Source organism: Promicromonospora sp. NPDC052451 (genome assembly GCF_044547525.1).
In the GTDB taxonomy this organism is placed as follows: Bacteria; Actinomycetota; Actinomycetes; order Actinomycetales; family Cellulomonadaceae; genus Promicromonospora.
Map to the genome: position 1 here is coordinate 79,620 of NZ_JBIUAP010000013.1, position 57,671 is coordinate 137,290.

General features: G+C 72.2%; 45 protein-coding genes, 3 tRNA genes and 1 riboswitch (1 of these 49 only partly in view). Of the genes, 36 read left to right on the plus strand and 12 right to left on the minus strand.

The features are described 5' to 3' along the window. The first annotated feature begins 315 nt into the window (after positions 1-315). The 16 genes from ACIG47_RS20850 to ACIG47_RS20925 all read left to right on the plus strand — a co-directional run bounded on the left by ACIG47_RS20850 (position 316) and on the right by ACIG47_RS20925 (position 27,480). Positions 316-6,378, plus strand: coding sequence for an Ig-like domain-containing protein (locus ACIG47_RS20850; RefSeq protein WP_397433008.1), 6,063 nt, complete (start codon positions 316-318; stop codon positions 6,376-6,378). Positions 6,379-6,495: 117 nt separating this feature from the next. Beyond that, on the plus strand, positions 6,496-7,470 hold the full coding sequence (locus ACIG47_RS20855) for an AAA family ATPase (protein ID WP_397433010.1): 975 nt from the start codon (positions 6,496-6,498) through the stop codon (positions 7,468-7,470). Continuing rightward, positions 7,467-8,807: a DUF58 domain-containing protein gene (locus tag ACIG47_RS20860; RefSeq protein WP_397433011.1), complete on the plus strand. Its 1,341-nt coding sequence runs from the start codon at positions 7,467-7,469 to the stop codon at positions 8,805-8,807. The genes ACIG47_RS20855 and ACIG47_RS20860 overlap by 4 nt, the downstream gene beginning before the upstream one ends. After that, on the plus strand, positions 8,804-11,272 hold the full coding sequence (locus ACIG47_RS20865; protein WP_397433012.1) for a transglutaminaseTgpA domain-containing protein: 2,469 nt from the start codon (positions 8,804-8,806) through the stop codon (positions 11,270-11,272). Before ACIG47_RS20860 ends, ACIG47_RS20865 begins: the two co-directional genes overlap by 4 nt. After that, a complete protein-coding gene (locus tag ACIG47_RS20870) occupies positions 11,269-12,834 on the plus strand; it encodes an RDD family protein (protein ID WP_397433013.1) in 1,566 nt (521 codons plus the stop codon). Before ACIG47_RS20865 ends, ACIG47_RS20870 begins: the two co-directional genes overlap by 4 nt. Then, on the plus strand, positions 12,831-13,637 hold the full coding sequence (locus tag ACIG47_RS20875) for a PP2C family protein-serine/threonine phosphatase (protein WP_397433015.1): 807 nt from the start codon (positions 12,831-12,833) through the stop codon (positions 13,635-13,637). The genes ACIG47_RS20870 and ACIG47_RS20875 overlap by 4 nt, the downstream gene beginning before the upstream one ends. A 119-nt stretch (positions 13,638-13,756) precedes the next feature. After that, entirely contained in the window at positions 13,757-15,484 is a 1,728-nt protein-coding gene (locus ACIG47_RS20880; RefSeq protein WP_397433016.1) for an FHA domain-containing protein, read from the plus strand. Between the two features lie 37 nt (positions 15,485-15,521). Further along, the gene (locus tag ACIG47_RS20885; RefSeq protein ID WP_397433017.1) at positions 15,522-17,150 is read left to right on the plus strand and encodes a serine/threonine-protein kinase; all 1,629 of its coding nucleotides are present in this window, start codon (positions 15,522-15,524) and stop codon (positions 17,148-17,150) included. Positions 17,151-17,218: 68 nt separating this feature from the next. After that, positions 17,219-17,935, plus strand: a complete 717-nt coding sequence (locus ACIG47_RS20890; RefSeq protein WP_397418874.1) for a hypothetical protein — start codon at positions 17,219-17,221, stop codon at positions 17,933-17,935. Next, entirely contained in the window at positions 17,932-18,186 is a 255-nt protein-coding gene (locus tag ACIG47_RS20895) for a hypothetical protein (RefSeq protein WP_397418876.1), read from the plus strand. The genes ACIG47_RS20890 and ACIG47_RS20895 overlap by 4 nt, the downstream gene beginning before the upstream one ends. 12 nt (positions 18,187-18,198) lie before the next feature. Next, complete coding sequence (locus tag ACIG47_RS20900; protein WP_397433018.1) at positions 18,199-22,677, plus strand: FtsK/SpoIIIE domain-containing protein; 4,479 nt, start codon at positions 18,199-18,201, stop codon at positions 22,675-22,677. A 111-nt stretch (positions 22,678-22,788) separates the two neighbouring features. Continuing rightward, the gene (locus ACIG47_RS20905; RefSeq protein ID WP_119140008.1) at positions 22,789-23,091 is read left to right on the plus strand and encodes a hypothetical protein; all 303 of its coding nucleotides are present in this window, start codon (positions 22,789-22,791) and stop codon (positions 23,089-23,091) included. Between the two features lie 11 nt (positions 23,092-23,102). Beyond that, the gene (locus ACIG47_RS20910; protein WP_397418880.1) at positions 23,103-24,509 is read left to right on the plus strand and encodes a hypothetical protein; all 1,407 of its coding nucleotides are present in this window, start codon (positions 23,103-23,105) and stop codon (positions 24,507-24,509) included. After that, positions 24,503-25,141, plus strand: a complete 639-nt coding sequence (locus ACIG47_RS20915) for a hypothetical protein (protein WP_397418882.1) — start codon at positions 24,503-24,505, stop codon at positions 25,139-25,141. Before ACIG47_RS20910 ends, ACIG47_RS20915 begins: the two co-directional genes overlap by 7 nt. Beyond that, a complete protein-coding gene (locus ACIG47_RS20920) occupies positions 25,138-25,824 on the plus strand; it encodes a hypothetical protein (RefSeq protein WP_397433019.1) in 687 nt (228 codons plus the stop codon). The genes ACIG47_RS20915 and ACIG47_RS20920 overlap by 4 nt, the downstream gene beginning before the upstream one ends. Before the next feature lie 192 nt (positions 25,825-26,016). Then, a complete protein-coding gene (locus ACIG47_RS20925) occupies positions 26,017-27,480 on the plus strand; it encodes a hypothetical protein (RefSeq protein ID WP_397433020.1) in 1,464 nt (487 codons plus the stop codon). A gap of 78 nt (positions 27,481-27,558) precedes the next feature. Here the strand turns inward: ACIG47_RS20925 and ACIG47_RS20930 are convergent, their stop codons facing one another. Beyond that, the gene (locus ACIG47_RS20930; protein WP_397418888.1) at positions 27,559-27,822 is read right to left on the minus strand and encodes a hypothetical protein; all 264 of its coding nucleotides are present in this window, start codon (positions 27,820-27,822) and stop codon (positions 27,559-27,561) included. 171 nt (positions 27,823-27,993) lie between these two features. On the opposite strand from ACIG47_RS20930, the gene ACIG47_RS20935 reads away from it, so the two are divergent. The 6 genes from ACIG47_RS20935 to ACIG47_RS20960 all read left to right on the plus strand — a co-directional run bounded on the left by ACIG47_RS20935 (position 27,994) and on the right by ACIG47_RS20960 (position 33,098). Then, on the plus strand, positions 27,994-28,788 hold the full coding sequence (locus ACIG47_RS20935; protein WP_397433021.1) for a hypothetical protein: 795 nt from the start codon (positions 27,994-27,996) through the stop codon (positions 28,786-28,788). Between the two features lie 121 nt (positions 28,789-28,909). Then, positions 28,910-29,200, plus strand: a complete 291-nt coding sequence (locus ACIG47_RS20940; RefSeq protein WP_397418892.1) for a WXG100 family type VII secretion target — start codon at positions 28,910-28,912, stop codon at positions 29,198-29,200. 312 nt (positions 29,201-29,512) lie between these two features. After that, positions 29,513-29,803 (plus strand): WXG100 family type VII secretion target, encoded by a 291-nt coding sequence (locus tag ACIG47_RS20945; protein WP_397418892.1) that lies wholly within the window; start codon positions 29,513-29,515, stop codon positions 29,801-29,803. 198 nt (positions 29,804-30,001) lie between these two features. Then, positions 30,002-31,399, plus strand: a complete 1,398-nt coding sequence (locus tag ACIG47_RS20950) for an FAD-dependent oxidoreductase (RefSeq protein ID WP_397433022.1) — start codon at positions 30,002-30,004, stop codon at positions 31,397-31,399. Between the two features lie 137 nt (positions 31,400-31,536). Next, complete coding sequence (gene htpX, locus ACIG47_RS20955) at positions 31,537-32,460, plus strand: zinc metalloprotease HtpX (RefSeq protein ID WP_397418896.1); 924 nt, start codon at positions 31,537-31,539, stop codon at positions 32,458-32,460. 143 nt (positions 32,461-32,603) lie between these two features. Beyond that, complete coding sequence (locus tag ACIG47_RS20960) at positions 32,604-33,098, plus strand: YajQ family cyclic di-GMP-binding protein (RefSeq protein ID WP_397433055.1); 495 nt, start codon at positions 32,604-32,606, stop codon at positions 33,096-33,098. 170 nt (positions 33,099-33,268) lie between these two features. On the opposite strand, the gene ACIG47_RS20965 is transcribed toward ACIG47_RS20960, so the two are convergent. Next, positions 33,269-34,768, minus strand: coding sequence for an MFS transporter (locus tag ACIG47_RS20965; RefSeq protein WP_397418898.1), 1,500 nt, complete (start codon positions 34,766-34,768; stop codon positions 33,269-33,271). Between the two features lie 98 nt (positions 34,769-34,866). Here ACIG47_RS20965 and ACIG47_RS20970 point away from each other — a divergent pair, with 98 nt between their 5' ends. Both ACIG47_RS20970 and ACIG47_RS20975 read left to right on the plus strand, forming a co-directional pair. Then, positions 34,867-35,490 (plus strand): TetR/AcrR family transcriptional regulator, encoded by a 624-nt coding sequence (locus ACIG47_RS20970; protein ID WP_397418900.1) that lies wholly within the window; start codon positions 34,867-34,869, stop codon positions 35,488-35,490. Between the two features lie 109 nt (positions 35,491-35,599). Then, the gene (locus ACIG47_RS20975; protein ID WP_397433023.1) at positions 35,600-36,535 is read left to right on the plus strand and encodes an HAD family hydrolase; all 936 of its coding nucleotides are present in this window, start codon (positions 35,600-35,602) and stop codon (positions 36,533-36,535) included. Between the two features lie 34 nt (positions 36,536-36,569). On the opposite strand, the gene ACIG47_RS20980 is transcribed toward ACIG47_RS20975, so the two are convergent. Both ACIG47_RS20980 and ACIG47_RS20985 read right to left on the minus strand, forming a co-directional pair. Further along, the gene (locus tag ACIG47_RS20980) at positions 36,570-37,448 is read right to left on the minus strand and encodes a carbohydrate kinase family protein (RefSeq protein ID WP_397433024.1); all 879 of its coding nucleotides are present in this window, start codon (positions 37,446-37,448) and stop codon (positions 36,570-36,572) included. A gap of 97 nt (positions 37,449-37,545) precedes the next feature. Then, a complete protein-coding gene (locus ACIG47_RS20985) occupies positions 37,546-38,571 on the minus strand; it encodes a sigma-70 family RNA polymerase sigma factor (RefSeq protein WP_397433025.1) in 1,026 nt (341 codons plus the stop codon). A 96-nt stretch (positions 38,572-38,667) separates the two neighbouring features. On the opposite strand from ACIG47_RS20985, the gene ACIG47_RS20990 reads away from it, so the two are divergent. Beyond that, a complete protein-coding gene (locus tag ACIG47_RS20990; RefSeq protein WP_397418908.1) occupies positions 38,668-39,204 on the plus strand; it encodes a carboxymuconolactone decarboxylase family protein in 537 nt (178 codons plus the stop codon). Positions 39,205-39,259: 55 nt separating this feature from the next. Here the strand turns inward: ACIG47_RS20990 and rarD are convergent, their stop codons facing one another. Continuing rightward, a complete protein-coding gene (gene rarD, locus ACIG47_RS20995; RefSeq protein WP_397433026.1) occupies positions 39,260-40,162 on the minus strand; it encodes an EamA family transporter RarD in 903 nt (300 codons plus the stop codon). A gap of 125 nt (positions 40,163-40,287) precedes the next feature. Between rarD and ACIG47_RS21000 the strand changes: the two genes are divergently transcribed. The 7 genes from ACIG47_RS21000 to ACIG47_RS21030 all read left to right on the plus strand — a co-directional run bounded on the left by ACIG47_RS21000 (position 40,288) and on the right by ACIG47_RS21030 (position 44,353). Next, positions 40,288-40,369: transfer RNA gene (locus ACIG47_RS21000), tRNA-Tyr, on the plus strand. Between the two features lie 225 nt (positions 40,370-40,594). After that, positions 40,595-40,667: transfer RNA gene (locus ACIG47_RS21005), tRNA-Thr, on the plus strand. Positions 40,668-40,719: 52 nt separating this feature from the next. After that, a tRNA-Met gene (locus ACIG47_RS21010) sits at positions 40,720-40,796 on the plus strand. Between the two features lie 83 nt (positions 40,797-40,879). Beyond that, complete coding sequence (gene rpmG, locus ACIG47_RS21015) at positions 40,880-41,050, plus strand: 50S ribosomal protein L33 (protein WP_013837798.1); 171 nt, start codon at positions 40,880-40,882, stop codon at positions 41,048-41,050. A 26-nt stretch (positions 41,051-41,076) separates the two neighbouring features. Further along, positions 41,077-41,562, plus strand: a complete 486-nt coding sequence (locus ACIG47_RS21020) for a MaoC family dehydratase N-terminal domain-containing protein (RefSeq protein WP_397418912.1) — start codon at positions 41,077-41,079, stop codon at positions 41,560-41,562. Continuing rightward, entirely contained in the window at positions 41,559-41,981 is a 423-nt protein-coding gene (locus ACIG47_RS21025) for a MaoC family dehydratase (protein ID WP_397433028.1), read from the plus strand. Before ACIG47_RS21020 ends, ACIG47_RS21025 begins: the two co-directional genes overlap by 4 nt. Positions 41,982-42,094: 113 nt before the next feature. After that, on the plus strand, positions 42,095-44,353 hold the full coding sequence (locus ACIG47_RS21030; protein ID WP_397433029.1) for an N-acetylmuramoyl-L-alanine amidase: 2,259 nt from the start codon (positions 42,095-42,097) through the stop codon (positions 44,351-44,353). 78 nt (positions 44,354-44,431) lie between these two features. Here ACIG47_RS21030 and ACIG47_RS21035 read toward each other — a convergent pair whose 3' ends face one another. Beyond that, the gene (locus ACIG47_RS21035) at positions 44,432-45,772 is read right to left on the minus strand and encodes a C39 family peptidase (protein ID WP_397418918.1); all 1,341 of its coding nucleotides are present in this window, start codon (positions 45,770-45,772) and stop codon (positions 44,432-44,434) included. Positions 45,773-45,908: 136 nt separating this feature from the next. After that, positions 45,909-46,014, plus strand: a riboswitch (TPP riboswitch). Between ACIG47_RS21035 and thiC the strand changes: the two genes are divergently transcribed. Further along, on the plus strand, positions 46,012-47,766 hold the full coding sequence (thiC, locus tag ACIG47_RS21040; protein WP_397433030.1) for a phosphomethylpyrimidine synthase ThiC: 1,755 nt from the start codon (positions 46,012-46,014) through the stop codon (positions 47,764-47,766). (Overlaps the previous riboswitch by 3 nt.) Before the next feature lie 78 nt (positions 47,767-47,844). Here thiC and ACIG47_RS21045 read toward each other — a convergent pair whose 3' ends face one another. Beyond that, the gene (locus ACIG47_RS21045) at positions 47,845-48,975 is read right to left on the minus strand and encodes a LacI family DNA-binding transcriptional regulator (RefSeq protein WP_397433031.1); all 1,131 of its coding nucleotides are present in this window, start codon (positions 48,973-48,975) and stop codon (positions 47,845-47,847) included. Between the two features lie 90 nt (positions 48,976-49,065). On the opposite strand from ACIG47_RS21045, the gene ACIG47_RS21050 reads away from it, so the two are divergent. Together ACIG47_RS21050 and ACIG47_RS21055 are read left to right on the plus strand one after the other, a co-directional pair. Next, on the plus strand, positions 49,066-50,310 hold the full coding sequence (locus ACIG47_RS21050) for an MFS transporter (protein WP_397433032.1): 1,245 nt from the start codon (positions 49,066-49,068) through the stop codon (positions 50,308-50,310). 158 nt (positions 50,311-50,468) lie between these two features. Further along, positions 50,469-51,662, plus strand: coding sequence for a UDP-N-acetylmuramate dehydrogenase (locus ACIG47_RS21055; RefSeq protein WP_397418926.1), 1,194 nt, complete (start codon positions 50,469-50,471; stop codon positions 51,660-51,662). A gap of 57 nt (positions 51,663-51,719) precedes the next feature. On the opposite strand, the gene ACIG47_RS21060 is transcribed toward ACIG47_RS21055, so the two are convergent. Together ACIG47_RS21060 and ACIG47_RS21065 are read right to left on the minus strand one after the other, a co-directional pair. Further along, a complete protein-coding gene (locus tag ACIG47_RS21060) occupies positions 51,720-52,790 on the minus strand; it encodes a L,D-transpeptidase family protein (RefSeq protein ID WP_397433034.1) in 1,071 nt (356 codons plus the stop codon). A 140-nt stretch (positions 52,791-52,930) separates the two neighbouring features. After that, on the minus strand, positions 52,931-54,004 hold the full coding sequence (locus tag ACIG47_RS21065; RefSeq protein ID WP_397433035.1) for an adenosine deaminase: 1,074 nt from the start codon (positions 54,002-54,004) through the stop codon (positions 52,931-52,933). A 183-nt stretch (positions 54,005-54,187) separates the two neighbouring features. Between ACIG47_RS21065 and ACIG47_RS21070 the strand changes: the two genes are divergently transcribed. Beyond that, the gene (locus tag ACIG47_RS21070) at positions 54,188-56,161 is read left to right on the plus strand and encodes a protein kinase (RefSeq protein WP_397433036.1); all 1,974 of its coding nucleotides are present in this window, start codon (positions 54,188-54,190) and stop codon (positions 56,159-56,161) included. A gap of 1 nt (position 56,162) precedes the next feature. Here the strand turns inward: ACIG47_RS21070 and ACIG47_RS21075 are convergent, their stop codons facing one another. The 3 genes in view from ACIG47_RS21075 to ACIG47_RS21085 are tightly spaced (at most 43 nt apart) and all read right to left on the minus strand, a layout consistent with a single transcriptional unit that may run on beyond the window. Continuing rightward, the gene (locus ACIG47_RS21075; RefSeq protein WP_397433037.1) at positions 56,163-56,459 is read right to left on the minus strand and encodes a hypothetical protein; all 297 of its coding nucleotides are present in this window, start codon (positions 56,457-56,459) and stop codon (positions 56,163-56,165) included. Between the two features lie 43 nt (positions 56,460-56,502). After that, a complete protein-coding gene (locus ACIG47_RS21080) occupies positions 56,503-57,114 on the minus strand; it encodes a response regulator (RefSeq protein WP_397433038.1) in 612 nt (203 codons plus the stop codon). Continuing rightward, a protein-coding gene (locus tag ACIG47_RS21085) for a sensor histidine kinase (protein WP_397433039.1) crosses the window boundary here: on the minus strand, positions 57,111-57,671 show its 3' portion. It continues 894 nt past the right edge of the window; only the last 561 of its 1,455 coding nucleotides appear in the window; the start codon falls outside the window, past its right edge — the gene reads right to left on this strand; it ends in the stop codon at positions 57,111-57,113. The genes ACIG47_RS21080 and ACIG47_RS21085 overlap by 4 nt, the downstream gene beginning before the upstream one ends.

Sequence of the window (57,671 nt, forward strand, 5' to 3'; positions counted from 1 at the left end):
CGCCCCCCCTCTCCCCTCCTGCCGTGGGTCCCCCGGGGGGGGGGCCCCCGGCCCCCCCCCCCCCCCCCCCCCCCCCCCCACAAACCCCCCGACCTCGCAGGAGAGCGCCGACCACGCGTCAGACCGTTTGCAGGATGGTGCAAAAGCCTCCCCGGCTAGCATGCAGACCCCTACAATCCGGACCGGCGGCATGGGTAGTCCTCCCCAGGGAAACTGCGGGACGATTCACCCCCTGCCCCGGTAGGGTGCTTCCGTCGTGCCCGTGTGTCGTCCGGGCGGGAATCTTCGCTGGAGCAATGAATCGAGGAGGGGCGCATGAGCTTTGTCTCGCGCGTGTTGGAGAACCGCCGGTCCGTGGCGTCGATCGGTGCGGTGACCCTCTTCGGTGCGGGGCTGGTCGGGTTCGCGCTCCTCTACGAGGGGGAGGCGACGGCCGACGTCGAGCTCAACGACTCCGGCGTCTGGGTCACGCAGACCGCCTCGGGCAAGCTGGGCCGGTTCAACTACGAGGCCAAGGCGCTGGACGGCTACCTCCAGGCGAGCTCGACGAGCTTCGACGTGGAGCAGGACGCGCAGCGGGTGCTGTTCGACAACGTGGGTGACTCGTCCGCGAGCCCGGTGAACCCTGCCCTGCTCTCGCTGGACGCGACGATGAAGTTCCCTGCCGGGGCGAAGGTGGCCGCGGGCGCCGCGACCACCGCCGTGTACGACCCGGAGTCGGGCAACGCCTGGGTGCTGCCCTTCGACTCGGCGGCGTTCGACGAGAAGAAGATGAAGCCCACCGTCAAGGCGGGTCCCGGCGGCGCGATCACGGTGGGCAAGGACGGCACCGTGTACCTGGCGGTCCCGTCCGACGGCACCCTCTACACGGTCCCCACGAGCACGCAGGGCGTGGCCGGCGACGTCGACGAGTCCGACCTGGACCTGTCCCCGGGCGCCGAGGTGCAGGTCTCCGCGGTGGGCGACCAGCCGGTGGTGCTGGACCAGTCGAGCGCGACGCTCGTGCTGCCCGGCGGGGACACCGTCACGGTGGACGGCGCCCAGGCCATGCTGCAGCAGCCGTCGGGCGAGTCCGACGTGGTCGTGGTGGCGACGTCGTCCGGCCTGGTGTCGCAGCCGCTGGGCGGCGGGGACGCCACGAAGCGCACGGCCTCGGGCAACCCGTCGGCGCCGGTCCAGCTCGGCGAGTGCGTCTACGGCGCCTGGTCGGGCTCGGGCCAGGTGGTGCGGGACTGCCCCGGACCGGACAACGACGTCGACCAGGTGCTGGAGGGCGTGGACGCCGCCGCGACGTTGGTCTACCGCGTGAACCGGAACCTGATCGTCCTGAACGACGTCGCCGACGGCACCCTGTGGATGGCCGCCGACGACTTCCAGAAGGTGGACGACTGGGACCTCAAGATGCCCGAGGACGCCGAGGGCGAGAAGACGGAGTCGGAGGACACGACCCCGGAGCAGGTGGACCAGTTCGTCGCGGACCGCAGCAAGCCCAACCGGGCGCCCAAGCCCAAGGACGACGAGTTCGGGGTACGTCCGGGCCGCACGACGGTGCTGAACGTGCTGGGCAACGACATGGACCCGGACGGCGACGTCATGACGGTCTCGGTCGAGGGCGAGGTCAACGGTGACGCCACCGTCGACCGGGTCCTGGACGGCGCGGCGCTGCAGGCGAACGTGCCCGCCGACGCGACCGGCACCACGTCGTTCGACTACGAGGTCGACGACGGCCGCGAGAACGGCACCGCCACGGCTTCCGTGAAGGTGAACGTGGTGCCGCTGGAGGAGAACAACGCGCCCGTCCAGTCGGGCGAGCCGGTGCTCCGCGTGGGGCAGGGCGGCCTGGGCACCATCAAGGTGCTGCCGTACTTCAAGGACCCGGACGGTGACGACCTGTTCCTGTCCAACGCCTCCACCGCCGACCCGCTGGACGAGGTCCGGTTCCGGCCCGACGGCACCATCGAGTTCCGCGACGGTGGCACGACGGTGGGCCGCAAGGTCGTCGACGTGACCGTGTCCGACTCCTTCAACATGCCCGTGGAGGGCAAGCTCCAGATCGACGTGGTCGCGAGCAACGTGGCGCCGATCGCGGTCCAGGACCACGTGACGGTCCTGGCGGGCGAGCCGGTCACGGTGGAGCCGCTGAAGAACGACTACGACCCCAACGGCGACAAGCTCCGGCTGACGAGCGTCACCGAGCAGCAGAACGCCGAGATCACGACGAACGCCACCGCGGGGACGTTCAAGTTCCTCAGCGACCAGCCCGGCTCGTACGACGTGACCTACCAGATCACCGACGGCCCCAAGCCGGTGACGGGCCTGGTCCGGGTGGACGTCGTGACGCCGCCGGAGCAGGGCGGCGTGCCGGTGGCGGTGTCCGACCAGGTGCTGCTGCCCACCGGTGGCACCGCCCTGGTGGACGTGCTGGCCAACGACACCGACCCCGCCGGCGGCGTGCTCGTGGTGCAGGGCGTCGAGGTGCCGGACAACTCCCCGGTGAAGGTTGCGGTGCTCAACCACCAGGTGCTCAAGGTCTCGGAGGTCAAGCGGCTCGACGGGCCGATGACCATCGACTACACCGTGGGCAACGGCAGCGGCACCGCGACCGGTCAGGTGCGGGTGGTGCCGATCCCGGCGCCGGCGCAGCTGCGCCCGCCGGAGGCCGGCCCGGACACCGCGACCGTGCACACGGGCGACGTGGTGACGATCCCGGTGCTGAAGAACGACACGCACCCCGACGGGCTGGAGCTCACCCTCAACGACGAGCTGCAGGAGGCCCCGCCGGCCAGTGCGGGCGAGGCGTTCGTCTCCGAGGACACCGTGCGCTTCCGCGCGGGCGACGAGGCCGGCACCGTGCACGCCGTGTACGAGGTCGTGGACTCCAACGGCCAGAAGGACTCCGCCCAGGTCACGATCAACATCGTGGACGAGGAGTCCAACACGGCCCCGCAGCTCCCGGACATCGAGGCCCGTGTGCTGGCCGAGGGCGTGGTGCGGATCCCGCTGCCGCTGGACGGTACCGACCCCGACGGCGACTACGTGACCCTGAGCTCCATCTCGGGCGCGCCGAGCAAGGGCACCGCCACCATCGTGGACGGGTTCATCGACTACAAGGCGTCGGACGAGGCGGGCCTGGACACGTTCACCTACCAGGTCACCGACACCCGTGGCGCACCCGCGGAGGGCCTGGTCCGCGTCGGCATCGCACCCAAGCCGGCTACGAACCAGCCGCCGCAGGCCGAGGACGACCAGACGACGGTCCGCCCCGGCCGCACCGTGGCGATCCAGGCGCTGGAGAACGACACGGACCCGGACGGCGACGAGATCGGCCTGTACACCAAGGGCTTCGAGGGCACCGAGGAGATCGGCGTCGACCCGAAGGCGGTCGAGGACGACGTGGTGCTGACCGCGCCGGAGGAGGAGGGGGCCTACTCCTTCTACTACGGCATCCAGGACACCTTCAAGGCCCGCGCGAGCGGGGCCATCACGGTGAACGTGGACCGCAACGCGCCCCTGCTGCGGCCCGTGGCCCAGGACGACGTGGTCACGGCCGACGACGTGCAGGGCTCGTCCAGCGTGACCGTGAACGTGCTGGCGAACGACGTGGACCCGGACGGCGTCGCGGCCGACCTGGAGGTCTCGGTGGACGAGGGCCTGGAGGGCGTGCGCGTCACCGACGAGAAGCAGCTCGAGATCCAGCTCACCGAGAGCGCGCAGGTCATCACGTACACGGTGACGGACATGGACGGGCTGGAGGCCAAGGCGTTCGTGCGGGTGCCGGGCGACCAGTCCCGTCCGCACGTGAAGCCGGGCCTGGAGCCGCTCAAGGCGACCACGGGTGAGCCGCTGACCATCGACCTGGCCGAGTACGTGGTGGTCCGTGAGGACCGGGAGCCGCGCATCACCGAGGAGAAGACGGTCAAGGCCCTGGAGGGCTCCGTCTCCGTCGAGGACTACGACACCGTCGTGTACACGTCCGCCAAGGACTACGCGGGTGCGGCCTCGGTGACGTTCGAGGTGACCGACGGTTCGGGACCGGACGACCCCGACGGCCTGACCGCGGTGCTGAAGCTCCCGATCGACGTGACCCCGGCCAAGAACATGCCGCCGAAGGTGAGCGGCACGCCGGTGCTGGAGGTCGCCGCCGGGGAAGAGGCGACCGTGGACCTGTCCCGGTACGTCAAGGACCCGGACAAGGACGACCTGACGTACGAGATCGCGGGTGTCGAGGGCATCACCGCGACCGTCGCGGGCAGCGCCGTCTCCGCCCAGGTGGAGCCGTCGGTCCCCAAGGGCACCAGCCAGTCCGTGCCCTTCACCGTGGCTGACGGGTGGAACCCGCCCGTCGAGGCCCAGCTCACCGTCCGTGTGGTGGGCTCGACCCGGCCGCTGGTGCAGACCACGCCGGACGAGGTGCCGGACGCGCACCAGGGCGAGCCCACGTCCGTGGACGTGCTCGCCAACGACACCAACCCGTTCCCGGGCGAGCCGCTGACCGTGACCGGCGCGGTGGTCGAGACCGGTGTGGGGGACGTGTCGTTCACCGACTCCGAGGTCGTGGCCACGCCGGACCCCGACTTCCACGGCGTGATGATGGTGCGCTACTCGGTGCAGGACGCGACGAAGGACCCGGACCGCCAGGTCGACGGCACGCTGAAGCTGACCGTGCTCGGCCGGCCCGAGCCCCCGCGCGCCCCCCGGGTCGAGGAGGTGCGCTCGGAGACGGTGGTGCTGAGCTGGGACCAGCCGAACAACAACGGCTCGGACATCACCGGTTACACGCTGCGCACCCAGAACGGGCAGGAGCACGCGTGTGCCACGACCACCTGCACCTTCGACGGCCTGCAGAACAACGTGAAGTACCGGTTCACGGTGGTGGCGACGAACGACGTCGGCGACTCCGAGCCGTCCCCGGCCTCCCGGGAGGCGCGCCCGGACGAGAAGCCGGACAAGCCCGCCCCGCCGAGCCTCGAGTTCGGCAACCAGGAGCTCACCGTGAGCTGGACCAACCGGAGCTACACGGACCGCTCGCCGATCGAGTGCGTCAACCTGGAGATCAGCCCGGCCCCGACGGACGGCGTGACCCAGAAGACGTGCGTCGCGGGCAGCCCGATCACGTGGACGGGTCTGGAGAACGGCACGGCGTACACCGTGTCGGTCCAGGCCAAGAACAAGGCGCCCGACCCCTCGGAGTGGAGCGACCCGTCCGCGCCGGAGACCCCGGCGGCACCCCCGGCGCAGCCCGCGGCCCCGACGGCCACGCGGGTCAACACCGCCGTGGGCGGCCAGATCACGGTCAAGTGGACCGCTCCGGCGAACAACGGTGACGCGGTCAAGCAGTACTACCTCGCGGAGTACAAGGACGGCGCCAAGACCCGCACCCTGACCGTGACGGGTACCGAGAAGGTCATCCAGGACCTGAGCACCGACTCGACCTACACCTACACGGTCCAGGCCGAGAACAAGGCGGGCAAGTCCCCGGTCAGCGCGCAGTCGAACGCGGTGGTGCCCTATGGCACGCCGGACACGCCGGGTACCCCGACGGCACGACAGGACAACAACACCAACGCGAACGCCCTGGTGGACTGGCGAGGTATCGGAGCGTTCCGTGGCACGGGCGGTTACTACCAGGTCCAGGCGAACGGGGCGGGTGCGCAGGACAGCGGGCAGGCCGGGAACTCCAGCTACACCTACCGGTACAGCCCCCTGACCAACGGCACCGCCTACACGTTCCAGGTGCGCGCGTGCAACGCCTACATCTGCTCCGACTGGTCGGCCGCGTCGAACTCGGTGACGCCGTACGGCCCGCCGCCCACGCCGTCGATCAGCGCGAGCGGTGGCGACCAGAAGGTCACGTTCACGTGGGACGCCACGGCCACTAACGGCCGGCCCACGACGGTGGCGGTGACCGGCGCGATCACGAGCACCCAGAAGAGCGGCACGCAGTCGGCGTCGGCGGGCTACAGCCAGACCCGGGAAGCGTGTGTCACGGTGACGGACTCGGAGGGGCAGAAGGCGAGCAAGTGCGCCTCGGCCACGTCGGACGCGAAGCCCAACCCGACCGCCACGGTCACGCACGGCAGCCGCATCGACAACAACCAGTGCTCGCACGCCTCGTGCGCGTACTACCTGGTGAAGGTGACGGACTTCGACGCGGGTAGCCACTCGGTCGCGTGCTGGGCGGAGGACACGCCGGAGATCAAGGGCTGGCACGACATCATCAACCACGCCAGGACCTGGGAGAGCAGCTCCAGGAAGTCCTACAACTTCCCGGCCAACGGTTCCGTCCAGCTCGACTGCTTCTTCGGGCACCCCGGTGTACCAGTCCGGGTCCTGATCGACGGCAAGGAGTACGGGGTCACCAACTGGTGGAACGGGTAATATCCGGCGCTGCCGCCGACTTGTGACCGGCCGCCGAGCAGACGGCGGCCGGTCACGCCATGATCGACACGACTTTCACCCGCGAACGAGCAGTAACGAGCAGTAGGGAATGACGAGATGACCACGATGACCCCCGAGCAGGCGGCCTGGTTCGCCCAGACCTTCGACCGCCTCGTCGGCAACGTCGGCCAGGCGGTCCTGGGCAAGGCGCCGGTGGTGCGTCTGGCCCTCACCTGCATGCTCGCCGAGGGCCACCTGCTGCTGGAGGACGCGCCGGGTACCGGCAAGACGATGCTCGCGCGCTCCATCGCGGCCTCGGTCCAGGGTTCGCACAACCGCATCCAGTTCACGCCGGACCTGCTGCCCTCCGACGTCACGGGTGTGACGATCTACGACCAGAACACGGGCAAGTTCGACTTCCACCCGGGTCCGATCTTCGCGTCCATCGTGCTGGCGGACGAGATCAACCGCGCCTCGCCGAAGACCCAGTCCGCGCTGCTCGAGGTCATGGAGGAAGGCCGGGTCACCGTCGACGGCGTCGCGCACGAGACCGGCCGCCCGTTCATGGTGCTCGCGACCCAGAACCCGATCGAGCAGGCGGGTACCTACCGCCTGCCCGAGGCGCAGCTCGACCGGTTCCTCATGAAGACGTCGGTGGGCTACCCGGACCACGCGTCCACCGTCGAGATCCTGTCCGGCGCCGCGGTCAAGGACCGCAGCAAGGTGCTGCAGCCGATCATCACGACGAAGGCCGTGACCGAGATGGCCGACCTGGCCACGACGGTGCACACCGACACGGCGGTGCTGGAGTACGTGAGCCGGCTCGGCGAGGAGACGCGCAACGCCCCCGAGGTGCGGATCGGCGTGTCGGTCCGTGGTGCGCTGGCCCTGGTGCGCTGCGCCAAGGTGTGGGCCGCGGCGCACGGCCGCAACTACGTGCTGCCCGACGACATCAAGGAGCTCGCCCAGCCCGTCTGGGGCCACCGGTTCGTGCTGGACCCCGAGGCCGAGTTCGCGGGCGCCCGCTCCGACGTCATCCTGGCCCGGATCCTGGCCGACGTCGCGGCACCGCAGGAGCGTGCCTCGGCATGACGAGCACGGGTCTCCCGGCCGGAAGCACGAGCGCCGGGTACGGGAAGAGACAGGAGAAGCCGCGCGGCCTCGGCGGAGCCGTGGCCGCCGGCCGCGCGCAGCTCCAGCGCGGCCAGCGCGGCTGGGTGACCCTGACCGCCGCCGCCCGTTCGCGGGCGGCGGCGGTCGGTCGCGTGCTCGACCCCGTGCGCCGCACGTTCAGCACGTTCGGCATCGCGGTCACGATCACGGCCGTGGCCGCGTGGGTGGCAGGTCTGCTGCTCGGCTGGCTGGAGGTCCTGGTCGCCGCGATCGTGCTCACCGTGACGCTCGTGTGCGCCATCGTGTTCGTGCTCGGCCGGTTCAAGTACGACGTCGTGCTCGACCTGGCCCAGGCCCGCGTCACGGTGGGCGACCGCGCCGTCGGACGGCTCGACGTGCGCAACGCGTCGAGCCGCGCGCTGCTCCCCTCGGTGATGGAGCTGCCGGTCGGGAGCGGCACGGCCGCGTTCCCGGTGCCGCGCCTGCCCGGGGGCGGGTCGCACGAGGAGATCTTCACGATCCCGACGCGTCGCCGCAGCGTGATCACGGTGGGCCCCGTGAAGTCCGTGCGGGCCGACCCGCTGGGCCTGCTGCGCCGCGAGATGACGTGGACGAACGAGCAGGAGGTCTTCGTGCACCCGCGCGTCAAGAACCTCACCGGCTCCTCGACAGGCTTCCTCAAGGACCTCGAGGGCCGCGTCACCAACGACATCACCAGCTCGGACGTCAACTTCCACGCCCTGCGCGACTACGTGCCCGGCGACGACCGGCGGCACATCCACTGGAAGACGACGGCCCGCACCGGTCAGCTCATGGTGCGCCAGTTCGAGGAGACCCGGCGCTCGCACCTCGCGGTGCTGCTCTCCACGCGCGCGGAGGACTACGCGAACGGCGACGAGTTCGAGCTCGCCGTGAGCGTCTGCGGCTCCCTCGGCCTGCAGGCTATCAAGGAGGACCGGGGCGTCACCGTGCTGGTCAACGAGGCCACGCTGCGCGGCGACCACCGCACCCGCCTCATGGACGACCTGTCCCGGATCGAGCTCGAGTCCCGCAAGTCCAAGCTGGTGGACCTGGCCCGCTCGGCCGCCATGGCCGCCGCCGACTTCTCGGTGATCGCGTTCGTCATCGGCAGCCGGGTCACGCCCACCGAGCTGCGTTCGGCGTCGGCCCGGGTGCCCGCCGGGGTGCAGGTCATGGCCATCCAGTGCGTGCCGGGCGCGTCCCTCGGCCGGACCGCCATCGCCGAGCTCGGCGTGCTCACCCTGGGCCGCCTGGCCGACCTGCCCCTTGCGCTGAAGAAGATGAGCGACGGATGAGCGACGAGAACACGCGCGGGAACGTCCCGCGGCAGCCTGCCGGTGCGGGCCGGGCGTCGTCCCGCACCCGCGGCACCCGTACCGGGTACGGGACGGGCACGGGCCGCGGCACCACGCGCCGCAAGGAGGCTGAGCAGCCGCGCGCGCTGACCCGGCTGGCCCTGGTCGACGTCGCCGCGCTCGTCGTGATGCTCGGCGCCGTGGCCGTGGGCTTCGGCCCCGTGTGGGGTTCGCTGGGCTACGTGCTCCCCACGGCGGGTGGCGCCGTCGTCGGCCTGCTGGTGGCCTGGGTGGGCGCGTGGCGCAGGTTCCCCGCGGTGACCGTCACGGCCCTGGCCGTGCTCGCCTACCTCCTGCTCGGCGGCGCGCTCGCGCTGCCGCACACGACGATCGCCGGCGTGGTGCCCACCCTGGACACCCTGCGGGAGCTGCTGCTGGGTTCGGTCGAGGGCTGGAAGCAGTTCGTCACCACGGTGCCGCCCATGCGGTCCTTCCCCGACCTCGCCGTGGTGCCGTTCCTGCTCATGCTGCTCGTGGCGCTGATCTCCGGGACCATCTCCTGGCGCGCCAAGCACGCGGTGTGGGCCGTCGTACCGGTGATCGCGGGCCTGGTCGGCGTGATCCTGCTGGGTACTGTCGACCCCGCGCTGCCGGTGGTGCAGGGTCTCGTGATCGCCATCGTGGCCCTCCTGTGGGGCGCGGTGCGGGTCATGGAGGCGCGCGTCGGCACGCACTCGATCAGCACCGAGTCGAGCCGCGAGGCCACGCGCCGCCTGCGCTGGTACCGCGTCCGTACCGGCGCGACCATCCTGACCGTCGCGGCCGTCGCGGCGGGGTTCACTGCACCCGTCCTGATGCCGCACGGGCAGCGCACCGTGCTGCGCGAGACGATCGTGCCGCCGTTCGACATCCACGAGTTCACGAGCCCGCTCGTGGCGTTCCGGCACTACGCCAAGGACCTGCGCGAGGACGAGCTGTTCACGGTCAGCGACCTGCCGGAGAACGGCCGGATCCGGCTCGCGACCCTGGACCAGTACGACGGCGTGGTCTACGACGCGTCGGGCGACGGCGGCGACACCGGCTTCTACACCCGCGTCGGCGAGGAGATCGCCACGCAGGCGGAGGGCACCCCCGCGACGTTCGAGATCACCGTGAGCGGGTACAGCGGGGTGTGGGTCCCGGAGATCGGCAGCCTGACCGGCGTGCGGTGGACAGGGCCGGACGCGACTGCTCAGACGGACGGCTCGTACTACAACTCGACCACGCACACGGCCATCACCACGGCGGGCGTCAAGGCGGGCGACACGTACACCCTGGACACCCTGGTGACCGAGGAGCCGGGTGAGGACGTGCTGAAGAAGGCCACCATCCGCGAGGCCGACCTGCCCGAGACCGAGCCGGGCGCGCTGCCGCCGGGCCTGCCGGCCAAGACCGTGCAGTTCACGGGCGAGGAGACCGACCCGGCGACCAAGCTGTTCCAGATCCGGGACGCCCTGCAGGACTACGGCGTGCTGTCCAGCGGCCTGGACGGCCAGACGCCGTCCCGGCCGGGCCACTCGGCCGAGCGCATCGACACGCTCGTCGAGGAGGAGAAGATGGTGGGCGACGACGAGCAGTTCGCCGTCGCGTTCGCCCTCATGGCCCGCCAGGCGGGCATCCCCGCCCGCGTCGTCATGGGCTTCTACCCCGACGAGAAGAGCGAGTACGAGGAGGGCGAGCCCTGGAAGGTGCTCGGCAGCGACGTGCACGCCTGGGTCGAGGTGCCGTTCAAGGAGTACGGCTGGGTGCCGATCGACGCTGTCCCGGACGAGAAGCCGCAGATCCAGCCCGAGCCGAAGAGCCAGACGGTGCCCAAGCCGCCGGTGCTCCAGGACCCGGAGCCGCCGGAGGAGCCCGACAAGGCCAAGGCCGGCAGCGTCGAGGACGACGACAAGGACGAGGCCGAGAACGACCTGTTCGACTGGGGCCTGCTCGGCATCATCCTGCTGGCGGTGGGCATCCCGCTGCTGCTGATCCTCGGCCCGATCGTGGCGATCCTGGCCTACAAGGCCCGGCGTCGCGCCCGTCGCCGCAGCGCCGAGCAGATGGCCGACCGGATCAGCGGTGGCTGGCACGAGGTGGTCGACGTCGTGACCGACCTGGGGACCACCGTTCCGCGCGGTGCGACGCGCCGCGAGAGCGCGGGCGTGATCGCCGGGGCGCACGAGGTGCCCTCGACGCTCACCCTCGCCCACCGTGCGGACGCGACGGTCTTCGGGCGTGGTGAACCCACCCAGGCCGACGTTGAGGCATTCTGGACAGAGGTGGACGAACTGGTCGGCGGACTACGCTCCACCGTAGGCACACGACGGAGGGTGCGAGCGGCGCTGTCGCTGCGTTCCGTCTGGGCACGGATCGGTGGACGCCGCGGGTTCCTCGCGGCACTCGGGGGACTCGGGTCCCGGCGGACGAAGGAGAGTCGATGACGGACGTGGTCTGCGCTGGATGTGGTTCGACGCAGGACGGGAGCTCGCCGTACTGCGGCGTGTGCGGGCGTCCCTTCCCCCGCCCCCAGACCGGTGACGTGGGCACGACCGTGCCGGAGTCGCTCTCGCACACGCGGGTCGGCATCGGCATGGTCCAGGCGGCGCCGGTCGCCTACGCCGGGACGGGCCGGCGGTTCCTCGCGGCGCTCGTCGACGGCGCGGTGATCTCGGTCGCGGCCTGGATCGTCATGATGATCGGGCTGATCAGCGCCGGTGGTGCCGGCTCGCTGCTCATGTCGCCCGACGCCATCTCGTCGGCGCTCCTGGTGCCCCAGCTCATCAGCGGCGTGCTGCTCCTGGGCTACTGGCTCGGTGTCTCGGCGTGGGAGGGCGCGACGGGCAAGACGATCGGCAACATCGTCTGCAAGATCCGCACGGTCGACGCCGTGGCGCACGACCCGATCGGGTTCGGCCGCGCGTTCCTGCGCTGGCTCATCGTCGGCCTCGGCGCCGTGGTCTGCCTGGTGGGTCAGATCCTGGTGCTCGTCTCCCCGGCGTTCGACGGCGGCGGCAAGCGGCAGGGCTGGCACGACAAGGTCGGCCGCGCCGTCGTGCTCATGGCGTCCGACGTCGCGGCGGCCCCGGCCGCTCCCGCGACCCCCGCGACGAGCTCGTCCACGGGGACGGGGACGGCGAAGGCGGCCGCCGGGACCGCGCAGGTGTGGACGGGCGCCGGCAACGGCGGCCAGGCTCCGGCGCAGCCCGCCCCGGCGCCGCAGCAGCAGGACCCGTGGGCGTTCCCCGACTCCTCGGCGGGTGCGGGCGCCGGCGCGGCCGGCGTGATCACCGGGATCCCCGGTCAGCCGTCCGCCGGTGGTGCCCCGTCGGCCGGGGGCGCGCTGCCCCCGCAGGAGGAGCCGGCCACGATCCGCCGGCCGCACCCCGGTTCGGGCGGTACGCCGCACCCGGGCCAGCCGGCGCAGCCGCCCGTGCAGCAGCCCGTGCGCCCGACGCCGCCGGCCGTGCAGCAGCAGCCGGACCTGACGCAGCGTGCGCCCGTGCCGGCCCGTCCGCAGCAGCCGGTGGCGCCGCAGCCGCCGGTGCAGGCACCGGTGCCGGTGCAGCCGCCGACCCCGGTGCGGCAGCCCGAGCACGAGCAGCGGGACTCGGCGCCCATCGACATGACGCGCACCCACCTGAGCCGCCCGATGACGCCGGCGCAGGTGACCGCCGTCGTGCTGGAGGTCGAGGGCGGCGAGCGCTACGTCGTCGACACGAAGGCGCTGGTGGGCCGCAACCCGCAGGCACCCGACGGCTCGGGCTGGATCCTCATCAAGGTCGAGGACCCGACGCGGTCGGTGTCCAAGACGCACGCCGAGCTCGGCGTCGACACCGCCGGCCTGTGGCTCACGGACCGGGGCTCCACCAACGGCACGGTCGTCTCGGCCCCCGGTCTGCCGCCGCGCGTGGCCGAGCCGGGCGCCCGCGTGCGCGTGCCGGTGGGTTCGACGATCCACGTGGGCGACCGGCGCGTCGTCGTGCACCCGCAGGCGGCGGCATGAGCCACGACGCGCTGACGCTCGCCTGGGGTGCGGCCTCCGACCGGGGGCTGCGCCGCCAGCTCAACGAGGACGGCTACTTCGCGGGCGGCGGAGCGTTCTTCGTCGCCGACGGCATGGGCGGGCACGCAGCGGGGGAGGTGGCCAGCGCGACGGCGCTGGACGCGCTGCGTCCCCTGTCGGACATCGAGCGCGTGGAGCCGCACCACGTGGAGGCGCTGCTGGAGACCGCGCAGGAGCGGGTTCGCGCCATCGAGACGTCGGGCCAGGGCCGGGGCGCGGGCACGACGCTGACCGGCGCCGTGGTCGCCTACCTCGACGACGCGCCCTACTGGCTCTTCGTGAACGTGGGCGACTCCCGCACCTACCTGCTGTCCAGCGGCGTGCTGGACCAGGTGAGCGTGGACCACTCCGAGGTCCAGGAGATGGTCGACGCCGGTACGCTCACCGCCGAGGAGGCGCGGAACCACCCGCGCCGCCACGTGATCACGCGGGCGCTGGGCGGCCGGGACGAGGCACGGGCCGACTTCCGGTACATCCCGATCGGCACGCACGACCGGATCCTGGTCTGCTCCGACGGGCTGACGGGCGAGCTCACCGACGCGCAGATCACCGAGATCATGCTGGGCCACCCCGATCCGCAGGTGGCGGCGGGCCGGCTGGTCGAGGCCGCGATCGCCGCGGGCGGGCGGGACAACATCACGGTGATCGTGGTCGACGCGACGGGCGTGGCGCACGAGACCGCGGGGTCCAGCACCGCACCGCGCGGCGGGTTCGCGGACGAGGACACGATCCCGCGGGACTGACACCGGGCACGATGTCAGGGCCGATGTCGGAGAGGGTCAATAGAGTCTGACCCGGAAGCCTGGCACGGGGGTGTGGCAGGGGCGGGACACACGAGCAAGGAAAGAACAGGGAGGCGACCATGAGCACCTCGGACGCTGGACAGCGCACCGGGATCCGGTACACGACGGGGAAGGCGCGCGTCATCGTGCGCGGCGACGCCGTCGTCGTGCTGCCCGGTGAGGGGGCCGGGGCGGAGGCGCTCGAGCCGGTCCGGCGCCTGTGGGCGGACCTCGCCACGCCCGGTTCCGGTGTCGCGGAGGTGCTGGGTGCCCTGACGACGTCGGCGGTGGGTGGCCTCAAGGGTGTCCCGCCGTTCGCCGTGGTCGTGCTCACGCGCGCGGGGGCGGGCGAGCCGGCGAGCGCGCACGTCGTGGCGCGCGGCGACGGGCTGACCGTGACCATCGAGACGGACGCCGGGTCCCAGACCGTGTCGGGGGCGGGCGTGATCTCCTGGACCGAGCGGGTGGTCGAGGGCGTCACGGCCGTCGAGGTGGCGACGGGCGTCTCGGGCTTCGGCAGCTTCGCGGACGGCCTGCCGGTCGAGTCGGGTGTCGTGCTCGCCGGGGTGGTGCGTCACCAGGTGGTGGAGCCCTCGGCGGTGGACGAGTCGACGTCCCTGGCGGAGTCCCTGTCTGGCTCTCAGGCCGGGTCCGGACCCGTCGTGTCGTCCGGGCCCGTGGTCTCGCCGCCCGAGCCCGCGGTGCCGCCCGCACCCGTGACCTCGGCGCCCGCGCCGGTCGTGGAGCCCGACCCGGTCCCGGCGCCGTCCGCGGACACGTCGGCCCCGCTGGGCACGGTGACGATGGTGCCGGCGTCCGAGGAGACGATCACGCCCGCCGAGGAGAGCGCCGGCGAACCGGCCGCCCCGGAGCCCGAGGCCACCCCCGCCGGGGACGAGGGCCCGGATGATGACGACGACTACCTGCACCTGTGGGGTGCCACGGTGGCGCACGGTGTCGAGGCGGCCGCCGTGCGGCCCGAGAGCTCCGAGGAGCACGAGGAGGAGGCGCCCGCCCCGGCCTCGGGCGCCACGCCCGCGGTCCCGCCGCCCCCGCCTGCCCCGGCGCCCGCGCCCGCGGCGCCCGTCGCGTCCGAGGCGGACGGCATGATCTCCGGCGTCCCGATCGCCGGGGTGCCGGGCTGGTCCGGAGCCACGCCCGCCGCCGCGCACCGTGCGGCCGCCGTCGGCGCGGGGGCCGAGGAGGACGACGACCACGACGGCCACACGGTGATGTCGTCGGCGATCGCCGACCTGAAGGCTGCGGCCTCCTTGCCGTCGGCGCCGAAGTTCTCGGCGCCCGCCAACCCGAACGCCCCCAAGATCCTGGCTGTGACGTGCGAGAACGGCCACGCCAACCCGACCGCCCGCGAGAACTGCCGGGAGTGCGGCAGCCCGCTGTCGGCCGAGGCCGCGCTCGCGCCGCGCCCGTCGCTGGGCCGCATGGTCGTGACGTCCGGTGCGGCGACGGGCGGCGCGTCCGGGATCCGCGGCGGCCAGGTGGTCGAGCTCGACCGCCCGGTGATCGTCGGCCGGCGCCCCCGGACCAACAACACCTCGGCCGACCAGATGCCGCGCCTCGTGACGGTCTCCAGCCCGCAGCAGGACATCTCGCGATCGCACACCGAGGTCTCGCTCGAGGACTGGCACGTGCTGGTGACGGACCTCGCCACCACCAACGGCACCACCCTGCTGCGCCCGGGCCAGCCCCCGCGCCGCCTGCACCCGAACGAGAAGGAGCTCGTGTCCGACGGCGACGTCGTGGACCTGGGCGACGGCGTGACCCTCACGTTCGAGGGCATCTGGTGACGGCCCCGACCAGCCCGACCACCCACGAAGGAGAAGCGTGAGCAGCAAGAGGAAGCCGTCCCCGCCACCGGAGATCGAGGGCTTCGAGTACCGCAAGCTCATCGGCTCGGGTGGTTTCTCGGACGTGTTCCTGTACGAGCAGCAGCGGCCGCGCCGGCAGGTCGCGGTCAAGGTGCTGCTCAAGGAGTGGTCCAGCGCCACGCAGCGGGCGGCGTTCGACGCCGAGGCCGACCTCATGGCGACCCTCGGCAACCACCCCTCCATCGTCACGATGTACGAGGCGGGCGTCGCCAACGACGGCCGCCCGTTCCTGGCCATGGAGTACTGCTCGCGCCCGAACCTCGGCGCGCGCTACCGGTCCGAGCGGTTCTCGGTGGCGGAGGCGCTGCGCATCACCATCCAGATCGCGGGCGCGGTCGAGACCGCCCACCGGCTCGGCATCCTGCACCGCGACCTGAAGCCGTCGAACATCCTGGTCACGCAGTTCGGGCACCCGGCCCTGACGGACTTCGGCATCTCGTCCACGGTGGACGAGGCGTCGGCGGCCGAGGGCATGTCGATCCCGTGGTCGCCGCCCGAGTCGTTCGGCGACCCGCCGATGTCGGGTATCGCGACCGACGTGTGGGCCCTGGCCGCCACCTGCTACACGCTGCTGGCCGGGCGCACACCGTTCGAGACGCCCGGCGGGTCCAACACGTCGGCGGACCTGGTGCGCCGCATCTCGCAGGACGAGCTGCCGCCGGTGAGCCGCAGCGACGTGCCGCCGTCGCTGGAGCGCGTGCTGCGCATTGCGATGTCGAAGCAGATCGCCTCGCGGTACCCGACCGTGCTGGCCTTCGCGCGCGAGCTGCAGAAGGTCCAGGTCGAGCTGTCGCGTGACGTGACCCCCATCGACCTGCTGGACGAGTCCGGCGCGATGCAGGAGGACGAGGCCGAGGCGGACGGCACCCGGCTGCGCCAGGTCGTCACGATCGACCCGGCCGGTGCCGCGGCCCAGGGTCCGAGCGCGTTCGGCCCCGGTGGCGGCTTCGGCCCGGGCGGGGCCGGGGGCGCGCTGAGCGCGGCGGCGGGTACCGCGTACGCGCCGGCTCCCGCACGTCCGGCCCCGGCGCCGGCGCCCAGCGAGTCGGAGGACACCGTCTACCGCGGCGCGGCGGACCCGGCGACGCAGGGTACGCAGGCGATGGCGGGCGCCGTCGGGCAGCAGCCCGTGGAGGCGCCCGCCCAGGCGCCCGAGGAGGAGGGGCCGCGCCGCGGCGTGTGGGCGCTCGTCGCCGGCGTGGTCGTGGTCGCCGTGGTCGGGCTCTCGGCCTGGGCCCTGACCCGGGACACCGGTGAGCCCACCGCCGAGGAGACCGGTACGACCTCGACGTTCGTGCCGCCTGCTCCGGCCGGCGGGTACGTCCCGCCGGTCGCCGAGCTCACGGGCACGGTGCAGGGCAAGCAGGCGGTGTTTTCGTGGACGGCGCCCCGGTCGCTGGAGGAGGGTGACACGTACGCGTACCGCGTGCTGGAGCTGACGGGCGATCCCGTCCCCCAGCCGGTGCCGGGCAACGGCACATCGGTCACGGTGCCGCTCAAGGGCGAGCAGCAGCTGTGCGTCGAGGTCATGGTGGTGCGGTCCAGCAAGGCGTCGAGCGGTCAGGACGCCTGCGTGACGCCGTAGGCGCGCGCACCGGCATTTCAGGCTCCGGGCGGGATCCCGCCCGGAGGAGGACACAGGGAGGTGAGTGGATGAACGGCCTTGCGATCGAGTTCGCCGGCGAGTGGTTTCGACCGTCCGAGGAGGGCGCGCCCTTCGACATCGGGCGCGAGGGTGACCTCGCGATCGACGACAACCCGTACCTGCACCGCCGCTTCCTGCGCATCACGTACGAGGACGGCATCTGGTGGCTGTCCAACGTCGGTTCCCTCATCTCGGCGACCGTGTGCGACGCGGGGGGAGGCGTGCAGTCCTGGCTCCCGCCGGGCAACCGGCTGCCCATGGTCTTCCCGACGACGTCGATCGTGTTCACGGCCGGACCCACGACGTACGAGATCACCGCGCAGCTCGACAACGCGCCGTACCACGAGATCCGCTCGGAGGACGACGACGACTCCGGGGCCACGACGATCGGCGCGATCAGCTTCACGAAGAGCCAGAAGCAGCTCATCGTGTCCCTGGCGGAGCCCATGCTGCGCCGGGAGGGCACGGGGCTGAGCGAGATCCCGTCGTCCGCGTCCGCCGCGCGCCGGCTCGGCTGGGCGAGCACGCGGTTCAACCGCAAGCTCGACAACGTGTGCGAGAAGCTCGACCGGATCGGCGTGAAGGGCCTGCGCGGCGGTCCCGGTGCGCTCGCGACCAACCGCCGTGCACGGCTCGTGGAGTACGCGGTGGCCTCGCGGCTGGTGACGCCGGCCGACCTGCCGCTCCTGGACGAGCCGGACGACGAGAAGGGGGCCACGGCATGACCGCACCCGAACGGACCACCGCTCAGGTCGTGGTGGCCTGGGTCATCGGTGGCGCCGCGATCACGTTCGTCGTCGTGGTCTTCGGCACGGTCCTGCTCACCGGCGCGGGGACCGGCAATTTCTTCGACCCCTACAGGGCGCTGGGTCGCGTCCTGACCACGGGGTCCACATGGCTCGCCACGCTCGGTGGCGGCGTGGTCGGCGGGGTGGTGGCCGCGATCGTGGTCGCCGTCCAGGACAAGCGGAAGTGACGGGGAGGATTCATGCGCGTCAAGGTGACGCTCGTACGTTCGGACGGTAGCCACGACGACGTCGTGGTGACCGCGGACGCCGGTGCTCGGATCGGTGAGATCGCCGACACGATCGCCCGGGTGGACCCGTCGGCGCCCGGCGCCGCGGGCCGGCCCCGCACGCTGGAGGCCCAGCTCCCGGGTCAGGACCGGCCCGTCCGGCTGCCGGCGGACGCCGCGCTCGGTGAGGCGTGGATCGGCTCGGGCGCGTTCGTCGCGTCCGTGGAGCAGGCGATGCCCGGCTTCGACTACCCGGGCTCGGACGCCGTCCGCGCGGCCGTCCGCATCGAGGGCGGCGGCACCGTCGAGCTCACGGAGGGCTCGTGGGTGCTCGGCCGTTCGCAGGAGTGCGACGTCGTCGTCGACGACCCGATGGTGTCGAAGCAGCACCTGCGCCTCGACGTGTCCGACGGCATCGAGGTCGTGGACCTCGGCTCGGCCAACGGCATCCTGGTCGACGGCGTGCACGTGCAGCGCCTGAAGATCGAGGGCTCGCAGCGGGTGGTCCTGGGTGACACGGCGGTGACCATCGAGAGCCGCCGCCCGGCCACGATCACGGGCGTGACGCCCAAGGCCGGACCGGTCTCGTTCACCCGGTCGCCGCGCGTCGAGGCGCGGTACCAGGGCGAGGAGTTCGAGTCGCCGGAGGCGCCCAAGGAGACGGATCCCACCGAGTTCCCGTTCCTCGCGCTGCTCGCACCCGTCCTCATGGGTGGTGCCATGTTCGTCGCCACCCAGCGGCCCATGTCCCTCCTGTTCGTGCTCATGGCGCCGCTGATGATGATCGGCAACCACGTCACGCAGAAGCGGCAGAAGCGCAAGCGCCTGGAGCGCGACGTCGAGCGGTTCGACGAGAAGCTCGACTCGCTGCGCACGGTCCTCAAGGAGGAGAAGGAGACCGAGCGCAGCGTCCGCCTCCGCGAGGCTCCCGCGACGCAGCACGTGTACGTCGAGGCCATGCGGCACGGCCCGCTGCTGTGGACGCGCCGCCCCGAGCACTGGAGCTTCCTCAACGTCCGGTTCGGTCTGGGCACCATGCCGTCGCGCAACACCGTGAAGACGGGCGGCAAGGGCCAGCTCATGAAGGAGTACCAGGAGGTGCTCGACAACCTCGTCGAGCAGTACGAGGACGTCGACGGCGTGCCCGTCGTCGAGAACCTCTACGACGCCGGTGCGCTCGGCTTCGCGGGACCGCCCGCGCGCGTGGTCGGCTCGCTCAACGCCGTGCTGCTGCAGCTCACCGGTCTGCACTCGCCCTCCGAGCTCGTCGTGACCAGCATCGTCAGCCCGGTGTGGACGCAGCACCTGCAGTGGCTCACCTGGATCCCGCACACGTCGTCGGCGCACAGCCCCATCGAGGGCCACCACCTCGCCGACTCCGCCTCCGGTGCACAGCGCCTGCTCGCGCAGCTCGAGGAGCTCATCTCCACCCGGCTGAAGGCGGCGCGCGGCGGCGGCCGCCGCGGTGCCATCGCCGAGGACAACGCGGCGCTCGAGCGCGGCGGCGACGTGGGCAGCAAGAACAAGACCGACACCGGTACGAAGTCCCCGGTCCCCGCGGTGGTCGTGGTCATCTCGGACGACATCGACGTGGACCGCGCCCGGCTCATCCAGCTCGCCGAGATGGGGGCCGACGCCGGCGTCTACCCGCTGTGGATCTCCGCCGAGGCAGCCGCACTGCCCGCGGCCTGCCGCACGTTCGTCGAGGTGACCCAGGAGGGCCCGCGCGTCGGCATGGTGCGGCTGGGCCGGTGGGTCGACGACATCGTGCTGGAGGAGGTGGACGGCAAGACGGCGCTGGAGTACGGCCGCCGCCTGGCCCCGGTGTTCGACGCCGGAGCCATCGTCGAGGACGCCTCCGACCTGCCGCGCTCGATCACGATGCCCGCCCTGCTGGGCCACGACCTGTTCGAGAGCGCCGACGCCGTCATGGAGCGCTGGCGCCAGAACCTGTCCGTCTACGACCGCACCGGGCACGGGGCCAAGCGCAAGCGACCCGGCTCGCTGCGCGCCATCGTCGGGTCGGCCGGTGTGGACGCGCAGCACCTCGACCTGCGTACGCAGGGTCCGCACGCCCTGGTCGGTGGCACCACGGGTGCCGGTAAGTCGGAGTTCCTCCAGGCCTGGGTGCTCGCCATGGCCGCCGAGTACAGCCCGGACCGCGTGACGTTCCTGTTCGTGGACTACAAGGGTGGTTCGGCGTTCGCGGACTGCGTCAACCTGCCGCACTGCGTGGGCCTCGTGACCGACCTGTCGCCGCACCTGGTGCTCCGCGCCATCACGAGCCTCCGGGCCGAGCTGCACTACCGCGAGCACCTGTTCAACCGCAAGAAGGCCAAGGACCTGCTGGAGCTGGAGAAGCGGGGCGACCCGGAGACCCCGCCGGCCCTCGTCATCGTGATCGACGAGTTCGCCGCCCTGGTGGGTGACGTGCCCGAGTTCGTGGACGGCGTGGTCGACGTCGCCCAGCGTGGCCGCTCGCTCGGTATCCACCTGATCATGGCCACGCAGCGCCCGGCAGGTGTCATCAAGGACAACCTGCGTGCCAACACCAACATGCGCGTGGCCCTGCGCATGGCCGACGAGTCGGACTCCTCCGACGTCGTCGACGTGAAGGACGCCGCCTTCGTGGACCCCTCGATCCCCGGCCGTGGTCTCGTCAAGACCGGTCCCGGCCGCGTGCAGGCGTTCCAGTCCGGCTACGCCGGTGCCTGGAGCACCCGCGCCCCCGAGCGCGCCAAGGTGGAGGTCGCGCGCCTGCACTTCGGCCGCGAGGAGAAGTGGGAGGAGCCGGTCGTCGAGTCGGACGGTGCCGTGGAGGAGAAGGACCTCGGCCCCAACGACCAGCAGCGCCTGGTCGCCCGGGTGCAGGAGGCCTTCGAGCGGGGACGCCTGCCGATCCCGCGCCGCCCGTGGCTGGACTCGCTCGCCGACGTCTACGACCTCACGCGGCTCTACCAGCGCACCGACACCGAGCTGCTCATCGGCGTGGCCGACATGCCGGAGCAGCAGGCCCAGGCGCCGATGTACTTCAACCCCGACCAGGACGGCCACCTCGGCGTCTACGGCACCGGTGGTTCCGGCAAGTCGACCACGCTGCGCACGCTCGCCGCGGTCGCGGGCATCACGCCCCGCGGCGGCCCCGTGCACGTCTACGGCCTCGACTTCGCGGCCGGCGCGCTGCGGATGCTGGAGTCGCTGCCGCACGTGGGCACCATCGCGAAGGGCGACGACACCGAGCGCGTGGTCGGCCTGATGCGCATGCTGCGTGACGAGCTGCTGCGCCGTGGCGAGGCGTTCGCGGCGGTGAACGCCGCGAGCGTCACCGAGTACCGGCACGTCACCGGCCGCCAGGACGTGCCGCGCATCCTGCTGCTCGTGGACGGGTTCTCGAACTTCCGCGACGAGTACGAGGTGGGCGCCGGCCGCGCCGAGTGGTTCGAGGCGTTCCGCGACATCCTCAACGACGGCCGCGGTCTGGGCATCCACGTGGTGTTCACCGCGGACCGGTCCGGCGCCGTGCCCACGTACGTGCGGTCGCTGGTGCAGCGCAACATCCTGCTGCGCATGACCGACGACGGGTACCTCGCGTTCAACGCGCCGCGCGACATCGTGACGCCGACGTCGCCGAGCGGCCGCGCCGTCGTCGACTCGCTCGAGGTGCAGGTCGCCGTGGTGGGCGGCACCAAGTCGGTGCAGGAGCAGGCGCTCGCCACCGACCGGCTCGCCGAGTCGATGCGGCGCGCCGGCGTGCGGCCCGCACCCGCGGTCAAGGTGCTCCCCACGGAGTACTCCGCGGCGGTCCTGCCGCCCGCGATCGACGGGCAGCCGGTGCTCGGCCTGGACAACATCGCCCTGGAGCCGCTGGGCTTCGAGCCGACGGGCACCCTCGTCGTGGCCGGCCCTCCGGGGTCGGGGCGCTCGAACGCCCTGGTGCACATCGCGCGGTCGGTCCAGCGGGCCAACCCCGGGGCGCGGCTGTACCTGTTCGCGCAGCAGCGGTCGCCGATCGCGGGCGAGGTCGCCTGGGCCGACGTCGCGATGGGCGTGGACAAGGTGGCCGAGATGGCCAAGGAGCTCCTGGCGGCGGTCCAGGACGAGGACACCACGCCGGGCATCGTCGTCGTCATCGAGGGGCTCAACGACTACCTCCAGACGCCGGCGGACAAGGCGATCCAGGACCTCACCAAGGCCATGAAGAAGTCGGACCACCTGCTCGTGGCCGAGGCCGAGACGGGCTCGTGGGGTGCCACGTGGCCGCTGCTGTCGGAGGTCAAGAGCGGCCGCCGGGGTCTGCTGCTGCAGCCGGAGAACCTGGACGGCGACACGATCCTCAAGACGTCGCTGCCCCGCGCCGCCAAGGGCGAGTTCCCCGTGGGGCGCGGCGCCTGGGTGGCACGGGGCAAGAGCGTGCGCGTGCAGGTGCCGCTGGTGCTCGGGTCGGACGGCTGACCTGCGCTCGCGGGGCGGTCATGGGGAGTGCTCCCCATGGCCGCCCCGCGAGCGTGGCCGATACGGTTCTGCCCAGATACGAGACCCGACCGAGGAAGCAGGGGGTGAACGATGGCTGGCTACGATCTGTCGATCGACATGGAGCAGCTGACGGCGCTCAAGGATGACCTGAAGGCCATCACGAGCGAGCTGGAGAACGCCGACGGCAACGCCCAGGCGGCGGCCGACGCCACCGGCCACGACGAGCTGCGTGACCGTGTGAACGACTTCGCCGACAAGTGGGAGATCAAGCGCGGCGAGATGCTCGAGAACGTCAAGAAGCTGTCCGACATCATCACGCAGATCGTGGACACCTTCAAGGAGATCGACGCCGGGCTCGGCAAGGCGCTCGAAGACGCCGCGTCGAAGAAGTAGGGGGAGCGGCGATGAGCGACAGGCAGTGGGAGGAGCTCGACGGTGAACCCGGCACCGTCGAGGCCAAGGGCCGTAAGTACACGGAGCTGGCGGAGGCGATCGCGCGGTCGGTGACGACCCTGCAGCAGATCGTCGACGACACGAACACGACGGCCAAGTCGATGGACAAGACGCGCAAGCTCGCGGGCGACGTGCGCGAGGACATCGAGAAGGCGCGTCAGCGGTACTCGTACACCGGTGAGGCGCTGAGCGCCTACGGGGCGTCGCTGCGCGCGGCGAAGAACGAGGCCGACCCGGCCGCGGCCCGGCTGCGGACGCTGCGCGCCGACCTCGAGACCGCGCAGGCCACCGCGCGGAACGCCGAGAGCGGCGTGGACGACCTGCCGGACGACGCGAGCGACGCGGACAAGGCCGACGCGCAGCGGGCGCAGACGAACGCGAACACCGCGGTGGCCGACCTGCAGCGCGAGATCACGAACGCCGAGGCCGAGTGGAACAGCGGGCACGGCGACAAGGACACGGCGGCGCGTTCCGCGATCTCGAAGATCGAGGAGGTCGTCAGCGGCGACAAGGTCAACGGGCTCGAGGACAGTCGCTGGGACAAGTTCAAGGACTGGGCCGCGGGTGCGCTCAAGGTCATCAAGATCATCTGCGACGTCGCCGGCATCCTGGCGATCTTCCTGTCCTGGGTGCCGATCCTCGGCCAGGTGCTCCTGGTGCTCGCCGCGATCGGGTCGATCATCGCGATCGTCGAGAACATCGTGAAGATCGCCCGCGAGGGCTTCAGCTGGGGTGCGGTCCTCGGGATCGGCCTGGGCGTGATGGGCCTCTTCGGCGGCAAGGCGATCGGCTCGCTGGCGAAGTACGCGAAGGCGCGCTCGGTGGTCCAGACCGCGGGCCGCATGAGCAACTCCGCCGCCAAGGCGAAGTTCGGCACGGCGCTGCTGAAGTCCTCGCGCAAGACGCTCGCCATGACCAAGGGGCAGCGCGTCGGCGAGGTGCTCAAGTCCCCGTTCGTGCGGTCCGCCGGCGACAAGGCCGTGGCGGGCATGTTCAAGAACGGTCTCTACAAGAACGCCTTCACGTCCTGGCGGGGCTCGCACTTCCCGCTCCCGTTCAAGGACGGCGGCGCGCGGTTCGCGGTCGGCAACGACGACGTCGTGGACATGATGAGCCACTTCGCACAGTCCGGTCTGCGGATCGACAACGTGACGAGCACGGCGCAGTCCATCGCGACCGTCGGCGCGGTCTTCCACCAGACCACCAGCCTGGCGGTCGGGGCCGGCAAGCTCGGCACCGCCATCAGCGGCGGCGACGGGTGGGGCACCTTCGGCGAGGGCAACTCCCTGGCCACCGGCGCGGCCGGCGGCGACTGGGGGAAGATCACGGGCCTGCCGGGTACGGTGGCGGGATGGTGAGCAACCGCATCGCAGGCTTCGAGCTGCGCCTCCCGGAGTCGTGGCACGTCGTCCCGACAGAGATACCGGACCAGATCGAGGACTGGGCACGGTCCACCGCCGCGGCCCTGGTCAGCGGGGCCCCGGTGCCGGAGCGCCCCGACGCGATGGTCGAGGACGTCACGGACATCCTCGCCGAGCAGCTCGCCGACGTGGCGAAGGCCGTCGTGGACACCCGGATCGGCGGCCTGCAGACCGCGGTGCTCGTGCGGCACCCCGAGATCGGTGCCGTCGACGCGATGGTGACCGTGGGGGCCACGGAGGACCTCGCGCTCGACGCCTTCGCCGCGCAGCTCCAGGCCATCGTCGAGAACTCCGAGGAGCACGACTTCGCGTTCGCGGGCCGCATCGACGGCACGTCCGACGCCGGACAGGTCACGGGTCTGCACTCGATGATCAGCCACTTCGGCGACCTCGGGATGGAGGGCACCGCGGTCCTGGAGGAACGCGTGATCCTCGGCGTCTTCCCCGCCGGGTGCGCGGACATGGTCGAGGTGACCGCGATCGCCCGCAGCGTCGGGACGTTCGACGACATGCCGCAGGAGATGATCGACCTGCTCGCGGGACTCGCCGTGGAACTGGAGGCAGCATGACGCAGGACGCGAACCACGACGTGAAGGTCCTCGGCCGCGAGGTCCGGGTCATCGTGCCCGGTACCTGGGTCAACATCCCGCTCGACAGCCCCGAGAAGGCCGGCGCCTTCATCAAGCGCCTGGTCCGTGAGCAGGTCGGGCCGGCCGACCGGCTCGCGCGCATGCGGCGTCAGGCGGTGGAGGAGATGTTCGGCACCGCGCGGGACGCGGCGTCGATCGGCGTGCACACCTACCTGATGTCGCTCGAGCTCGCGCCCGGCGTGCCGTTCCCCGCGGCCCTGCTGATGGCCGACGACGAGTGGCCTCCGGCCACCCGCCAGCTGGTGGCCGACGGCGACTTCGCGGGGGCGCTGAAGCTGGCCTACCCCGAGGGCGAGGTCGCGGTGCAGAGCAACGGCCTGCCGGCCGCTCGTATCTCCGAGATGACGCAGGGCCAGGCCGGCGAGGGGGAGGAGGCGGTGGAGGTGCTCACGATGCGCCTCGAGTACCACATGCCCCACCCGGCCGACTCGTCGAAGATGCTCTTCGTCCGGGTCAACGTTCCCGACATCCCGTCGGCCGAGCCGTTCGCCATGCTCTTCGACGAGATCGTCGACTCGATCATGTTCCTGGACGACCGCGACGCCCCGGCGGACGCGGCAGACGCGGTGGCCCCGGTGGTGACCGCGCCAGCGACGGCCTGACGCCGCCGGCGGGCCGCGCGGGCCTTGTCGGTGGCACCGCCCGGCGGATGGGGAGCGGTACCCATCGACGGGGTGCGGGCGTGGCTCTACCGTCGTGGTGGACGGATCGGCCGTGGACGGTCGTGCACTGAGATCGACATCCGAGCTGGGCAAGGGGCGCCGAGGGCGCGGTAACGATGTAGGAGAGCAGCGATGAGCGACAGGCAGTGGGAGGAGCTCGACGGTGAACCCGGCACCGTCGAGGCGAAGGGCCGCAGGTACACCGAGCTCGCCGAGGCGATCGCGCGGTCGGTGACGACGCTGCAGCAGATCGTGGACGACACGAACACCACGGCGAAGTCGATGGACAAGACGCGTACGCTCGCCGGCCAGGTCCGTGAGGACATCGAGAAGGCGCGTCAGCGCTACTCCCAGACCGGTGAGGCGCTCACCAGCTACGGCGCCTCGCTGCGAGCCGCGAAGAACGAGGCCGACCCGGCCGCCCAGCGGTTGCGGACCCTCCGGGCGGACCTCGAGACCGCCCAGGCCACCGCGCAGAGCGCCGAGAGCGGCGTCGACGACCTGCCCAAGGACGCGAGCGACGCGGACAAGGCCGACGCCCAGCGCGCGCAGACGAACGCGAACAACGCCGTGAGTGATCTCCAGGGGCAGATCACCCAGGCGGAGTCGGAGTGGAACAGCGGGCACGGCGACAAGGACACGGCGGCGCGCACGGCCATCTCGAAGATCGAGGAGGTCGTCAGCGGCGACAAGGTCAACGGGCTCGAGGACAGCGGCTGGGACAAGTTCAAGAACGTCGTCAAGGGCGTCTACAAGGTCTTCAAGATCATCTGCGACATCGCGGGCATCCTGGCGATCTTCCTGTCCTGGGTGCCGATCCTCGGCCAGGTCCTGATGGTGCTCGCGGCGATCGGCTCGATCATCTCCATCATCGAGAACATCGTGAAGTTCGCCCGCGGCGAGATCGGGTTCGGCGCCATGCTGCTCGGCGTCGGCCTGGGCGTGATGGGTCTCTTCGGCGGCAAGGCGATCGGTTCGGTCGCCAAGTACGCGAAGGCGCGCTCGGTGGTCCAGACGGCGGGCCGGATGAGCAACTCGGCCGCCAAGGCGAAGTTCGGTGCCGCGCTGCTGAAGTCGTCGCGCAAGACGTTCGCGATGACGAAGGGTCAGCGCGTCGGCGAGGTGCTCAAGTCCCCGTTCGTGCGGTCGGCCGGTGACAAGGCGGTGGCGGGCATGTTCAAGAACGGCCTGTACAAGAACGCCTTCAAGTCGTGGCAGGGCTCCAAGTTCCCGCTGCCGTACAAGGACGGCGGGGCGCGGTTCGCGCTGGGCAACGACGACGTCGTGGACATGATGAAGCACATGAGCCAGTCCGGGCTGCGGATCGACGGCGTGACCAGCGCCGCCCAGTCCATCGCGTCCGTCGGCGCCGTCTTCAACCAGGCCGCGACCCTCGGCAACAACGCCGCGAAGCTCGGCACGAGCATCGGCGGCGGCGACGGGTGGGGCGGTTTCAGCAGCGGCAACTCGCTGGCGACCAGCGGCGCCGGCGGGTCCTGGGGCAAGATCACCGGGCTGCCCGGCAACATCAACACCGCGGTGACCGGCCTGACCGACACGTTCGGCCACGACGGCTACGTGGCGGGCAAGTGGTGACCCGTCCGGCATGACGGCTACGGACGACGGGGCCGCCCCACCCTCGGTGGTGGGGCGGCCCCGTCGTCCGTCGTCGGCTCAGTCGTCGGAGCTCTGGTCGCCCGTCCGGCCGGCGGCCTTGTTCGTGCGCCGCACCATGGACAGCCCGGCCCAGACGGAGATGACCAGGATCAGCCCGATGACGGTCACCCAGCCGCCGAGCGAGACGAAGAGATCGGTCGCCGCGACGTTCAGGACCACGCCGAGCACGCAGATCACGGCGGCAGCGCCCAACGCGTACATCGACGGCCGCGCGGCCCTGTTCAGCTCGGCGTCCTGCTCGGCCTTCCGCTTGTCACTCATCGCTTGCGCTCCTGTCGGTTGGTGGCGTGCCGTGCGTGTGTCGTGCGTACCTGGTGGACCCTAGTCTGCCGGGCCGAGCGGGTGAACTTCAGAAACGCCGGACCGGTGGTCCGGCACAAGGTCCGGACGCTAGCGTGGGCGGCCGGACGACGCGATCAAGGGGGAGAAGCGATGACGGTGGCCGGAGACCGCACGAGGTCGACGAACGACGGGCGGCGGCCCGGGTCTGCGAGCCTGGCCCTGCGGCCGCTGGGCTACCTGCTGATCGGTCTGGTCTGGTCCGCGATCTGGCTGCTCGCGGTCACGCTCCTGGTGGGTTCGGTCCCGTACCTGGCGTTCGTCGACTCCGACGGTCTGGTCGAGGGCGTGGGGGACAGGCTCTCGAACCCGGTCGAGGCCGTCGTGTTCGTCGGGATCCTGCTGCCGATCCTGGTGGCCGCTGTCGGGGCCGGCGGCTGGTACGTGCTGACCGCCTCCTGGCCGCTGGCCGTGCTCTCGTTCACCTACGTGCTGCGGGCGCTCACCCCGTCCTACGCGGGCGAGAAGCTGTCGTACACCGCCCGGGCGGCGTGGGGCAGCACGATCGGACCGCCCACGGTGAGCGGTGTGGCGCTGTCGCTCCAGCCCGTGCGGCCCACGCCGTTCACGGACCGCGTCATGCGCTTCTACGTCGCGGGATGGAGCCTGAACGGGCGGATGATCCTCGCGATGCTGCCGGCCGGCGCAGCCTGGGTGACCGCCGTCGGTGCGCTCGCCCCGAGCGTTCCCGAGGTGCTGCACGTCGTGTTCGGTGCGCTGACGGTGCTGCTCCTCGGTGCGTCGTGGACCCTGGGCGTCCGCGCGTTCCGCGCGCGCGTGCCCGCGGCCGGTGCCGGTGCCGGCATCTCGGCGATGTCCGCGGGCCGGCGCGCAGAGCGCCTGGAAGAGCTGAAGAAGCAGCGCGAACGCCGGCTCCGCAACGGCTGAACGGCTCTGGCGTGGGCTGATGGGTAGGGGTCCCCATCGACCGGTGTGTGGGGTGCCGTTACTGTCGGGGTAGTCGGATCGGCCGTGGGGGCCGGCCGGGATCTGAAGAAGGGGTAATTTCATGGCGAACATGAACGTGACCTACGAGGAGCTTCGGGGCACCGCTGGTCAGCTGCGTAACGGGCAGACCGCGATCATGGACCAGCTGACGAACCTGTCGTCGCAGGTGAACAACCTGGTGGCCTCTGGTTTCCAGACGGACCAGGCCTCGGGCAAGTTCCAGCAGTCGTACGAGGAGTTCACGACGGGCGCGAAGCAGGCCATCGAGGGTATCGAGGGCATGGCGTCGTTCCTGGAGCAGGCTGCCACGACGCTGCAGGACGCGGACTCGCAGCTGGCCTCGGGCATCTGAGACCCGCGCCGCGCACGGCGCGTGCGGGGGCGGTTCCGGACCAGGTCCGGAACCGCCCCCGCCGCTGTTTCGCCGCCGTGTCCGCAGCAATATTCGTGGCGGTCGTGCCGGGCGTGGGGTAATTTCGCCCGGGGCCGGCGATCCGGCCCGCGGTACGGGCCGGCACGGTGTTCCACCGGCCTCGTCCCCGCTCCGGGCTGATGGGTGCTGATGGGTAGGGGTCCCCATCGACCGGTGTGTGGGGTGCCGTTACTGTCGGGGTAGTCGGATCGGCCGTGGGGGCCGGCCGGGATCTGAAGAAGGGGTAATTTCATGGCGAACATGAACGTGACCTACGAGGAGCTTCGGGGCACCGCTGGTCAGCTGCGTAACGGGCAGACCGCGATCATGGACCAGCTGACGAACCTGTCGTCGCAGGTGAACAACCTGGTGGCCTCTGGTTTCCAGACGGACCAGGCCTCGGGCAAGTTCCAGCAGTCGTACGAGGAGTTCACGACGGGCGCGAAGCAGGCCATCGAGGGTATCGAGGGCATGGCGTCGTTCCTGGAGCAGGCTGCCACGACGCTGCAGGACGCGGACTCGCAGCTGGCCTCGGGCATCTGAGACCCGCGCCGCGCACCGCGGCGTGCGAATGCCCTCTCCCGACGACGGGGGAGGGCATTCCTGCGTCTCCGCCGGTTGTTCTCCACAACCCCCGCACGTCCAGCCCGCGAGAGCCCGTGAGGTGCGCCTAACCCGGTCGGTAGAATCGTGGACGGCCTTCGCTTCCCTCCTGACCTCTCGACCGGAAGGCGCCCCTTCGTGAGCACCACCCGACCCCTGCGCGTCGCCGTCGTCGGCGCCGGCCCTGCCGGCATCTACGCGAGCGACATCCTGTCCAAGACCGACCTCGACGTGAGCATCGACCTGTTCGAGCGGCTCCCCGCGCCGTTCGGTCTGGTGCGGTACGGCGTGGCCCCGGACCACCCGCGCATCAAGCAGATCATCGTCGCGCTCCACAAGGTGCTGAGCCGCGGAGACATCCGCCTGCTGGCCAACGTGGACTACGGCGTGGACGTGAAGCTCGAGGACCTGCGGCAGTTCTACGACGCCGTGATCTTCTCCACCGGTTCCATCAAGGACGCCGAGCTGGACATCCCCGGCATCGACCTCGACGGCTCCTACGGTGCCGCGGACTTCGTGTCCTGGTACGACGGTCACCCCGACGTGCCGCGCACCTGGCCCCTGGAGGCCGAGCAGGTGGCCGTGATCGGCGCCGGCAACGTCGCCCTCGACGTCGCCCGCATCCTCGCCAAGCACGCGGACGACCTGCTGCCCACCGAGATCCCGGCCAACGTGCACGAGATCCTGAAGGCCTCCCCGGTCACGGACGTGCACGTGTTCGCGCGCCGCGGCCCGGCGCAGGTCAAGTTCTCGCCGCTGGAGCTGCGCGAGCTGGGCCACGTGCCGGACGTCGACATCGTCGTGTACCCGGAGGACTTCGACTTCGACGAGGGCTCCGAGGCGGCGATCAACTCGTCCAACCAGACCAAGCAGGTCGTCAAGACCCTGGTGGACTGGACGCTCAAGGACCCGGCGCAGAACACGGCGTCGCGTCGCCTGCACCTGCACTTCCTGCACGCTCCCGCCGAGGTGCTCGGCGAGAACGGCAAGGTGGTCGGGTTCCGCACCGAGCGCACCGCGCTGCAGGGCGACGGCACCGTCAAGGGCACCGGCGAGTTCACCGACTGGCCGGTCCAGGCCGTCTACCGGGCCGTGGGCTACTTCGGCTCGTCCCTGCCGGAGATCCCGTACGACGACGTCAAGGGCGTCATCACCAACCGCGAGGGCCGCGTCGTCGACATCGACGGCAACCAGGTCCCGGGCGTCTACGCGACCGGCTGGATCAAGCGCGGCCCGGTGGGCCTCATCGGCCACACCAAGTCGGACGCGTCGGAGACCATCCGGCACCTCGTCGAGGACGTCACGGGCGTGGCCGACGGCGAGGCGCCCGGCGACCTCGACGGCGGCCGCACCGCGCCGCAGGGCTCGCCGGACGCCGTCACCGAGTTCCTCGCCGCCAAGGGCGTGGAATACATCGAGTGGTCCGGCTGGGAGCTGCTGGACGCGCACGAGCGGGCGCTCGGCGAGGCCGAGGGCCGCGAGCGGATCAAGGTCGTCCCGCGCGACGAGATGGTGACGATCAGCCGCACCCGCTGACGGCTGCCGCCCAGCCATCACCCAGGGAAAGTGCCCGGAGGACCCAGGTCCTCCGGGCACTATCGTCTGTCAGGGGTGGTGCACCCGGCGGGAACCCACCGGGCGGGCCGCGCGTTCTGGGGGTGGAAAGGAGTGCGATGCACAAGCACTACAACGGGCTGAAGACCGCCGCGCTGTTCGGTGGGATGTGGGCCGTGATCCTCGGGCTCTGGGCCCTCTTCGGGCGGACGTCCGGCACCCTGTGGATCTTTGTGCTCGTCGGGCTGGTGACCACCGCCTACGGCTACTGGAACTCCGACAAGCTGGCGATCCGGGCGATGCACGCCTACCCGGTCACCGAGCTGCAGGCTCCGGAGATGCACCGGATCGTGCGCGAGCTGTCGACGGCGGCGCGCCAGCCGATGCCCCGGCTGTACATCTCGCCCACGAAGGCGCCCAACGCGTTCGCCACGGGGCGCAACCCGCAGAACGCCGCCGTCTGCTGCACGGAGGGCATCCTGCAGCTCCTGGACGAGCGGGAGCTGCGTGGCGTGCTGGGCCACGAGCTGATGCACGTCTACAACCGCGACATCCTCACGTCGTCGGTCGCCTCCGCGCTGGCCGGCGTGATCACGGCGCTGGCACAGTTCCTGCTGTTCTTCGGCGGCGGCGACCGCCGCGAGGGCGGCAACCCGCTCGCCGCCATCGCGATGGCGGTCCTCGCCCCGATCGCGGCGATGCTCATCCAGATGGCCATCTCCCGGACCCGGGAGTACGACGCCGACGAGGACGGCGCGCGGCTCACCGGCGACCCCCTCGCCCTGGCCTCGGCGCTGCGCAAGCTGGAGTCCGGCACGCAGCGTGCGCCGCTGCCCCAGGACCGCGACCTGACCAACGTGTCGCACCTGATGATCGCCAACCCGTTCCGGGGTGCCGGCATCGGCCGCCTGTTCGCGACCCACCCGCCGATGCCGGACCGCATCCGCCGGCTGGAGGCCATGGCGGGCGGTCCCTCGGGCGGCTACGGCATCGGCGGCCCGACGTCGGGCCCGGACTGGGGTACGCCGCCCGGCATGCTCTGACGCCGCCCCCGCACCGGCCGCCCGGACGCCCCGACGTCACCCGCGCAAAGCGTTCGTCGCGGTCCGTGGGGGCGGCTACGGTGAGCAGATCCCGACCGGACGTGCAGGGGCGTCCGGGTGTCACGCAGAAGGAGCACCACACCATGGCCGACTCGTCGTTCGACATCGTCAGCAAGGTCGACCGCCAGGAGGTCGACAACGCGCTGAACCAGGCGGCGAAGGAGATCTCGCAGCGGTACGACTTCAAGAACGTCGGAGCCTCGATCGCCTGGAGCGGCGAGAGCATCGTGCTCGTCGCCAACTCCTCTGAGCGCGTGCTCGCGGCCCTCGACGTCTTCGAGACCAAGCTGGTCAAGCGTGGCATCTCGCTCAAGGCCCTCGAGGTCGGCGACCGCGAGCCGAAGGCCTCGGGCAAGGAGTACCGCCTCGCGGCGACCCTCAAGGAGGGCCTGGCGGGCGAGTCCGCGAAGAAGGTCACCAAGATCATCCGCGAGGAGGGTCCGAAGGGCGTCAAGACCCAGATCACGGGGGACGAGGTCCGGGTGACCAGCAAGTCGCGCGATCAGCTCCAGGAGGTGCAGGCCCTGCTCAAGGGCTCGGACCTGGACTTCGCGCTCCAGTTCGTCAACTACCGGTAGGACCGCACCAGAGCGCGACCCCGCCTGGTCGGCGTCGACGGCACACGAGGCTCCCGCACGGATCGGACGGATCCGCACGGGAGCCTCGCTCGTCCGGCCAGAGGAGTGCTCCCCGTGCTCTGGGGTCGCCGGGTGCCCCCGCTCCTTGCCGTTCCGGTGTCTACGGCTGTTCAGGCGACGGGGACGGGCTCTGCCGCCCGCTCCGGCTCCACCGGTGCCGCGTGGGCCAGGGAGAGCCCCTCGCCGCGGCGGCGGAACAGCAGCGCCGAGAGCACCGCGCCCAGGGCGAAGAACCCGGCGCCCCACCAGTACGCGGTGGAGTAGCTGGTGATCGCTGCCTGGACGCCGACGGCCTCGGTCACGGGTGCGTGGGCCGCCAGGTAGTCGGCCGCGGCGGTGGCGGCGAGGGTGTTCAGCAGCGCCGTCCCGATCGAGCCGCCGACCTGCTGGCTCGTGTTCACCATGGCCGACGCGACGCCGGCGAACTGCCGGTCCACGCCGAGCGTGGCGGTCTGCATCGAGGCGGGCATGATCGTGCCCATCGCGAAGCCGATGATCATCAGGGCCGGCAGCACGTGCGTGGCGTAGGTGCTCGACGCGTCCAGGAAGGTGAGGTCGACCATCCCGGCCGCACCGAGGGTCATGCCGATCGGCACCAGGAGCTTGGGGCCGAACCGGGGTACGAGCAGGTTGGTGCCGAGCTGCGCCGCGACCACGAGCATCCCGATCATCGGCAGGAAGGCCAGGCCGGTCTGGATGGGTGAGTACCCGAGCGTGAGCTGCAGGTAGTAGGTCACGAAGAGGAAGATGCCGAACATCCCGGCCCCCGCGATGAGCACCGAGAGGTAGGCGGCGCCCCGGTTGCGGTCGAGCACGATCGACAGCGGCAGGAGGGGGTGCGTCGCTCGCGTCTGCCAGGCGACGAACGCGGCCAGGAGCACGGCGGACGCCGCCAGCATGCCCCAGGTCAGGGGTGCGTCCCAGCCGCCGGTCTCGGCGTTGGAGAAGCCGTACACGAGGCCGAAGAGGGCACCGGACACGAGCACGGTGCCGGGCACGTCCAGCTGGGGTCGCGGGCCCGTGCGCTCGATGCGCGGGATGAACGTGAGCGCCCCGAACAGGGCGACCGCCGCGATGGGCACGTTGACGTAGAGGTTCCAGCGCCAGTCGAGCGACTCGGTGAGCACGCCACCGAGGAGCAGGCCGACGGCGCCGCCCGCCCCGGCGATGGCGCCGAACACCCCGAAGGCCCGCGCGCGCTCCCGCGGCACGGTGAACGTGGTGGTCAGGACGGCGAGGGCGGTGGGCGCCAGGAGGGCGCCGAACACGCCCTGGAGCGCGCGGGCGGCGACGAGCAGCTCGAACGAGGCGGCGGCACCGCCCAGGGCGGAGGCACCTGCGAAGCCGACGAGGCCGACGACGAAGGTGCGCTTGCGGCCGATGAGGTCGGAGAGCCGGCCACCCAGCAGCAGGAGGCTCGCGAAGGCGAGCGAGTACGCGGTGATGACCCACTGCCGCTGGCCGTCCGAGAAGTCGAGGTCGGCCTGGGCGGAGGGGAGTGCGATGTTCACGACCGTCGCGTCGAGCACGACCATGAGCTGGGCGAGCCCGACCACGACGAGCGTGATCCAGCGACGGCTGTCCGTCGCGGGTGCTGAAGTCTGGGACATGCGTGACAGCATATACGGAACTGAGGAGTTCCGGATACAGTTGGTTCAGTATTAACCCGCGGGTAAGGTCTGAGGGAGCAGAGAGGAGGACGACGGCGATGACGCATGTCGACGAGGCCGAGGCGAAGCCGCGGCTCGGACGCAAGAGGGACCACACCCGCGATCCCGAGATCCTGGAGGCCGCGCTCGACGTCCTGGCGGAGACGGGCTACGACGGCATGACCATCGACATGGTCGCGACGCGGGCCAAGGCCGGGAAGGCGACCCTCTACCGCCGGTGGTCCTCCAAGTCCGAGCTGGTCCTCGACGCCGTCGCGTGCATGAAGGGCCGCGACCTCGACCACGCGTCGCTGCCGGACACCGGCACGCTGCGCGGGGACCTCGTCGCCATGATCAAGCCGCCGACCATCCGGGACAGCGAGCGCAAGCTCAAGGTGATGGCGGGCATCGCCTCGATGATCGCCCGCAGCCCCGACCTCGCCGACGCCGCGCAGCAGGCACTCGTCGAGCCCCGCGCGTCCATCAACCGGACCTTCTTCCGGCGAGCCATCGACCGCGGCGAGATCCCCGCGGACGCCGACGTCGAGCGGCTCTGCACGATCGGCCCGGCCCTGGTCGCCTACCGCGTGCTCATGCTGGGCAGGCCCGTCGACCGGGAGTTCCTGCTCTGGACCATCGACGGGGTCGTGCTGCCGGCCGCGGGCGCGCGCCCCGCCGCCTGACCCGGCGAACCGGCCGGGTACCCGGCCGGCGAGGACCCGCGCGCCGCGCCGGATAGGGTGTGGTGTGCATCGCCAGGAAGCAGGTCGGGGAGCAGCTCAGGGAGTCAGCATGGACGTCAGCCCGGCCCGGCTGCCCCGGGTGGTCGCCACCGACCTGGACGGCACGCTCCTGCGCAGCGACGGCAAGGTCTCCGACCGTACCCGGCAGGTGCTCGCCGACCTCGACGCGGCCGGCGTCGAGGTCGTCTTCGTGACCGCCCGCCCGCCCCGCTGGCTGAACCACCTCGCCGACGCCGTCGGCGGCCACGGCCGCGTCATCTGCATCGGCGGCGCGTGCGTCCTCGACCTCGCCTCGGGCGAGACCCTCGACACCTGCGGTTTCGACGACGACGCCGTGCGCGCCGTCGTCGGCGGCATCCGGACCGCGCTGCCGCACGCCGCGCTTGCGGTCGAACGCCCCGACGGCGTCGCGTTCGACCCGCACTACCCGAAGCGCGAGCCCGCGCTGGACCCTGAGCTCTGGGCGGTCCCGGTCGAGGAGACGCTCGGGGCGACGGGCGCTCGCGGCCCGGTGGCCAAGATCCTGGCGCTCGACCCCGCCTACGTCCCGCCGCCCGGCGTCTTCGCGGACCCGCCGGAGGAGATCCGCCTGGCGCAGGAGTCGTTCTTCACGGCGGTGCGGGCAGCGGTGGGGGAGTACGCCCACCTGGCGTACTCCGGCGCCGTCGGACTGGCCGAGCTCATGCCGCCCGGCGTCGACAAGGCCGCCGCGCTGGCGCGCTGGTGCGCGCGGCTCGGCGTCGACGCCGCGGACGTGTGGGCCTTCGGCGACATGCCCAACGACCTGCCGATGCTCACCTGGGCGGGCCGTGGCATCGCCGTCGCCAACGCCCACGCGGAGGTGCTCGCGCGCGCGGACGTCGTCGTCGGCCACCACGACGACGACGGCGTGGCCGAGCACCTGGCCGGCCTGCTGCAGGTCTCGCCGGCCCGGCGCGGTCCGGCCCGTGCTGACGTTCGTTCAGCAGGCCCTGCAACGCCGTAACCCAGCGAGTTACGGCCCCACGGCCTGCTGAACGTTACTCAGCCGGTGCCTGGTGTGCGGCGCCGTCCTGCAGGAGCGGGCTCAGGTGGGGGGTGGCCAGGGCGCGGGTCGCCTGGCGGGCACCGGCGCGCAGGCACTCGGCGGTGCCCGCGCCCGTCAGGTGCGCCGCGAAGAACCCGGCGAAGAACGCGTCGCCCGCACCGTTGGTGTCCACCACCTCCGTGGGCTCGGCCGCGCACTCGAACCAGCCCTCGGCGGTCAGCGCCACGGCCCCGCGTGCGCCGAGCGTGCACACCACGGTGCGCGCACCGCGGTCCAGCAGCGACGTCATGAGCGCGCGGTGGTCGTCGGTGCCGTCGTCGTTGAGGAAGATCTGCGCGCAGGCGTCGGCGAACGGGCGGTGGAACGCGGACGTGCCGTCGTAGTCGTGCAGGTCCGTCCAGAGCGTCGCACCGCTCGCGGCCGCGGCGGGCAGCAGGCTCTGCCCCACGGCACTCAGGTCCAGCACCACGTGCTCGGCCCCGGCCACGCGCTCGACGGCCACCGGGTCGGGCGCGGGTGACGCACCCGGCACGGCGAGGTAGATCGACAGGCGCTCACCGGCGTCGGTCATGAGGTTGAGGTGCTGCTCCGACGGTCCGTCGACCCGGCGGGCCAGCACCTCGGCGCCCGGGGCACGCTCCAGCGCCTCCAGGACCAGGTCGGTCTCCGGGTCGGTACCCACGTCGGTCACGAGGCTGACGGGTACCCCCAGGTCGGCGAGGTGCAGGGTCTTGCCGGCACTGGTGCCGCCGAGCGTGCGCACGGACCCGCGGGCGAACACGGTGTGCGGCCGTGGGTCGGGGAGCCGGTCGAGCCGGACCATCGTGTTCCACGTCGCGGGGCCGGCCACCACGGTGCGAGGGCTGTTCATGCGCTCACTCTGCCACCGACCGGGAACCCGCCCGCGACGTTGCCGGGTGTATGCCCGGAGCCCGCGCGGGCCATCGCGCACCACGCGCAGCGCTCGCTCAGGACGGGTCCAGCAGCACCACGCGCATCCCGGCCACGGCGTCCGGCTCCGCCGTGAGGTCGATCGCCGCGACCCGCCCCTCGTGCACGACGACCGTGAACACGAAGCGCGGGATGCCGCCCGGCGCGCCGGCGAACCCGACGGAGCCGTCGATGAGCGCGGGCACCGCGAGCCGGGCCCGGCCCCGGAACGCCTCCGCGACCGCGGCCGCACCGCGGACCTCGCGGGCCAGCAGCGGCGCGCCCCGGTCGGCGGCCGCGGCGGCTGCCTCCACGGCGGCGTGGTCGGCCCGCAGCACCACGTCGGGCGCGAGCACGGCCAGCAGGCCCGAGAGATCGCCCGTGCGCGAGGCCTGCAGGAACGCCTCGACCACCTGCCGGTCGGTGACGGCGGCCCGGCGGCCGGCGTCGGCCCGGGGTGCGGCGCCGGGAGGCGCCGGGACGCCCGTGCTCGACCCGGGTGCGGACCCGGGCGAGGCCGCTCCCACGCCCTCCCGACCCGTGGCACCCGACCGCGCGGCCGCGTCGGACTGCACCCGCCGCCGCCCCCGGCTCGCGAGCTGGCGCGACGCCTCGACCGATCGCCCCAGCACCGGTGCGATCTGCTCGTAGGGCACGGCGAACAGGTCGTGCAGCACGAACGCCAGGCGCTCGGCGGGGTCGAGGCTCTCCAGCACCACCTGCATGGCCACACCGACGATGTCGGCCAGCTCCGCCTCGCGCACCGGGTCCGGGGCGTCGTCGTCGAGGATCTCGGGGGCGGTGTCGTCGGGCCGGCCCGACGGCAGCGGGTCCTCGCGCCGCGTCGAGCGGGACCGGAGCAGGTCCAGGCAGATCCGCCCGGTCACCGTCGTCAGCCAGCCCGCGAGGTTGTCGATGTCGTCGGCGCCCGTGCGGTTCAGGCGCAACCAGGTCTCCTGGAGCGCGTCGTCGGCGTCGTCGGGGTTGCCGAGCATCCGGTAGGCGATCGCGCGCAGGCGCGGCCGGTGCTGCTCGAAGGCGGAGGCGAGCTCGTCGGGGGTCATCTGTCACATCCTGGTTCTCGGGGTCGTCGAAGGGGTGACGGCGCGCAGGGCGCCGGTGTGACAGGCCGGACCTCCGGCCACGACGAGAGGACCGCGATGAGCACCGAGACGACCACGGGCACGACCACCGGCACCATCGACTTCGCCCCCGAGGCGTCCACCACCCCGCACCTGCGGACCGTGACACCCCGCATGACGAACCCGGCCATGATCGTGCCCGGTGCGGTGAAGGCGCTCTACGGCCTGGGCCAGTCGGTCCACGGCCAGGGGGTGCCCGCGAGCACGCTGGAGCTCGTGCACCTGCGGACCAGCCAGATCAACGGCTGCGGCTGGTGCATCGACTACGGCATGCGCGCCGCGCGCAAGGCCGGCGAGTCGGAGGACCGCCTCGCGGCGGTCTCCGCGTGGCGCGAGTCGCCGTTCCTGTCGGACGCCGAGTGCGCGGCGCTCGCTCTCGCGGAGGCCATGACCCGGATCGCCGACAGCTCCGACCCCGTGCCCGACGACGTCTGGGCCGCCGCGGCCGAGCACTATGACGAGCAGGCGCTCGCCGCGCTGGTGATGCACATCGCGGTGACGAACGTGTACAACCGCCTGAACGTGACGGTCCGCCAGGTCCCCGGGACCATGTGATCCGTCCGACGACGGCCCTGGTCGCCGGTGCGGTCGCCGCACCGCGACCAGGGGGTCAGGACAGGCCGGGACGAGGGGCTCGCCGGCTCCGGCGGATCCCGTCGACCGTGAGCAGCACCAGCGCCACCCACACGAGGAAGAACCCGGCCCACCGGGCGGGTGGCATGTGCTCGTGGAACACGAGCACCCCCACCAGGAACTGCAGCACGGGCGCGAGGTACTGGAGCATCCCGACCACGGACAGCGGCAGACGGCGCGCGGCGGCCCCGAACAGGAGCAGCGGCAGAGCGGTCACCACACCCGTGGACACGAGCAGCAGCGAGTGCCCGGCGCCATGCCCCGTGAAGGTGCCGCTGTCGCCCAGCCAGACCAGGTAGGCGAGGGCGAACGGGGTGGCGACCACCGTCTCGACGGCGAGCCCGGGCAGCGCCGCGACGGTGCGGCCCACCCGGTTCTTGACCAGGCCGTACAGGCCGAACGAGAACGCGAGGCACAGCGAGATCCACGGCAGCCCGCCGAGCCCGGTGGACAGCACCACGACCGACGCGACACCGAAGCCGATCGCCAGCCACTGCACGGGCCGCAGCCGCTCGCGCAGCACCAGCACGCCGAGCAGCACGGTCACGATGGGGTTGATGAAGTACCCGAGCGCGGCGTCGAGCACGCGGCCGCTGAGCACGGCGTACACGTACACGCCCCAGTTGACGACGATCAGGGCCGCCGCGACGGTGAACGTGCCCAGGACGCGGGGCGTGCGCAGCGCGGCCCAGAACTCGGCGAGCTGGCGCAGGGCGGTCAGCACGATCAGGCAGAAGAGGAGGCTCCACACGATGCGGTGGGCCACGATCTCGACGGCACCCGCGGGCTCCAGCAGCGGGAAGAAGAGCGGCATCCCGCCCCAGAACAGGTAGGCGCCGATTCCGAGGGGCAGCCCCCAGCGATCCTGGTGTTGTGTCACGCCGTCACCATAGGACTCGGGCGGTCCGGCGAGCCCCGGCCCGGCCTGTGGGGCTCGTCACCAGGCGGGGCGCGATTTCGATTTCTCGCAGACGCGGTCGGGGGGCTATGGTTGGCACCGTTCACGGCTGGTTGCCCGAGCGGCCAAAGGGATCTGACTGTAAATCAGACGGCTCAGCCTTCGGGGGTTCGAATCCCTCACCAGCCACGTGAGTCATGGACGGGAGTCCGGCGTCAGCCGGGCTCCCGTTCGTCGTTCCAGGCGCATCGTCATCGCCGGTGCCGGAGCCGTTCCACGTGCCGCCGCACCAGTCCGGACAGGCCGTCCGGACTGGCCGTGAACCCTTGCCGGGGGCTCGTCCGGGCGGCGCGGCGCACCTCACACCCGATTCGATTTCACGCCAGGCCGGAGGGCATGTAGAGTCTTCCTCGCGCCCCGATAGCTCAGTCGGCAGAGCATCTCCATGGTAAGGAGAAGGTCAAGGGTTCGATTCCCTTTCGGGGCTCTGTGATCGACGCGGGGTCGTCCTCCGGACGGCCTCGCGTTCAGTCACGCGCGGCGGGGTAGCTCAGCTGGTCAGAGCGCACGACTCATAATCGTGAGGTCGCGGGTTCGAGCCCCGCCCTCGCTACCAAGCAAGTACATCCGTCCGGCGTCCCATGCCGGGCGACGAGAAGACACATGGCGCCTCCCTCTCGAGGCGCGGAGGTGAGAGCCATGGCAAGCAAGAGCGCGGACGTCCGCCCGAAGATCACGCTGGCATGCGTGGACTGCAAGGAGCGGAACTACATCACGAAGAAGAACCGCCGCAACGACCCTGACCGCCTGGAGCTGGCGAAGTTCTGCCCGCGCTGCGGCAAGCACACGTCGCACCGCGAGACTCGCTGAGTCTCGTAGGCAGTCGTTCGACCGACGTGGCGAATCCTGACTTCGAGGGCCGGGTCTACCCGGCCGACGCCCCCTACTCCGTAGGCCGCGAGAAGATCCGCGAGTTCGCTGTTGCCGTCGGTGCCACGCACCCCGCGCACCACGACCTCGTGGCGGCGCGGGGTTCTGGCTATCCGGACCTGGTCGCCCCGCCCACGTTCGCGGTCGTGGTGGCGCAGCGTTCCGAGTCGCAGTACATCAGCGACCCGGCCGCCGACATCGACTTCTCGCGCGTGGTCCACGCGGACGAGCGCTTCACGCACCACCGCCCGATCGTCGCCGGCGACGAGCTCACGACGGTGCTGCACGTGGACCGCGTCGTCTCCCGCGGCGCCATCAGCATGGTGACCACGCGCTGCGAGATCTACGCGATGCCGCAGCACGTCGAGGTGCCGTCCCCCGAGGCCGACACCCCCGGCGAGCCCGTCGCCACCGTCGTCTCGACCCTCGCGATCCGGGGAGCGGACGCATGAGCCGCCCCGACCTCGCGACCCTCGCCGTCGGCGACGTGATCGGCACGCGCACGGTCACCTTCGACCGCGCGAACCTCGTCCGCTACGCCGGCGCCAGTGGTGACCTCAACCCGATCCACTGGAACGACTGGTTCGCCCAGGAGGCGGGCCTGCCCGGCGTCATCGCGCACGGCATGCTCACCATGGGCACCGTGGTGGGTTTGGTCGTCGACTGGGCGGGCGACCCGGGCGCCGTCGTCGACTACCAGACGCGCTTCACCAAGCCCGTCGAGGTGCCGAACCCGGGCGTCGCGTCGATCGACGTCACCGGCACGGTCGGTGCGGTCGACGCCGAGGCGGGCACGGTCCGCGTCGACCTCGCCGTCACGGTGGACGGTGCCAAGGTCCTGGGCCGCGCCCAGGCCGTCGTCCGCCTCTGACCCGGGGCGCCCCGGCGCCCGTGTCACGGACTTTTAACCCGCTGCCCCTTCCCGTGCGGGGCCGGATCCGATGTGATTCTCTCGACCGACCTGTCCGACGAGAGGAACCTCGCGTGCCGTCACGACGACGTGTCACAGCCCTGGCCACGCTGGCCGGGGTACTCCTACCGCTCATCCCGCTCTCGGCAGCGGCCGCCCCACCGGGCGGGACGGCGTCGGACGTCGGGACGGTCGCCTGCGCCCCCGTGCTCGCCGCCGGTTCGCTCGACGAGTCGTTCGACGCCGCGGCGTCGGCCACCGGGGTGCCGGCCGACCTGCTCAAGGCCGTCTCCTACCTGGAGTCCCGCTGGGACCAGCACGCCGGCCAGGCGAGCACCGACGGCGGATACGGGGTGTTCAACCTGGCGGGTGACGCCGGCCCGGGCCACGCGCACGGCGACGGCCTGCCCCTGTCGGCCGTCAACGACAAGCCCGGCCCGGCCCGCACGGGCACGTCCGAGCTGGCCCGCGCGGCGGCGCTGACGGGTCTGGACCAGGCCACGCTCCGGTCGGACGCGCAGGCCAACGTGTGCGGTGGTGCGGCGCTGCTCGCCGCCTACCAGGCCCAGGCGGTCCGCGACGGCGCGGCAGAGACGGCCACGAAGACGGCCACGTCGTCCGCAGACCTGGGTGCCTGGGAGGACGCCGTGTCCCGCATGAGCGACGTCGACGGTTTCACGGCGAACGTCTACCGCACGCTGCGCGACGGCGCGGGCACCACGACCCCCGAGGACGGCGCGGTGATCCTCACCGGCAACCCGGACGTCGCCGTCCCGGGAAGCGCCCTGGCGAGCGACCCGCAGGCCGACTGCCCCGCGGACCTCGGGTGCGAGTGGCTCCCGGCGCCGTACGAGAAGGGATCCCCGGACCTGCCGGACGGCACCGGCGACTACGGCAACCACGACCAGGCCGACCGCACCGGGCAGGGTGGCCCGAGCCTCGACTACATCCTGATCCACGACACCGAGACGGCCTATCAGCCCAGCGTGAACCTGGTGCAGGACCCGACCTACCTGGCGTGGAACTACACGCTGCGCTCGTCCGACGGGCACGTGGCCGCACACCTGGACCCGGCCGACGTCGGCTGGCACGCGGGCAACTGGTTCCTCAACATGCACTCGATCGGCCTGGAGCACGAGGGCTGGGCCGGCACGGGCACGTGGTTCACGGAGGCGATGTACCAGTCGTCGGCGGCGCTGGTGCGCCACCTCGCGGCGGAGCACGACATCCCGCTGGACCGGGCGCACGTCATCGGCCACGACCAGGTGCCGGGCATCCTGCCCGGGTACACGAAGAACGTGCACTGGGACCCCGGCCCGTACTGGGACTGGGACCACTACTTCGAGCTGCTGGGCGCGCCGATCGGCGGTGACCTGGAGGCGACCACGGACGTCGAGCCGGGCGACGTCGTCGAGGTGCGCACGGGGTACGCCGACAACGTCAACGTGGTCACGGGCTGCGAGGAGGCGTCGCCGGGGTCCGGCGCCTGCGTCGAGGGTGCGGGCACCAACTTCCGGTACCTGTACCAGGCGCCGTCGGCCGACGCGCCCCTGGCCAAGGACCCGGGCTGGAAGCCGGACGGCGCGAACGGCACCACGTACGCGAGCGACGTGAGCGCGCGCGTGCAGTCCGGGCACAAGCTCGTCGTCGACCGGGTCGAGGGCGAGTGGCTCGGCGTGTGGTGGGCCGGGTCGCTGGCCTGGCTGCACAACCCGGCCGACCGCCCGGTGGTGGTGCCGGCGACGGCGAAGACGGTCACCGTGGCGGGCGACGCGCCGGCGCCGGTCTTCGGCCGGGCCTACCCCGAGGCAGCCGCGTACGAGGCGCACCCGGACGTGCCGGTGCAGCCCGTGACGCCCATCGAGTACACGGTGGGCGTGGGCCAGACCTACGCCGTGGCCGACGACGACGTGCCCTCGGACTACTACCGCGCCACGACGTTCGACGGCTCGGGGCCGGGCGACCGCACGGTGGTCCGGGGGCAGGACGTGTACTACCAGCTCTGGCTCGCGCACCGGCACGTCTTCGTCAAGGCGGCCGACGTCGAGCTCCACGACCCGGTGGTCGCGGACGTGTCGGGACCCTCGATCGAGGGCCGGCCCAGCGTGGGCCGGATCCTGACCGCCGACGCCGGCACCTACCTGCCGCACGACGTCGACGTGGCCTACCGCTGGCTCCGCGACGGTGAGCCGGTGGCCTGGGCGACCGGCAGCCGCTACCTCGTGACCGGCCGGGACCGGGGAGCGGACCTCACGGTCCGCGTCACCGTCTCGGCCCCGGGCCACACCTCGGCGTCCTACACGTCCGACCCGCTCCCGATCCCGCCCCGCTGACCCCTGGCGCCGTTGAGTGCGGGACATTCGCCCTTCCGGCACACGGAAAAGGGCGAACATCCCGCACTCGACGGAGGGCTACCAGTTCGGGGTGAGGCCCGGGACCCTCCGGGGGAGGTCGACGTCCTTCGGGTGGTACACGTAGGTCAGGCCGTCGGTCGAGGTCTGCCAGACGCGCTCGAAGTTCTCCCGCGTGTACACGACCCGCACCGCGTCGTTCGTGGCGCCGTGCGGGTCGTTGAGGATCGGGTCGCCGTCGGCCGTGAACCCGCGCAGCACCACCAGGTGGCCGTCGGTCTCGTACCCGGCCTCCGGCATCTCCTCCGCCGTGAAGTTGATCGAGAGGACCAGCGGGATGCCGGCCGCGACGAACCGCTCGGCCTCGGCGAGGGAGCGCAGCCGGGTCACGAACGACGTCAGCCCGAACCTGTTCGCGTAGGCGGCGTTGAACGGCCAGTTGCCCGCGCCCTCGTAGGCGTAGTCCCAGGTGTTCATCGCGGCGTAGTCGACCTGCGGGTCGCCGTTCGGTGCCTCGATGCCCTCCAGCTCCTCGGGCGGCACCTCGCGCCCGTAGGAGTAGATGACCATCGTGGACGACGTCGGCGAGCACCACACCTGGCCGCCGCCGCCGAACTCGGGGTACTCGCCGCGGTGGATGTTCTGGCTGAACTGCGGCACGTCGAGCACGACCTCGCGGCCCAGCGTGAAGTCGCTGGTGCCGGTGTAGTGCGTGTCGGGCAGGTACTCGTTGGTCATGGTGGTCACGGCGTCCAGCCGCGGGGACACCCGGGCGCCCTCCGGCCGGTACAGGGTGACGCGCGTCTGGAACGCGTGCGGCTCGTGTCCCGACTTCGCGACGTACGTGTCGGTGAACAGGTACGCGTCGTCGTCGGCCTGGCCGTTGACGGAGGTGCGGTGGATGTCGCCCACGCCGCCGTCCGCGGGGGAGAAGTCGTCGCCCGAGGCCCAGCGCCCCATCACGAACCACTTCGTCCACGCCCCGTCGGCCTTGCGCCCGCGGAACTCGATCTCGACCCACGTCCCCGTCGGCGTCCTCGCGTTCCACGAGCTCACCGACTCGTCGACCGGGTACCCGGTCTCGACCACGGGCGACGTCCACCGGCCCGTCTCGTAGCGCACGGCGCCGCCGTCGCCGAACGGGTCGGTGTACTCGACCACCGCACCGCCCCGGCCCAGCACCAGCCCGCCGCGGGCGTCCGCACGCAGGTTGGTGGTCTCACCCGCGCGGAGCTCCCGCACCCCGTCCCACGCGGTGAGCGTGATCCGGTTGTCCGACGCCGCCACGTCCGGTGCCGAGCCCGCGGGCACGGCGCTCGCCGTGATCCCTGCCTGCATCACGAGTGCTCCTGTCGTCGCCAGCGCGAACGCCGTGGTCCGCAACCTTCTCCGTACCGACATGCCTGCCTCCAGGCTTCGGGGCCCACGTCCCGGTGAGCGAGCCGTCGACCTTCTCTATCAGAGCGGACGCGGGCGCAGAAGTGTTTTGGGCACGGCCGAAGAAGACCCGCACGGTGGCACGGTGCTAACGTCGTCCGCGATCCCACGGGTGCCCCGCGCAGGGGCTGAGATCGGGCTGGACGGCCCGGGACCGTTGAACCTGTCCGGTTAACACCGGCGTAGGAAGCAGGAGTCTGATGATGGAGCACACCCCTTCCCGCACGCTCGCGTACGAGCACGGCACCGATCCCGGGCACGACGCCGGCCTGCGGGTGCCGGTCACCGAGATCACGCTGGCGCCGTCCCCCGACGGCAGCCCGAACCCTCCGGTGCGGGTCTACCGCACGCAGGGTCCGGGCTCCGACCCGGTCCGCGGCCTCGGCCCGGCCCGCGAGCCGTGGGTCGTGGCCCGGGGCGACACCGAGGAGTACGACGGCCGCCGCCGGGCCCTGGCTGACGACGGACGCGGCGCGGTGCGTCGCGGCGCCGCGACCCAGGAGTGGCAGGGCGAACGACGTCGCCCGCGCCGGGCGCTGCCCGGCCGGCGGGTGACCCAGATGCACTACGCGCGCCAGGGCGTGGTCACCCCCGAGATGCGGTTCGTCGCCCTGCGCGAGGGCTGCGACGTCGAGCTGGTCCGCAGCGAGGTCGCGGCCGGCCGGGCGATCATCCCGAACAACGTGAACCACCCCGAGTCCGAGCCGATGATCATCGGCAAGGCGTTCCTCGTGAAGGTCAACGCGAACATCGGCAACTCCGCCGTCCACAGCTCGATCGCCCAGGAGGTGGAAAAGCTCGAGTGGGCCACGAAGTGGGGCGCCGACACCGTGATGGACCTGTCCACCGGCGACGACATCCACACGACGCGCGAGTGGCTGCTGCGCAACTCGCCGGTCCCGATCGGCACCGTGCCGATCTACCAGGCGCTGGAGAAGGTGAACGGCGACGCGAGCGCGCTGACCTGGGAGATCTACCGCGACACGGTGATCGAGCAGTGCGAGCAGGGCGTCGACTACATGACGGTGCACGCCGGCGTGCTGCTGCGGTACGTGCCGCTCACGGCGGACCGGGTCACGGGGATCGTGAGCCGCGGCGGCTCGATCATGGCCGGCTGGTGCCTGGCGCACCACCAGGAGAACTTCCTCTACACGCACTTCGACGAGCTGTGCGAGATCTTCGCGGCCTACGACGTGGCGTTCTCCCTCGGTGACGGCCTGCGCCCCGGCTCGCTCGCCGACGCGAACGACGAGGCCCAGTTCGCCGAGCTGGACACGCTCGCCGAGCTCACGAAGCGGGCCTGGACCCACGACGTCCAGGTCATGGTCGAGGGCCCGGGCCACGTCCCGTTCCACCTGGTGCGCGAGAACGTGGAGCGGCAGCAGCAGCTGTGCGACGGCGCCCCGTTCTACACGCTGGGCCCTCTGGTCACCGACGTCGCGCCCGGCTACGACCACATCACGTCCGCCATCGGCGCCACCGAGATCGCCCGGTACGGCACGGCGATGCTCTGCTACGTGACGCCCAAGGAGCACCTCGGCCTGCCGGACCGTGACGACGTGCGCACGGGCGTGGTCACCTACAAGATCGCCGCGCACGCCGCCGACGTCGCCAAGGGACACCCCGGTGCGCGAGACCGGGACGACGCCCTGTCCAAGGCCCGGTTCGAGTTCCGCTGGCGCGACCAGTTCAACCTGTCGCTCGACCCCGAGCTGGCCGAGGCGTACCACGACGAGACGCTGCCGGCCGAGGCGGCGAAGACCGCGCACTTCTGCTCGATGTGCGGACCCAAGTTCTGCTCGATGCGCATCTCGCAGGACATCCGCGACGAGTTCGGCGGGGCGCCCGCCCAGGCCGCGCTCGCGGCCGCGGCGGAGGAGGGCATGGCGGCCAAGTCCGCGCAGTTCCGTGCCGCGGGCGGCGAGGTCTATCTCCCGTCCCCGCAGCTCCGCCCCTGACCCGTCCCCGTTGAGTGCGGGATGTTCGCCCTTTCTCGTGTGCCAGAAGGGCGAACATCCCGCACTCGACGGGGCGTGTTACGGGAGGTCGCTCAGGTCCGGGACCGGGCCCGTCGTGGTGCCCTCCACGAGGGTGACCGGGAGCAGCACCGACTCCGGCTCCTCCCCGGCGAGCAGCGCGACGACGGCCATGCCGAGCGCCCGGCCCTTCTCGACGAGCGGCTGGTGCACGCTGGTGAGCACGTCGGGGGACAGCCACGGCAGGTCGAGCCCGTCGAATCCGGCCACGGACACGTCCTCGGGGACCCGCAGGCCCAGCTCACGCGCCGCGATGACGGCCCCGGCGGCCAGCAGGTCGGAGTGCGCGACGATCGCCGTCGGCCGGTCCCGTGCAGGAGCCCACTCGGACAGGATCTCGGTGGCCGCGTCGCGCCCGTGCTCCACGAGCGACGCCGGCGTCTCCCACGACATGACCGGCTCGATGACGTCGCGCACGCCGGCCAGCCGGTTGCGGGTGGGGGTGCGTTCCGCGGCGGCCAGGCGGTCGGCGTCGACCAGGCCCGACCGCTCGTCCCGCCCGAACGGCAGCGCGATCTCCGCGATCCGCGTGTGCCCCAGCTCGACGAGGTGCCGCACGGCCTCGGCGGCACCGTGCCGGTCGTCGACGCCGACCACGGGCACGCCGGGTACGTCCTGCCCCTCGCCGATCACGACCGGCACGCCTCGGCGCTGCAGCGCCGCGAGGTTCGGGTCGTCCGGCAGCGTCCCCCAGACGAGCACGGCCACGTCCATCGCGGCGGCCTCGACCAGCGGGTCGACGGCGGCGGGCAGCCCCGCCTCGGCGGCGAGCCCCACGGACTGCGCGGTGGCGCCCTGCGGCATGCCGGGGATGAGCAGCACCCCGAGCCCCTGCTCGCCGATGGCCGAGACCAGGCCGTGCAGCACCTGGGTCGAGACCGGGTCACGGAAGGACCGGCCGAGCTGGTCGCCGATCACCACGCCCACGATGCCGGACCGGCCCGACCTGAGCTGCCGCCCGAGGGGGTTGGGTCCGGAGTAGTCGAGCTCGCGCGCCGCGGCCAGCACCTTCTCCCGCGTCTCGGGAGTGATCGGGCCGGCGCCGGAGAAGGCGAGCGAGGCGGTGGAGACGGAGACACCTGCCAGCTCGGCGACCCGGGCGAGGGTCGGTCGTACGGTCTGGCGGCTCATCGCGTGTCCTTCTCTCGCCTCGCGGAATCGGCTGGGCTGATCCCAGGTTGTGGCCTACGGTCGGGAGATTCAATCGCACCGAGGAGTTCCGTGCCTACTGCACACGCCGCCGCCCGCGCGGTCTTCGTGGTCTTCGCCGCCAGCGGGTTCGCGTTCGCGAGCTGGGCGTCCCGCCTGCCGGCCGTACGCGACGGCCTCTCCTTCTCCGAGCAGGACATGGGCCTGCTCCTGCTCACCGGCTCCATCGGCTCCGTCGCGGCGATCCCCCTGTCGGGGCTGGTCGCCGAGCGGATCGGTACCGCGCGGACGGTCCTCTCGTTCGCCGGGCTCCTGGTCGTCGGCCTGACCGTCGCGGGCGTCGGGGTGGCGCAGGGCGAGCACCTCGCGGTGCGGCTCGGCCTGGTCCTGTTCGGGGTGGGCGCCGGCGTGTGGGACGCGGCGATGAACCTCGAGGGTGCCGCCGTGGAGCAGCGGCTGGGGCGTGCGGTGATGCCGATCTTCCACGCCGGCTTCTCGTTCGGCACGGTGCTCGGGGCGGGCGTCGGGGCCCTCGTGGCGACGGCGGGCGTCCCGGTGCTCTGGCACCTGGTGGCGGCCGGTGTCGTGGCGTTCGCCTCGGTGGTGATCGGGACCCGCTGGTTCTCGCCGAGCGTGGTCGCGGCAGCGCTGCCCGACGGCACGGCGACCGCGGGGACGACCGGCGCGGACGGCGCCGACCCGGGGGAGGTGACCCCGCCGTCGTCCGGCGTGGCGGGGCTGGTCGCCGCGTGGCGTGAGTCGCGCACCCTGGCCATCGGCCTCGTGGTGCTGGCCGCCGCGCTGACGGAAGGCGTGGCGAACGACTGGGTGGGTCTCGCGGTGGTGGACGGGTTCGGCACCTCCGACGGCATGGGCGCCGTGGGCCTCGCGGTCTTCCTCACGGCCATGACCACCGCACGGCTGGCCGGTACGCGGGCCATCGACCGGTTCGGCCGCGTGCCGGTGCTCGTGCTCTCCGCGCTCCTGGCGTTCGTCGGCGTCCTGACGTTCGCGCTGGTGCCGGTGCTGTGGCTGGCCCTGGTCGGCGTCGGCCTGTGGGGGCTGGGTGCCGCGATGGGCTTCCCGATGGGGATGAGCGCCGCGTCCGACGAGCCGCGCCGGGCCGCGATGCGCGTCGCGGCGGTCTCGACCATCGCCTACACCGCGTTCTTCGTGGGGCCGCCGCTGATCGGTTTCGTCGCCCACACGACGGGCTATCGCCTGGCGGTCCTCGTGCTGCTCGTCCCGATGGTGCTCGGCCTGGCCGTGGCCCGTTCGGTCCGTCCGCTGCCGTCCGCGGCCGGTGTGAAGAGGTAGTGCAGGGACGGGCACGGCCCCGGAGTGCCGGGCAGGCCCGCCAGTGCGAGCATTGAACACGTCTGCCGACACCGGAAGGTTCCAGATTTGGCAGACATCACCCACGCCATGTCGAAGATGTGCACAAATCCAACGCGTCAGGTAGATAGGCTTGCACGGTGAGCCCATACCCGGCAGACACCGTCCAGGCGCAAGCGGTGGCGCCCAGCCTCGCCGACCTCACCACGCTCCGCGTGGGCGGCCCGGCCGCCTCGTACGTCGAGGCCGAGGAGGAAGCAGCCCTGATCGAGGCGGTGAGCACCGCCGACGACGACGGCGTGCCGCTGCTCGTCGTGGGTGGCGGCTCCAACCTGCTGGTGGCTGACGAGGGCTTCGACGGCGTGGTCGTGCGCGATGTCCGCGGGGGGATCACCGTCGAGTCCGCCGACACCTGCGGCGGCGCCGTGATCAGCGCGCCGGCCGGGCAGAACTGGGACGCGCTCGTGGAGCGTGCCGTCGACGAGGGCTGGGTCGGCGTGGAGTCCCTGTCGGGCATCCCGGGGACGGTCGGCGCCGCACCGGTGCAGAACATCGGCGCGTACGGCCAGGAGCTCTCCGGTGTGGTCTCCCTGGTGCGCACCTGGGACCGGGCGGAGCGGCGGGTCCGGACCTTCTCGGTCGGTGAGCTGGGCTTCGGGTACCGCACGTCGCTGCTCAAGCACTCCATGCACAGCGAGGGCCGCGAGAGCGACCCGCTCGCGCCCTGGTACCCCTCGCCGCGGTACGTGGTGCTCAGCGTCCAGCTCCAGTTCCGGCTCGGCACGCTGTCGGCACCCGTGGGCTACGGGGAGCTGGCCCGTCGTCTCGGCGTCGAGGTGGGGCAGCGCGCGCCGATGAAGGACGTCCGCGAGACGGTGCTGGGCCTGCGTGGTGGCAAGGGCATGCTGCTGGACCGGCCCGCCTTCGGTGCGGAGCCCGACCACGACCGGTGGAACTCCGGCTCGTTCTTCACCAACCCCGTGATCCCCGTGGAGCACCTGGCGCACCTGCCCGAGGACGCCCCCCGGTACCCCGTCCGCTCGTCGACGCCGGAGACGTCGACCGGTCCGAGCCTCGGCGCCGTCGACCCCACGCTCGTGAAGACCAGCGCGGCATGGCTCATCGAGCGCGCCGGCTTCGGCAAGGGTTTCGGCCTCGCGGGGGAGCAGAGCCCGGCCCGCCTGTCGACCAAGCACACGCTCGCCATGACCAACCGGGGCGGGGCGCGCGCCGAGGATGTCGTCGCGCTCGCGCGCGCGGTCCGCGACGGGGTCCGCGACCGGTTCGGCGTGACCCTCGTCCCGGAGACGGTCCTGGTGGGCGTCTCCCTCTAGGAGATCCCGTACGCGCCGGGCGTTCCGGTCACCGAGGTGACCGGAGCGCCCGACCCGTCAGTAGACGACCACCGGCGTGCCCGACGGCGCGCCCCAGGTGTCCCAGATCCAGTCCATCGCGCTGTTCGACACACGCACGCAGCCGTGCGACGCCGGGAACGCCGGCACCGACGCCGAGCCGTGCACCGCGATGCCACCCGTGAAGAACTTGGGCCGCCACATGTCGCCCAGCTCCAGCGACGACGAGTACATCCGGTTCTCCTCGCGGTACACCGCGAACGAGCCGCGCGGCGTGTACGCCGTGTAGGTGGCGCCCTTCGCCTCGTACGTCTCCCCGTTGCCGGACGACGCGTTGATGATCTTGACGACCTTGCCGTTCTCGACCGCGAGCACGAGCTGCCGGTCGATGTCGATCTCCAGCACCTTGCCCGAGGACGTCTGCGCCCGCGGCACCACGCCCTTGTCGGCAGCCTGCTGCGTGACGTCGCCGACCACGCCGTCGCGGTAGAGGCCGCCGGCCTTCTGCAGCGCGAACACCGCCTGCTGCGTCTCGCTGCCGAACGCGCCGTCGACGGAGGTCACGAAGTACCCCAGGTCCTGCAGCCGCTGCTGGAGGGCGCTGACGCGCTCACCCGTCTCGCCGAGCTCCACGTAGTCGGGCTTCTCCTCCTCCGCGGAGTCCTTGCCGTCGCCCTTGCCCTCGTTCTCACCCTTGCCGTCGCCCTTGCCGCCGGACTGCTCGTCCCCCTGGGACGAACCCTTGCCGGGCTGCTCGTCGTCGGTGCCGTCCTCGTCGTTGCCCGCGCCGTCCCCGGCGTCGCTCGGGTCGTCGCTCGGCTCGGCCGTCGTGCCGTCGTCGGTCGGCTCGCCGGAACCCTCGGCGCCGTCGGAACCGTCCGTGCCGTCCTCACCGGCCGTCGGCTCGCCGGCCCCCGGCTCCGCCGAGCTCCCGGGATCCGTGCCGGGGCTGCTCTCGGCCGGGGCGCTGCTCGCCCCGGCGTCCGACGGCGGCTCCTCCTGGTCGCCGCAGGCGGACAACAGGCCCGCCGTCAGCGCCACGGCGCCCAGCGTGCCCAGGACCCTCTTGCCGACGGTCCGGCCCGCACCAGGGGCCGGCCTTGCGTGCATTACCCGCATCGTGACTCCTCCTCGGCCGCACCTTCTGGGGTGGCGCGGCACCGCACCCGCGAGACGACGTCGTCCCCTCGCGAGTGTCCTGTATCTCTAACCGACGCGCGGCCGCTCAGGATGGTTGGGTAGGTCTATCGTCACCCAATCGTGACAGTGCCACGCGCCGGGAGGGTGTTCAGGGTGTCGGCGGGGTCGGGCGCCAGCAACCACGCGTCGACGTCGGCCAGGAGCCGCGCCTTGGTGCCCTCGGACGCCCGGCTCGCCCGGATGGACGACGCCGCCAGCGCGGCGAGCTCGGCGTCCGTGAACCCGTGGGCGTCGCGCGCGATCTCGTACTGGTCCACGAGCCGCGAACCGAACAGGAGCGGGTCGTCGGCGCCGAGCGCGACCAGGGCGCCGGCGTCCACCAGCGTGCGCAACGGCACCTCGGCCGCCTCCGCGTAGACGCCCAGGCCGATGTTCGACCCCGGGTTCACCTCCAGCGCCACGCCGCGCTCCACGATGCCGGCCAGGACCCGCTCGTCCTCGGCGGCGCGCACGCCGTGCCCGATGCGGTCGGGGACGAGCTCGCGCATGACCTCGCTGATGTGCTCCGGCCCCAGCAGCTCGCCGCCGTGCGGCACGGCCGCCAGGCCGGCGCGGCGTGCGATGTCGAAGGCGGCCGCGAACTGTGACGTGTCCCCGCGCCGCTCGTCGTTGGACAGCCCGAAGCCCACCACGTCGCCGACGCCGTCGCCGGCGTGGCGGGCGGCCAGCCGGGCGAGGGTGCGGGCGTCGAGCGGGTGCTTCATGCGCGACGCCGCGACGATCACGCCCACCTCGATGCCGTGGGCGGCGCTCGCGGCCTTGGCGGCGTCGATGACGATCTCCACGGCAGGCGTGATGCCGCCGACGAACGGTGCGTACGACGTGGGGTCCACCTGGATCTCGAGGCGCCGGGAGCCCTCGGCGGCGTCGTCGGCCGCGGCCTCGTGGACCAGGCGGCGCATGTCCGCCTCGGAGCGCACGCACGCCCGGGCGGCGTCGTACAGGCGCTGGAAGCGGAACCAGCCGCGCTCCGTGGCCGGCAGGCGCAAGGGATCGTTGTCGACGAGCGCCTCGGGCAGCCGGACACCGTATGCGGCGGCCATGTCGACGAGCGTCGGCACCCGCATGGATCCGGTGAAGTGCAGGTGGAGGTGCGCCTTGGGGAGAAGTGCGAGGTCGCGCATCTGCGTAGTCTGGCAAAGCGACGGGGTGGCGGCAGCCGCGATCGTGATACTCCGCACTACTCACACATCCCGTCTGTCATCGTTGGTGCGCTCGCGCCCCGCTACGTATCCTGAGAAGGACATGCCCCAGATAGCCGAAATGACTGATTTGCTCGATGCGCACCCATGGACACCGGTGAACCAGTGAACGAAGAGAACACGGGTGAGGACACCGCGGCAGACCTCCCCGTCCACGTCGTCCTCGGCGAGAAGTACGAGCTGGTCGACGTCCTCGGCACCGGGGCGACCTTCACCGTCTACGACGCGCAGCGGGTAGCACCGCCGGTCGTTCCCGAGCCCCCGGCGGACGACGCCGACGCGGCCAGCGGAGCACCGGGCGACGACGGAGCCGCGGACGGCGACGGAGCCGCGGACGATGCGGCCGCGGCGGGCGACGCCGCCGACGAGGCCGCCGTGCAGGGCGCCGCCGCCGACGAGGACGACGAGTCCGGCGAGGGCGCCGCCGCGACAGACGACGCCGAGGCGACGGCGGAGGCCGAGGCGGGCGCGGTGCCCGGCGAGGACGGGTCCGCCCCGGCCGCCGAGGCCGACGCGGACGCGACGCCGGACGTGCCCGGTCCCCCGGAGCCGGACGAGCCCGAGGACCCCTTCGACCAGCCGCTCGTGGTCAAGGTGCTCCATCCGCACCTGGTCGACGACGAGAACGCCCGCGCCTCCCTGCGCCGCGAGGTCGAGGCCTCCGCCCAGGTGGACCACCCAGGTGTCGTGAAGGTCCTGGACTCGGGCGAGGAGGACGTCGCGGGCGCGGCCGTGCCCTGGACGGTCATGAACCGGATGCCGGGCGTGTCCCTGTCCGAGCTCGCCGGCGACACCGGCCTGCCCTGGCGCGACGCGCTGGTGATCATCGACGGCCTGCTGGAGGCGCTGGCCGCCGTGCACGCGGCCGGCCTGGTGCACCGCGACGTCGCGCCGCGCAACGTCATGGTCGACAAGCGCGCCGACGGCACCTACGCCGTGGGCCTGATCGACCTGGGCCTCACCCGTCCCGCCGGCGGCGAGGGTGACGGCGACACCGTGGCCGGGTCGGTCATCGGCATGTCCCCGGAGCAGGCCCGCGGCAAGCCGCTCGACGCGCGCAGCGACATCTACGCCGTCGGCGCGCTCGCGTACTACGCGCTGACCGGGCACGCGCCGTACGAGCGCGCCAACGCCGAGGACGTGCTGCGTGCGCACGTGAACGCGCCCGTGCCCGCGGCGTCGGCCCGTCGTGCCGCGGTGCCGGCCTCGGTGGACCGGCTCGTGTCGCGGGCGATGGCCAAGGACCCCAACCGCAGGTTCCCGACCGCCGAGTCGATGCGGGAGACCGTGACGATCCTGCTCGGCGGGCCCGCGGGCCGGATGGGCACCAGCGACGAGACCATGCAGCTCGGCGTGGGTGCGGGCGGTACCGAGGTCATCGACCCGGTCACCGGCGCGGCCGGGTCCGGCACGATGAAGCTCGGGCAGGTGGTCGACGAGACCGAGCGCACGACCATGATCGGGGCCGTCGGTGCGGGGGCCGCCGGTGCGGCCGCCGTCGGCGCGCTCGGTGCTCAGGACGCGGCCGCGACCGTGCCGCCGCCGATGGTGGACCCGCCGGAGGAGGAGAAGTCCTTCTGGCAGAAGATGACCACCGGCCGGGGCCGCGTGGTCACGATCATCGTGTTCGCGCTGCTCGTGTTCGGCGGTGCCGGCCTGGTCATCGCCGGCATGCTCTCCGACGACGGCGGTGCGCCCGCGGTGACGCCGAGCAGCACGCCGTCGTCGCCCGAGCCCTCCCGGACGCCGTCGCCGACCCCCACCCCCACCCCGACGGAGACCGACGAGGAGGTGGCCCCGCCGCCGGCCTACACGCCGTCGCCGACCCCCACCCCGACGCCGTCGAGCTCGCCGTCGCCCTCGGCCACCCCGAGCGAGGAGCCGACCCCTTCGCAGGAGCCGACGCCGTCGCAGGAGCCGACTCCTTCCCAGGAGCCGACCCCCTCGCAGGAGCCGACGCCGTCGCAGGAACCGTCCGCCGACCCGAGCGTCCCGGTCGAGGAGCCCTCGCCGGACCCGACCGGTGGTGGCGAGGCGGGCGCCGGCGGAGAGACGGGGGCGGGCACCACCAGCCGGTGAGTCAGAGCGCCTTCAGGCGCTCCTTGAGAGCCATCGCGGCCCGGGCCCGGAGCATCGGTCCTTCGGCCTCCTCGTCCGACGCCGCGGCCGCGACCGTCGCCATGTGCGCCGCGAACCGGGCGTCGGCCGCGGCCAGGACGGCGTCCGGGTCGGCGCGGTAGGCCTCGGTGACCTCGTCCAGCGTGGCGTCGTGGAAGGTCACGCCCAGGGTGTCGATCGGCAGCGCGACGTCGTAGATCGCTGATGCGACCGCCGCCTCGACGCGTGCCGTGATGTCGTTCTTGACCGAGTTGTCCATGTGGGCAACGTACCGGCAGCGACCCGTACCCGTCCCCGAAAGGTCAGGCGATCCAGCCGCGCTCGCGGGCGACCGTCACGGCCGCGGTCCGGTCGGCCACCCCGAGCTTGGCGAAAGCCCTGATCAGGTGGGTCTTGACCGTGGCCTCCGTGATCGACAGCGCCCGCCCCACCTCCGCGTTCGACCGCCCCCGCGCCACCAGGGCGAGCACCTCGGCCTCCCGGGCCGACGGTCGTTCCGCGGCCGTCCGGACCGAGCTGACCAGGCGGGTCGCCACGCTCGGCGCCAGCACCGTCTCGCCCCGGGCCGCCGCCCGGACGCCCGCGACCAGCTCGGCGCGCGGCGTGTCCTTGAGCAGGTACCCGGTGGCGCCGGCCTCGACCGCACGCAGGATGTCGGCATCGGTGTCGTACGTGGTCAGCACCACCACGCGCGGCCCCGTCCCGACGATCCCTGCGGTCGCGGCGACGCCGTCGAGCACGGGCATGCGCAGATCCATCAGCACGACGTCGGGCCGCAGCTCCGCCGCCAGGGCCACCGCCTCCTGACCGTCGCCGGCCTCACCCACCACGTCCAGGTCGTCCTCGACGCTGAGCATGCCCGCCAGCCCCGACCGCACCACCGGATGGTCGTCCACCACCAGGACCCGGATCATCGGGCCACCCCCTGTTCCTGCGTTCCGTCGTGGTCACCGGGTGCGTCGTCGCCGGGTGCGTCGTCGCTGGGCGTGCCGTCACCGGGCGTGCCGTCACCGGGTGCGTCGTCACTGGGTGCGTCGTCACTGGGTGCGCCGTCGCCGGGTGCGGCTGCGTGCTCGGTGCGTGTGCCCGGCGCCGTGCCGCTGCCCGGCGCCGTCCCGGCGGCTGTGCCCGGCGCCGCACCGGCGCGGGCCTCGACCGGGACCCGCGCACACAGGTACGTGCCCCCGTCGGCGCCCGGCGTGACCGTGAGCGTGCCGCCCACCGAACGTACCCGGTCGCGCATCCCCGCCAGCCCGAACCCGTCGGGTACGCCGGGCGCGATGCCCCGGCCGTCGTCGGACACGACCAGGACCACCTCGTCCTCCGTCCGCCTCAGCCGCACCACGACGGTGAGCGCCCGCGCGTGCCGGCGCACGTTGGCCAGTGCCTCCTGCGCGGCCCGCAGCAGCACCACCTCGATCGCCGGAGGCAGCGGCCCCACGCCGTCGGCCCGGAAGCCCACCACCAGGTC

Excerpts from the sequence above, each read along its gene's own strand:
- ACIG47_RS20980 (WP_397433024.1), bottom strand. The coding sequence starts at position 37,448 with ATGAACAGCCCTCGCACCGTGGTGGCCGGCCCCGCGACGTGGAACACG.
- ACIG47_RS20905 (WP_119140008.1), top strand. The coding sequence starts at position 22,789 with ATGGCTGGCTACGATCTGTCGATCGACATGGAGCAGCTGACGGCGCTC.
- ACIG47_RS21025 (WP_397433028.1), top strand. The coding sequence starts at position 41,559 with ATGAGCCGCCCCGACCTCGCGACCCTCGCCGTCGGCGACGTGATCGGC.
- ACIG47_RS20860 (WP_397433011.1), top strand. The coding sequence starts at position 7,467 with ATGACGAGCACGGGTCTCCCGGCCGGAAGCACGAGCGCCGGGTACGGG.
- ACIG47_RS20985 (WP_397433025.1), bottom strand. The coding sequence starts at position 38,571 with ATGACCCCCGACGAGCTCGCCTCCGCCTTCGAGCAGCACCGGCCGCGC.
- ACIG47_RS20890 (WP_397418874.1), top strand. The coding sequence starts at position 17,219 with ATGAACGGCCTTGCGATCGAGTTCGCCGGCGAGTGGTTTCGACCGTCC.
- ACIG47_RS20970 (WP_397418900.1), top strand. The coding sequence starts at position 34,867 with ATGACGCATGTCGACGAGGCCGAGGCGAAGCCGCGGCTCGGACGCAAG.
- ACIG47_RS20915 (WP_397418882.1), top strand. The coding sequence starts at position 24,503 with ATGGTGAGCAACCGCATCGCAGGCTTCGAGCTGCGCCTCCCGGAGTCG.
- ACIG47_RS21075 (WP_397433037.1), bottom strand. The coding sequence starts at position 56,459 with ATGGACAACTCGGTCAAGAACGACATCACGGCACGCGTCGAGGCGGCG.
- ACIG47_RS20895 (WP_397418876.1), top strand. The coding sequence starts at position 17,932 with ATGACCGCACCCGAACGGACCACCGCTCAGGTCGTGGTGGCCTGGGTC.
- ACIG47_RS20855 (WP_397433010.1), top strand. The coding sequence starts at position 6,496 with ATGACCACGATGACCCCCGAGCAGGCGGCCTGGTTCGCCCAGACCTTC.
- ACIG47_RS20865 (WP_397433012.1), top strand. The coding sequence starts at position 8,804 with ATGAGCGACGAGAACACGCGCGGGAACGTCCCGCGGCAGCCTGCCGGT.
- rpmG (WP_013837798.1), top strand. The coding sequence starts at position 40,880 with ATGGCAAGCAAGAGCGCGGACGTCCGCCCGAAGATCACGCTGGCATGC.
- ACIG47_RS20935 (WP_397433021.1), top strand. The coding sequence starts at position 27,994 with ATGACGGTGGCCGGAGACCGCACGAGGTCGACGAACGACGGGCGGCGG.
- ACIG47_RS20990 (WP_397418908.1), top strand. The coding sequence starts at position 38,668 with ATGAGCACCGAGACGACCACGGGCACGACCACCGGCACCATCGACTTC.
- ACIG47_RS20880 (WP_397433016.1), top strand. The coding sequence starts at position 13,757 with ATGAGCACCTCGGACGCTGGACAGCGCACCGGGATCCGGTACACGACG.
- ACIG47_RS20925 (WP_397433020.1), top strand. The coding sequence starts at position 26,017 with ATGAGCGACAGGCAGTGGGAGGAGCTCGACGGTGAACCCGGCACCGTC.
- ACIG47_RS20975 (WP_397433023.1), top strand. The coding sequence starts at position 35,600 with ATGGACGTCAGCCCGGCCCGGCTGCCCCGGGTGGTCGCCACCGACCTG.
- ACIG47_RS20960 (WP_397433055.1), top strand. The coding sequence starts at position 32,604 with ATGGCCGACTCGTCGTTCGACATCGTCAGCAAGGTCGACCGCCAGGAG.
- ACIG47_RS21035 (WP_397418918.1), bottom strand. The coding sequence starts at position 45,772 with ATGTCGGTACGGAGAAGGTTGCGGACCACGGCGTTCGCGCTGGCGACG.
- ACIG47_RS21080 (WP_397433038.1), bottom strand. The coding sequence starts at position 57,114 with ATGATCCGGGTCCTGGTGGTGGACGACCATCCGGTGGTGCGGTCGGGG.
- thiC (WP_397433030.1), top strand. The coding sequence starts at position 46,012 with ATGGAGCACACCCCTTCCCGCACGCTCGCGTACGAGCACGGCACCGAT.
- htpX (WP_397418896.1), top strand. The coding sequence starts at position 31,537 with ATGCACAAGCACTACAACGGGCTGAAGACCGCCGCGCTGTTCGGTGGG.
- ACIG47_RS20920 (WP_397433019.1), top strand. The coding sequence starts at position 25,138 with ATGACGCAGGACGCGAACCACGACGTGAAGGTCCTCGGCCGCGAGGTC.
- ACIG47_RS20900 (WP_397433018.1), top strand. The coding sequence starts at position 18,199 with ATGCGCGTCAAGGTGACGCTCGTACGTTCGGACGGTAGCCACGACGAC.
- ACIG47_RS20940 (WP_397418892.1), top strand. The coding sequence starts at position 28,910 with ATGGCGAACATGAACGTGACCTACGAGGAGCTTCGGGGCACCGCTGGT.
- ACIG47_RS20965 (WP_397418898.1), bottom strand. The coding sequence starts at position 34,768 with ATGTCCCAGACTTCAGCACCCGCGACGGACAGCCGTCGCTGGATCACG.
- ACIG47_RS20870 (WP_397433013.1), top strand. The coding sequence starts at position 11,269 with ATGACGGACGTGGTCTGCGCTGGATGTGGTTCGACGCAGGACGGGAGC.
- ACIG47_RS20850 (WP_397433008.1), top strand. The coding sequence starts at position 316 with ATGAGCTTTGTCTCGCGCGTGTTGGAGAACCGCCGGTCCGTGGCGTCG.
- ACIG47_RS21060 (WP_397433034.1), bottom strand. The coding sequence starts at position 52,790 with ATGCACGCAAGGCCGGCCCCTGGTGCGGGCCGGACCGTCGGCAAGAGG.
- ACIG47_RS20875 (WP_397433015.1), top strand. The coding sequence starts at position 12,831 with ATGAGCCACGACGCGCTGACGCTCGCCTGGGGTGCGGCCTCCGACCGG.
- ACIG47_RS21045 (WP_397433031.1), bottom strand. The coding sequence starts at position 48,975 with ATGAGCCGCCAGACCGTACGACCGACCCTCGCCCGGGTCGCCGAGCTG.
- ACIG47_RS21065 (WP_397433035.1), bottom strand. The coding sequence starts at position 54,004 with ATGCGCGACCTCGCACTTCTCCCCAAGGCGCACCTCCACCTGCACTTC.
- ACIG47_RS20945 (WP_397418892.1), top strand. The coding sequence starts at position 29,513 with ATGGCGAACATGAACGTGACCTACGAGGAGCTTCGGGGCACCGCTGGT.
- ACIG47_RS20910 (WP_397418880.1), top strand. The coding sequence starts at position 23,103 with ATGAGCGACAGGCAGTGGGAGGAGCTCGACGGTGAACCCGGCACCGTC.
- ACIG47_RS20930 (WP_397418888.1), bottom strand. The coding sequence starts at position 27,822 with ATGAGTGACAAGCGGAAGGCCGAGCAGGACGCCGAGCTGAACAGGGCC.